A 54736-nucleotide genomic window follows, 5' to 3' on the forward strand; every position below is an offset into this window, starting at 1 on the left:
GGCGCGTCGTTGCTGCCGGTATCGGCCGTGTCAGCGGCCGTGCCATCCGCGGGGGCCGAGGGCGTGGCGCTCGTTTCCGCCGTGCCGGCGGTGTCTGCCGTGGCGCCGGCAACGGCGGTGTCGCCGGTCGGGGCGGACGCGCTCGCGGCGGGTTCGGCGTCCGCGGCCTGTGCCTTCGCGTCGTCGGGCAGCGGCGGCAGGTCGGTGGTGGCGTCCGGGGTATCGGTTTCGGCGCCGGTTTCGGCAGCCGGTTCGCCGCTCAGGGCGGTCGCGGCGGCCTCGTCGCCGCCGCCCAGGCCCAGCAGGTCGTTGCCGTTGCGGCTCTGCCACCACAGCAGCGACAGGCCGATCAGGCCGACGATCACCAGCAGGGTGAACAGCTTGAAGACCCAGGCCCCCAGGCGCGACGGCGGGCGCGTGGTATTGACCGGCGTGATCTTGCGCTCGATGTCGCTGCGGGTATCGCCGTGCTGGCGGTTGTAGGCGCCCACCACGCTGGCCTCGTCGATGCCCATCAGGCGCGCATAGGCGCGCAGGTAGCCGCGCCGATAGGCGGCGACGGGAATCTCGTCGTAGCGGTCGGCCTCCAGGCCACTGACCACGGCGGGGCGCAGGTTGAGCTGGGTGGCCACCTCGTCGATGGAGAGGCCCTGGTTCTCGCGTTCGCGGCGCAGCACCTCGCCCGGCGATTCGGGGGCCGTGCCGACGGCGGGATCAAGACTGCCTTCCTGTCGCTGTTGTGTGTCGCTCATGACTGAGCCGTCCTCTCGATTGGGGTCAGGGATCGCGCCGGGAGGCGTTGAGCTGGCGTGAATAGAAAGCGGCGGTGGCGGCGTCCCCGCGAGCGCTGGCGATCTGCTTGGCCAGTCGCAGGCTCTCCGGGGTGGTGCCGGCCAGCCGGATGAAGCGTTGCAGCGCCTCCCAGGCGCGCGTTTCCTCGCCCTGGTCGTGCAGGGCGCCGGCGAGTGCCAGATAACTGGGTGCGTAACGGGGATCGATCGTCTGGGCCTTGTTCAGGCTCTGCAGGGCCGCCTCGTTCCGGCCGAGCCGGCGCTGGCAGCGCCCCAGATTGGTGAACAGCTGGGCCCGGTTGTCGTAGTGGATATCCTGCGTGGCATGCTCGAGCTGGGTGCAGGCTTCGGCGGTGTCGCCCCGGGCGTAGAGAAAGGCCGCATAGTTGTTGCGCGCCCGGGTGAAATCGGGCGCCGCCTGCAGGGCGCGCTTGAAGAATCGGCGGGCCAGCTCGGGCTCGCCCTGGCGCTGGTAGAGCAGGGCGCTGGCCTGCAGGGCGTCGGGGTCGTCGGGGGCGATCGACAGTGCCTTGTCGAGCTTGCGACGGGCCCGGGGCAGGTTGCCCTTCTGCATGTACTCGAGCCCCATCGTCACGTTGAGCTCGGCCGCCTGACTCGGGTCGGCCCCGCCCTCCAGGCCGGCCGGCGCGGACGTGGCGCAGCCGGACAGCCAGAGCATGCCGCACAGCGCGGCACCCAGCAGGGGGGCGAAGGACGAGTGTTGGCGACGAATCATGCACTCCTCTCGACAGTGGCGGGCCCGGCTCGCGACGAACCCTCGTCGAATCAAAGGTATAGGGGGTGACGATGCTGGGCCGACCCGCCATGAAAAGGCGTACTCATAAAAGCGCCGTGACCGGTTGAAGTCAAGGTCGCCGCCGGGTCAGTCGGCATCCAGCTGGATCGACTGGATGTAGCGTTCGTGGCGCCGCGTGCGGTCCTTGACCCGCCCGACCAGCTGGCCGCAGGCGGCATCGATGTCGTCGCCGCGGGTGCTGCGGATCGGCGCCGTGTAGCCCAGTTCGTAGAGCCACTGCTGAAAGCGCATGGTCTGGTTGCGCGAGGGCTTCTCGTAGCCCGAGTGCGGGAACGGGTTGAACGGGATCAGGTTGATCTTGCACGGCAGCTCGTCGAGCAGCGCGGCGAGCTGGTCGGCGTGCTCGCGCTGGTCGTTGACGTCCTTGATCAGCGTGTACTCGATGGTGATCAGGCGCGTGTCGTCGCACTTGGCCAGGTAGCGCTGGCAGGCGTCGAGCAGGGTGCGGATGTCGTACTTGCGGTTGAGCGGCACCAGCTCGTTGCGCAGGGCGTCGTTGGGCGCGTGCAGCGAGATCGCCAGGCTCACGTCGATCTCGTCGCCGAGCTTGTCGATCATCGGCACCACGCCGGAGGTCGACAGCGTCACGCGACGCTTGGACAGCCCGTAGCCATTGTCGTCGAGCATCAGCTTCATCGCCGGCACGACGTTGTCGTAGTTGAGCAGCGGCTCGCCCATGCCCATCATCACCACGTTGGTGACCGGACGGTTGGCGGTGTCGCGACGCGGGCCCGCACTGCGGCTGGCGACCCACACCTGGCCGATGATCTCGGCGGCGGTGAGGTTGCGCTGGAAGCCCTGCTTGCCGGTGGAGCAGAAGCTGCAGTCCAGCGAGCAGCCCACCTGCGACGACACGCAGAGCGTGCGGCGGTTGCCGTTCTCGGAGGGGATCAGCACGGTCTCGACGTAGCTGCCGTCCTCGACCTCGAGCACCCACTTGCGCGTGCCGTCGCTCGACGTGCCTTCGTAGACCACGCCGGGGCCGCGGATCTCGGCCACCTCGGCCAGGCGCGCACGCAGGGCCTTGGAGAGATTGGTCATGGCCTCGAAATCGTCACAGCCTTCGTGATGGATCCATTTCATCACCTGGCTGGCGCGAAACTTCTTCTCGCCGATCGAGACGAAGAAGGCTTCCATCTGCTCTCGGGACAGGCCGAGCAGGTTGGTACGGGGGGTATGGGGGGTGGCGGTCATGATGGTCAACCGATGGTCGGAGGGCGGTCAGGCACGGCCCGGCGTGGCGGGCGGGAGCCGTGCGGCTCCCGCTCAAGCTTCAGCGCGGGCAGATCTCGTCGGCGCTGAAGAAGAAGGCCACTTCGCGCTCGGCGGATTCCGGCGAGTCGGAACCGTGCACGGCGTTGGCGTCGATGGACTGGGCGTAGTCGGCGCGGATGGTGCCCGGCGCGGCTTCCTGCGGGTTGGTGGCACCCATCAGGTCGCGGTTCTTGGCGATGGCGTCCTCGCCCTCGAGCACCTGAACGACGACCGGGCCGGAGGTCATGAAGCCGACCAGTTCACCGAAGAAGCCGCGCTCCTTGTGCTCGGCGTAGAAGCCCTCGGCCTGCTCCCTGGACAGGTGCAGCATCTTGGCGGCGACGACCTTGAGGCCGGCCTTTTCGAAGCGGCTGATGATCTCGCCGATGACGTTCTTGGAAACGGCGTCGGGCTTGATGATAGACAGCGTGCGCTGAGTTGCCATGCAGGGTTCTCCGTGGAATCGAGTGCTTGGATACGGCTGCGCGCCGCTGTCGTGGCGGCGCGCAGGGTCGCGGTTCGGCCGCGGCGGGCGGCCGGGCGGAAAAGCGCCTGATTATAGCGGCTCGGGCGGGGTCTTGACACCCCGCGGGCCGCGCGGGCTCACACGCTGAAGCTTTCGCCGCAGCCGCACTGGTCCTTGACGTTGGGGTTGTTGAAGCGGAAATAGCGGTTGAGCCCCTCGTTGACGTAGTCGACCTCGCTGCCGTCGAGCATCTCCAGGGCGTCGGGAGCCACGTAGACCGTGGCGCCGTGGGCCTCGAAGGGCACGTCGTCGGCGACCGCCTGGTCGGCGAAGTCCAGCACGTAGCTGTAGCCGGAGCAGCCGCTGGGCTTGACGCTCACGCGCAGCCCCAGGCCGTGGCCGCGCTCGCCGAGCACGTGACGGATCTGGTCGGCGGCGGCGGGGGTGATCGAAAGGTGCGCCATGGAAATTCCTCCTGACTGCGTAGCGGCGGCCGAATCGGCGTCAACCGCGCAAGGTGGTGATGGCATGACGGATCTCGGCGACGGCCGCATCGATCTCCGCCTCGGTGGTGAAGCGCCCGAAACTGAAGCGCAGCGCCGTCAGGGCGCGCGAGCGGGGCACACCGATGCCCCGCAGGACATAGGAGGGCTCGACGCTCGCCGAGTTGCAGGCCGAGCCGGTGGACACCGCGATGCCGCGCAGCGCCATGAGCAGCGACTCGCCGTCGACGCCGTCGAAGGACAGGTTGACGATGTTGGGCACGGCCACGGTGACATCGGTATTGCGGTGGATGCCCTCGAGATCGTCGAGCCCGGCGAGGAAGCGTTCGGCCAGCGCGGCGATGCGCGCCTGATCGGCCTCGCCCTCGCGCTCGGCCAGGGCGAAGGCCTCGCCCATGCCGGCGATCTGGTGGGTGGGCAGGGTGCCGGAGCGCATGCCGCGTTCGTGGCCGCCGCCGTGGATCAGCGCCTCGAGGCGGATGTCCGGGCTGCGCTTGACGTAGAGGGCGCCGACGCCCTTGGGGCCGTAGACCTTGTGGCCGGACAGCGACATCAGGTCGATGCCCAGGTCGATGACGTCGAGGGGAATCCGGCCCACCGCCTGGGCGGCGTCGACGTGGAAGATCGCGTCGCGGGCATGCACCACCGCCGACAGGGCGGCGAGGTCGTTGATCGTGCCAAGCTCGTTGTTGACCGCCATCAGCGAGACCAGCACGGTGTCGTCGCGCATCGCCGCGGCCAGGTGGGCGGGGGTGATGCGGCCGTCGTGGCCGGGCTCGAGCCAGGTGACCTCGAAGCCCTCGGCCTCCAGGGCACGGGCGGTGTCGATGACCGCCTTGTGCTCGATGGTGGAGGTGATCAGGTGCCCGCCCCGGGCGCGGTTGGCGCGCATGAAGCCGATCAGCGCCAGGTTGTCGGCCTCGGTGGCGCCGGAAGTCCAGACGATCTCGCGCGGGTCGGCACCGATCAGGTCGGCGACCTGGCGGCGGGCGCCCTCCACGACCTGCTCGGCCTGCCAGCCGGGCATGTGGCTGCGCGAGGCCGGGTTGGCGAAGATTCCGTCCAGGGTCAGGTGGCGCGCCATGACCTCGGCGACGCGGGGGTCGACCGGCGTGGTGGCGGCGTAGTCCAGGTAGATCGGTGCGTTCATGGCTCTCTGCGTGACAGCGAGGCCGGCGGTCCTGGCCGGTCTCAGGGTGACGAGGTGACGATGGTGTTGTCGGTGCTGCTTTTGTTTCCGGCGTTGCCGCGCTGGCGTTCGGCGATGCCGCGGACCTCGTTGCGCCGCACCAGGTCGCCCAGGCTGATGCCGTCGAGGAAGCCGTGAATCTCCTCCGACAGCTCGCACCACAGGTGATGCGTCAGGCAGGTATGGCCCTGCTGGCAGTCCGACAGCCCCTGGCATCGCGTGGCGTCCACCGACTCGTCGACGGCGTCGATCACCCGCGCGACCGACATCGTGTCCGGGGCGGCGGCCAGCAGGTAGCCGCCGCCCGGCCCGCGCACGCTCTTGACCAGCCGGGCGCGGCGCAGGCGGGCGAACAGCTGCTCGAGATAGGACAGCGAGATCGCCTGGCGCTGCGAGATGTCGGCGAGGCTGATCGGCCCCTGGTCGCCGTGCAGGGCGAGATCGAGCATCGCGGTGACGGCGTAACGTCCTTTGGTGGTCAGGCGCATAAGCGAGTCGGGTCGGGCATCGGTCGCAGGGCCGCGCTGCGCCGGAGCGGGCTGAAGCGCGCGGCCGCCGGTGGAATCATCGCTCCATTATGAGAAAACCCAGTAAAGCGGTCAACAATAGCGCCGCCCGGCCCGGCGGCGTACCGTCGTGATGCGGCTCAGTCCTCGTCGCCGGCGTCGCGCCGGGTATCCTGGCGTTCGGTCCGCCGTTCGGCGCGGGGGTCGGGACCGCAGCAGCTGTCGACATCGGCGAGGATCTCGGCGAAGTCCTCGTCGCGCAGCTCGGGCAGGCGGCCTTCGCGGTAGCCGGTGTCGAGCTTGCGCAGCGTGGTGCACATGCGCTCGATACGCTGGTCCACGGCGTGCATGTGGTCGAGCATTGCCTGCATGGAGCGGGCCACCGGGTCGGGCATGTCCTGGCTCACGCCGTAGGCATCGAAGCCGAACTTCTGGCGGATCGCCTCGCGGCGTTCGGGATCGAAGGTCGGGGCCTCCTCGGTGTCGGGCTCGGCGCGCTTGACGATCTTGCCGGGAATGCCCACCACCGTGGCGCCGTCCGGGACCTCCTTGGTGATCACCGCGTTGGAGCCGATCTTGGCGCCGGCACCGACCCGGAACGGCCCCAGGATCTTGGCGCCGGCGCCGACGATCACGCCGTCGCCCAGGGTCGGGTGGCGCTTGCCCTTGTTCCAGCTGGTGCCGCCCAGGGTGACGCCCTGGTAGAGCGTCACGTCGTCGCCGACCTCGGCGGTCTCGCCGATCACCACGCCCATGCCGTGGTCGATGAAGAAGCGCCGGCCGATGGTCGCCCCGGGGTGGATCTCGATCCCGGTCAGCCAGCGCGCCAGGGTCGAGATGGTGCGCGCCAGCCACTTGAGATTGTGGCCCCACAGCCGGTGGCTCAGGCGATGGGCGAGCAGGGCATGGAGCCCCGGGTAGTTGGTCAGGACCTCGAGAAAGTTGCGCGCCGCGGGGTCGCGGTCGAACACGCTGTTGATGTCTTCACGCAGACGACCAAACATGAAGCCTTCCTTGTTGGGCTGTCGGTCGGCACAGGGGCCGGCCGCGAACGGGTTGGTGACTCATTATTGGGGCGCCCGGCGCCCCCTGCAAGGCGCCGTCTCAGCGCCCGTCGATGCGCTTCTCGACGGCGCTCAGGATGCCGCGCAGGATGCTGATCTCCTGGGTGTCCGGCCGGGCGCGCAGGTACAGGCGGCGCAGCCGGGCCATCAGCTGGCGGGGGCGCTGCGGGTCATGAAAGCCGGTGGCGATCAGCACCCGCTCGAGATGCGCGAAGTAGCGCTCGAGGTCGTCGTGGCTGGCCGGCGGGTGGTCCCAGTCGATGCCGAACGGGGCGGTCTCGCTGCCGGCGCCGGCGGGCTCGCCGCTGTCCAGCCAGGCCTGGCGGCACTCGTAGGCCACCACCTGCACGGCCGCGGCAAGATTCAGCGAGCTGAAGTCGGGATTGGTGGGGATGTGCACATGGCGGTGGCAGTGCTGCAGTTCGGCGTTGGTCAGCCCGCTGTCCTCGCGGCCGAACACCAGCGCCACCCGGCCTTGCGGGTCGGCGAGTTCGGCGGGCAGCGATTCGCCCAGTGCCCGGGGCGTGATCATCGGCCACGGCAGGGTGCGCGAGCGGGCGCTGGCGCCGACCACCAGGGTGGCATCGGCCACTGCGGCCTCCAGCGTCTCGTGACGGCGGGCGCCGATCAGCAGGGCGTCGGCGCCCGAGGCACGGGCGATCGAATCGCTGGTCTGGATCTCGCAGCGCGGCGCGACCAGCGCCAGGTCGCCGAGCCCCATGTTCTTCATCGCCCGGCACACGGCACCGATGTTGCCGGGGTGGCTGGTGCCGATCAGCACGATGCGCAACTGGTCGAGGGAAAAGGCGGGTCGAGGCATGGCAAGACAACGTCGCGGGAATGAATAAGGGGCGCCAGTCTACCATGCCTGATGGCCGACCGGGACGCGCCGCGATTCCCACGCGTGGCCGGGTCTGCTAGCATGCGCGGCGTTCTTTAACAGTTACCGACCCTCAAGGCCCGATCATGCATCCGATGGTCCAGTTCGCGCTGCGTGCCGCACGCAGCGCCGCCGAGCAATTCGTCCGTATCCGCGAGCGCATCGATGTCGCCCGCGACGACCGCGGTCTCGACCGCCTCCTGGAAGATACTGCCCGCAACGCCGAAACGCTGATTGTCCGTCAATTGTCCCGCGGCTACCCGCAGCACGGGATCGCCGGCCGCTATACGCCGCACCGCGACGGGGAAGGCGAGGGTCGGGACACGGTCTGGAAGATCGAGCCCTTCCACGGCTACACCAATCTCGGCGTAGGCAGCGTGCAGTTCGCCCTGTCGCTGGTGTGTCTCGTCAAGGGGCGCCCCGAACATGCGGTGGTGATCTGCCCGTTCAGCGACGACGAGTACCTGGTCAGCCGCGGCCGCGGGGCGCAGTACAACGGCAAGCGCATCCGCGTCGGCAAGACCCACGGCATCGACGGCATGCGCCTGGCGATGGGGCTGCCGGAGACCTGGCTGCGTCCGCGCCATCTGCCCACCTACCAGACCCTGATCCAGCAGCTCGCCCCGCGGGTCGAGTCGCTGACCGCCTCGGGCTGCGCGCTGCTCGACATGGCCGACGTGGCCGCCGGCCGTGCCGATGCGGTCTTCGTGCTGGGCCTCGAGGAGCAGGACAGCCTGGTCGGCACGCTGCTGCTCAAGGAAGCCGGCGCGCTGATCGGCGGCCCCGACGGCTCGCCCGGCGTGGCGCCGGAAGCCAACCTGATGGCGGCCGGGCCGCGTCTCTACAAGGCGCTGGTGCAGGGCCTCAAGCCGCACATGTAAGCCCGCCGTCTGCTGAAGAGCCCCGACTCGCGTTCGCGAGGCGGGGCTTTTTCATGTCTGCAGGACGACCCGGGGACACGGCCGTTCGGCCCCTGAAACGACGACACCCCGCCGAGGCGGGGTGTCGTGCGGACGTCGAGGGTCGAACGGTCAGGGCAGCTCGTCGGCCTCGGCGTTTTCCTTCTTCGCCGGGATCAGGTCCTCGCGCTGAAGCTTGACGGCGATCAGCAGCGCCGAGGCGACATACACCGAGGAGTAGGTCCCCACCCCGACGCCGACGATCAGCGCCAGCGCGAAGTTGTGGATCATGTCGCCGCCGAGCAGCAGCAGGGCCAGCAGCACCAGCAGGGTGGTGCCGGAGGTGGCCAGGGTGCGCGACAGCGTCTGGTTGATCGCCTCGTTGAAGATCGTCGGCATGTGGTCGGTGCGCGACTTGCGGATGTTCTCGCGGATGCGGTCGTAGACGATGATGGTGTCGTTGAGCGAGTAACCGATCACCGCCAGCACCGCCGCCAGCACGGTGAGGTCGAAGTCGAGCTGGAACAGCGAGAACACGCCGAGCACGATGATCACGTCGTGGATCAGCGCCAGCAGGGCGCCCAGCGAGAACTTGTACTGGAAGCGCAGGGCGACGTAGAGCATCACCACGCCCAGCGCCACCAGCATGCCCAGGCCGCTCTGGTCGCGCAGCTGACCGCCCACCTGGGCGCCGACGAACTCGGCACGGATCAGGTCGACGCTGGCACCGCCCTGGCGCAGCACGTCCGTCACCTGGGCGCCGACGTTGGGGTCGAAGGCCTGCTGCAGGCGCACCAGCACGTCGGTGGGCGCGCCGAAGGTCTGCACCGAGACGTTGGTGAAGCCGGCGCCTTCCAGGGTCTGGCGCACGGCCTCCAGGGCCGGCGCGGCGGCGTAGCGCACCTCGACGAGGGTGCCGCCGGTGAAGTCCAGCCCCAGGTTGAGCTGCTGGAACAGCAGCGAGACGATCGACACCAGCAGCATCGCCCCCGAGACGAAAAACGCGAGGCGGCGCTTGCCCATGAAGTCGAGCCGGCGATTGATGAAAGCGTTCATGCCCACCTCTCAGATCCAGAGTTTCTTCACCGGCTTGCCGCCGATGGTGAGATTGACGATCGCGCGCGACACCATGATCGCGGTGAACATCGAGGTCAGGATCCCCAGCGACAGCGTCACGGCAAAGCCCTTGACCGGACCGGTGCCGATCGAGAACAGGATCACGGCCACCAGCAGGGTGGTGATGTTGCCGTCGAAGATCGAGGTGAAGGCGCGCTCGTAGCCGGCGTGGATCGCCTGCTGGATCGGCATCTTCGCCCGCAGTTCCTCGCGGATGCGCTCGTAGATCAGCACGTTGGCGTCCACCGCCATGCCCAGCGTCAGCACGATACCGGCGATGCCCGGCAGGGTCAGGGTCGCGCCGAGCAGCGACAGGGCGGCGACCAGCAGCACCAGGTTGATGCCCAGCGCGAGGTTGGCGACCAGCCCGAAGGCGCGGTAGCGGATCAGCATGAAGGCCACGACCAGCAGCATGCCGATCTCCACCGAGTGGATGCCGCGCTCGATGTTCTTGGCCCCCAGGCTCGGCCCGATGGTGCGTTCGGCGACGAAGTAGATCGGCGCGGCCAGCGAGCCGGAACGCAGCAGCAGGGCGAGCTCCTTGGCCTCGGTGGGCGAGTCCAGTCCGGTGATGCGGAAGCGGTTGCCCAGCGCGCTCTGGATGGTGGCCAGGCTGATGATGCCGCGCTCGGTGTAGTTGTCGCGCTTCTCGACCGCCTTGCCGTTCTCCATCACCGTGCGGGTGCGGGTCTTGTTGTCGATGTAGACCACCGCCATCGAGCGGCCGATGTTGGAACGGGTGGCCCGGTTCATCAGCGTGCCGCCGGTGCCGTCGAGGTTGATGTTGACCTGTGGGCGGCCGTTCTGGTCGAACCCGACGCTGGCGCTGGAGACGTTCTCGCCGGTGATGATCACGTCACGCATCAGCCGCGCGGTGCGCTGCTGATCGTTGCGGAACGGCAGCGTCTCGGTCTGCGAGTCGGGGGTGTCGGGACGCGCGGCGAGGCGGAACTCCAGGTTGGCGGTGGCGCCCACCACGCGCTTGGCGGCGGCGGTATCCTGCACGCCGGGGAGTTCGACGACGATGCGGTTGGGGCCCTGGCGCTGCACCAGCGGCTCGGCCACGCCCAGCTCGTTGACACGGTTGCGCAGCGTGGTGAGGTTCTGCTCCACCGCGTAGTCCTGAATCTCCTGGACCTTCTTCGGCGTCAGGGTCATCGCCAGGGTGGCGCCGCGTTCGGCGGCCTGGTCGGCGTACTGGAAGTCGGGGAACTGGCGACTGATGACGTCGCGGGCCTTGGCGCGATCCTCGGCACTGGCGAACGTGAAGGACAGCGTCCGACCATCGATCTGGGTATCGCGGTAGCGGATGCGCGCGTCGCGCAGGGCCTCGCGGATCGCGCTGGCGTTGACCTGCAGGCGCTGTTCGATGGCGGCGTCCATGTCGACCTCGAGGGCGAAGTGCACGCCGCCGCGCAGGTCGAGACCCAGGTTCATCGGCGAGGCGCCGAGGCTCTCGAGCCAGGCGGGGGTCGATTCGGCCAGGTTGAGCGCCACCGTGTAGTCGTCGTTGACCTGGCCGGCGACGATCTGGCGGGCCTTGAGCTGGTCATCGCCGCTGGCGAGGCGAATCAGGGCGCCGTTGGGCTGGGTGTCGATGCGCTCGATGGGGATGTCGGCCTTGCCGAGGGCGTTGCGGATGCGCTCGAGCTGGCCGTCGTCCAGGGTGGCATCGCCACGGGCACTGCTGATCTGAACGGCGGGGTCTTCGGGGTAAAGGTTGGGTAGTGCATAGATCAACCCGACGACGATCACGAACAGTATCAGCAGATACTTCCACAGGGGGTAACGGTTGAGCATGGAAGCCCTGTCCTTGTTGCTGACGCGAAAAGAGCGCTGCCGGCGTGATGACCGGCAGCGGGAGGCGGGTTAGAGGGACTTCAGGGTGCCCTTGGGCAGCACCGCCGCGACGGCGTTCTTCTGCACGTTGACCTCGGTGCCTTCGGCGATCTCCATGGTGAGGAACTCTTCATGCACCTTGGTGACCCGGCCGACCAGGCCCCCGCCGATGACGATCTCGTCGCCGTTGGCCAGGTTGCTGATCAGCTTCTTGTGTTCCTTGGCGCGCTTGGACTGGGGGCGCCACAGCAGAAAGTAGAAGATCAGCACGAAGCCGACCAGCAGAACGATCTGGGCGATGCCGCCGCCCGCAGCCGCACCGCCGCCGCCCTGGGCGTGCGCCTGTGAGATGAAGAAATCCAGCATGGGTCAGTGTCTCCCGGAAGGTTGCGAAAAGGCTCTTGCCAAAGCGGGGCCGGGACGCGCGGGCCCCGGCCGGAAAAAGGGTTCCGCGGCGCGCGTCAGTGCGGTGCGTCGGGAACCGGCAGGCCCCGGCGCGCGTAGAACGCGGCCACGAAGTCAGCCAATGTACCCGCTTCGATAGCACCGCGCAAACCGGCCATTACACGCTGGTAATAGCGCAGATTGTGGATGGTGTTGAGCATCGAGCCGAGCATTTCGCCGCAGCGATCCAGGTGGTGCAGGTAGCTGCGCGAGAAGTGCCGGCAGGTGTAGCAGTCGCAGCCTTCCTCGAGCGGTCGGGTATCGTGGCGGTGTTTGGCGTTGCGGATCTTGACCGTGCCCTCGGCGGTGAACAGGTGGCCGTTGCGGGCGTTGCGGGTGGGCATCACGCAGTCGAACATGTCGACGCCGCGGCGCACGCCCTCCACCAGGTCTTCCGGCTTGCCCACGCCCATCAGGTAGCGCGGCTTGTCCGCCGGCATCCAGGGCGGCAGGTAGTCGAGCACGCGGAGCATCTCCTCCTTGGGCTCGCCCACCGACAGCCCGCCGATGGCCAGGCCGTCGAAGCCGATGTCGACCAGGCCCTTGAGCGAGCGCTCGCGCAGTTCCGGGTACATGCCGCCCTGGACGATGCCGAACAGCGCCGAGGGCGAGCTGCCGTGGGCCGCCCGCGAGCGTTCGGCCCAGCGCAGCGAGCGCTCCATCGACAGCCGGGCCTCCGTCTCGGTGGTCGGGTAGGGCGTGCACTCGTCGAAGATCATCACGATGTCCGAGCCCAGCGAGCGCTGCACGGCCATCGACTCCTCGGGACCCATGAACACCTTGGCGCCGTCCACCGGCGAGCGGAAGTGCACGCCCTCCTCGGTGATCTTGCGCATCGCCCCCAGCGAGAACACCTGGAAGCCGCCGGAGTCGGTGAGGATCGGCTTGTCCCACTGGGCGAAGTCGTGCAGGTCGCCGTGGGCCTCGATCACCTCCATGCCCGGGCGCAGCCACAGATGGAAGGTGTTGCCGAGGATGATCTCGGCGCCGATCGCCTTGACCGACTCGGGCGTCATGCCCTTGACGGTGCCATAGGTGCCCACCGGCATGAAGGCGGGAGTTTCCACCGTGCCGCGGGGGAAGGTCAGCCGGCCGCGGCGGGCGCGCCCGTCGCTGGCCAGGTGCTCGAAGCTCATGAAGCAGTCGTTACGCATGGGGCTCTCGAAAATGCTGGGTGCCGCGAAGGCGGTCATCGCTCGGGACGGCGTGTCAGGGTGCCTTGCGGGTCAGGAACATGGCATCGCCATAACTGAAGAAACGATAGCGCTCGGCCACCGCCTCCCGGTAGGCGCGCAGGGTCAGCTCGTGGCCGGCGAAGGCGCTGACCAGCATCACCAGCGTCGATTCCGGCAGGTGGAAGTTGGTGACCAGGGCGTCGACACAGCGCCAGCGATAGCCGGGATAGATGAAGATGTCGGTCTCGCCGCGATAGGGGGCGAGGGTGCCGTCCTCGCGGCCGGCCGCGGCGGTCTCCAGGCAGCGCACGCTGGTGGTGCCCACGGCGATCACCCGATTGCCGCGTGCGCGGGCGGCGTTGACCTGTGCGCAGACCCGCTCGTCGACCTCGAGCCATTCGCTGTGCATGTGGTGCTCGCGGATGTCATCGACCCGTACCGGCTGGAAGGTGCCGGCGCCGACGTGCAGGGTGACGAAGGCGGTCTCGATGCCGCGCTCGTGCATGGCGGCCAGCAGCGGCTCGTCGAAGTGCAGCCCGGCGGTGGGCGCGGCGACGGCGCCGTGGCGCCGCGCGTAGACGGTCTGGTAGCGCTCCCGGTCGGACAGCTCGTCCTCGCGGGTGATGTAGGGCGGCAGCGGCATGTGGCCGTGGCGCTCGAGCAGCTCGATCAGCGGGGTATCGCCGAGGAAGCGCAGCTCGAACAGTGCATCGCGGCGCCCCTCGACCACGGCGTGGATGCCGCCCTCGAAGATCAGCTCGGTGCCCGGCTTCGGCGACTTGCTGGCACGCAGGTGCGCCAGGCCGCGCTGGGCGTCCAGCGGGCGCTCGAGCAGCATCTCCACGCGCCCGCCGCTGGTCTTGTGGCCATGGAGTCGCGCGGGGATGACCCGGGTGTCGTTGAACACCACCACGTCGCCCGGCGCCAGCAGGGTCAGCAGGTCCGGAAAGCGACGGTGCGCGAGGGTCTGCGACTCGGCGTCGACGCACAGCAGGCGGCAGTCGCTGCGCTGCTCGCTGGGGTAACGGGCGATCAGGTCCTCGGGGAGGTCGAAATGAAAGTCGGAACGCTGCATGAAAGCTCGCCACGAAGGCCGGTAATCGGGAGTCACGGGGCGTCGCCGAAGCGGCGGCGCATGAATGAAACGGCGCAACATGATAGTCGAGACGCGCCGCGAAGTCAGTCCCGTCATTGACGCGGCGGGGAGGACCCGTATAATTCTGCCCCGCTGCCGGTGTGGCGGAATTGGTAGACGCAGCGGATTCAAAATCCGCCGCTAGCGATAGCGTGTCGGTTCGAGTCCGACCACCGGCACCATGAAATCAAGCACTTAGCGGTTCCTTCCTTGGCTTGGTTCTTCTTCTTTTTCTGATGTGTCTACATTCTGTCTACGGACCTTCGGCGCGAATTTGATGGCGTCGGCGAGGTGGTCCGGGGATAGGTGCGCATAGCGCATGGTCATCTGAATCGTCTGGTGTCCCAGGATCTTCTGCAAGGTTAATACGTCACCGCCATTCATCATGAAGTGGCTGGCGAACGTGTGCCTGAGTACGTGAGTTCGTTGCCCCCTGGGCAGCCGAATGCCGGCTTCCTTGATGGCGTCCGAAAACGGATTGTATCCCGTGGTGGGAAAGACGCGGCCGATCCTGGGGGCGTGCTCGACCAGGGCGTAGTAGAGGCCCTGGGGGAGCGGTATGGTCCGGTTGCGGCCGTTCTTGGTGGCGACAAAGGTGACGCGACCGTCCCGCAGATTTTCGGCGCGAAGGTACTGTGCTTCCGACCAGCGTGCGCCGGTGGCGAGGCAGAGCCGGGTGATCAGCGCGGCGTCCTGATTGGGGCGGCGTTCCAGAATGGTCAGGAGCCGGTCGATCTGGTCTTCCGTGAGGTAGGCGAGTTCGCTTTCGTCCAGGCGCAGAGGCTGAATGCTGGCGAAGGGGTTGCCCTGGTCCCATTCACCGAGGCGAATGAGCTTGTTGAAAACGGCCCGAAGGTGCGCCTGATCGTGATTGGCCGTGCTGGGCGAAATGCCGTCGGCAAGCCGCTTTTGACGAAAGCGAGCCGCGTCCATCGCGGTGATGGTTCGGGCGATGGGGTTGCCCATCATGTCGGCCAAGGCGTTGATCTGTGACAGGCGGCGCTTGCCGTCCTTGAGCGAGACGCCGTGAAATTCGTACCAGAGGGTAATGAGTTCACGCAGGCGACGATTGTCCCGCTTCTTGGGCTGGTAGGGCTCTCCGGAGGCAGCCTTGCCGAACACGTAGGCTTCAAAGCGCTTGGCTTCGGCCTTGGTGCGCAGGGTCTTGCGTATCCGTTTGCCATCGCGGCCATGGGGCCAAATATCGACACACCATCCCGTCTTGGTCTTCCTGATGCCCATGCCTAAGCGGCTCTCCCCAGGAGTCGCCGTTCGATCAATCGTTGCTCGACCAGCTGGCGGAACTCGTCCTTGCCGATCCCGCGACGGCGGTAGTATTCGGCGAGGTCGTCCCACATGCCGGAGCGTTGCAGATACCGGATGGCTTCATGGGTGCGGAAGCCCTGCCGGGCGTAGATCGAGAGCAGGTTGCCGAAGGCCAGGCAGACGTTCTTTTCGTTGCCGAGGCCGGGTTCCTTGCGCTTGCGCTTGTAGAGGAAGTGAGGCGCGTGGGCGTAGAACCGGGCGTCGTCCTGGAACAGTTGCCAGGCGGGGTCGATGAGGTTGCGGCAGTGATCCAGCCGGTAGCTCTGCAGGGCGGAACGCCACAGGCCGGTGAGGTGGGGCACGGTGTCGGTGAAGCGGGCAAAGCCGTGGCCCATGTCGAGGGATTCGCCGGTGTCGACGTTGCAGGGCACGCCCTGGGCGAACTCGCGGAGCACGGACTGGTGAAAGCGCATCTCGATGCGCCAGACGTCGGCGTCGGGATCGTAGGGGGTGTCGAGGGGATCGTCGCCGCTGGCCTGTTCCCAGATGCCCTGCCAGAAGTGCAGCTTGTCGCGGCGGTGGGCTTCGCGGGTCTTGTTGTAGAGGGCGCATTGCAGGGCCCCGGCGGTGCCGAACAGGTAGCTTTGCCCGTAGGCGTACTGGGCGGCGACTTCGCCGCTGGTGATCTCCAGATCGGACAGGCCGTTGAGCTTAGTGACACGCTTGGAGCGGGTGACGAAGCGTTCCATGAAGTCGCGGGGTGGCTGCCAGCCCTGGACGTCGAGGGCGAGATGCACGGCGCAGCCGTGAGGCTCGGCATGGGCCAGCAGGTGGGCGGCGATGGTGTCCATGAACGCCTGACACTGGTCGGGGCTGCGCTCCTGAATGAAGTGGGGCGAGAGCTCGACCTTCACGTGCGTGCCGAGGGTGTCGACCTTGGTGTGCCGGGCCTGGAGGAAGACGATGACGCCCAGGTCGTTGTTCTGCAGGCGGTAGCGGAAGCCCGAGCCGGCCGCCCCGGCCCCCACCGACCAGACGTGATCGAACAGCACCAGGGTGGCGCCCCGACCTTCCTGATAGGCGCTGATGATGTGATCGAAGTGGGCCAGACAGGGCTTGCCGGTGTAGAGCTGGCGGACGGTGTCGACCCCCGCGTTGAGCAGGCGGATGCCATCGAGTTCGCGCTGTCCCTTGGGACTGATGAACAGCGTCCCGCGTGCATCCTGTTCGCCACGTTGCAGTGATTCCCGTGAATAGCGTTCCCAACGGTGATTCATAAAAAACCCTGTGTCCGGTAATGATCGTTATTGGCCAGTAATCGCGGTGGTCGTTGTCACTCTGCGAGACGTGCTACAGGGCGGGTCTCGCCAGCGTATACAGCCCGATCCACAGCGCGAGCAGGGCGAAGTGACCCGGATACCAGGCGAGCCAGAGCGCACGCGGCGGGGCACTGAGCCGGGGCAGACTGGGCAGCGTAGGGCGTTGGCTGAGGATGAGCAGCGCGGCGACGGTGGCCAGGCTGACGGTGGCGTTGAGGGCCCCAGCATTGATGAGCGCGCCCAGGGCCAGCACGGCGAGTTGCGGCAGCGGATGACCCCGGTAGTGGAAGGCGGCCCAGAAGGCGGGCACCAGCAGCAGGCCGAGGTGGGCGTACTCGAAGTGATCGCCGACGAGCAGCCAGACAACGACGGCGACCAGGGCGGCGGAATAGCGGTACCAGACGTCCTCGAGGCGCTGGATGGCGGCGACGGTGAGCAGCCCGGCGGCCAGGGTGAAGCAGACGTTGAGCCGATCGACCGATTGCACCGCGAGATAGGGCAGCTGGGCGGCCAGGGCGATGAGCAGGATGCGTCCGGCATAGCGCAGCGGGTCGCGGGTGTTGTGGCAGGCGTGCCAGGCGACCATCCCGGCGAACAGCGGGAAGGCGACGCGCCCGGCGGTGATCGCCCAGGGGGTGACGGCGGCATCGGCCGGCAGCAGGAAGCGGCAGGCATGCTCGACGGTCATGGTGACCAGGGCGAGCCATTGGGCCAGCGGCACCCAGGCATTGCGGGCGGCATCGGGACGGGACAGGACGGCGGTATCAACCGTGGATGCGGTGGTCATGAGGTGGCCTCCAGGGTGGGCAGGACGGTGGCTTGCAGCAGGACGTAGAGCTTGCGGTGCTGGGCGCTGGTCGAGGTGTTCTCGAACAACCGGCCGATCAGCGGCAGGGACGACAGGCCGGGGACGCCGGAGGTCTGCTGGCTGGTTTCATCGCTGACCAGCCCGCCCAGGAGCACGGTCTGGCCGGAGCGAATCTGCACGGTGGTGGTGATGCTGCGCTGGTTGGTGATGATGTCGCTGGCCTCCAGCGAGTCCGAGAGGCTGTCGGCCTGGGTCTGGACGTCCATGATCACCAGCCCGGCCCCGGTGACGACCGGGGTGACGGCGAGACTGACCCCGACGTCGCGGCGTTCGATGGTCTGAAAGGGGTTCTCGACGCTGGCGGCCTGGCCGGTGACGCGCCCGGTGACGAAGGGCACGTTCTGCCCCACCGAGATGCGCCCGGCCTTGCCGGAGAGGGTGAGGATCTGCGGCGTGGACAGGACCTTGGCCTGGCTGTTGCGCTCCAGGGCGTTGACGGCCAGCGCGAGGACGTTGCCGTCGAAGATGCCGAACGAGCCGCCGGGGGTGGACAGGCTCGAGCCGAGGTTGTTGGTGTTCACGCCCCCGGCGAGCCCGGCCCCACTTCTTGCCCGTCCCAGGGCCACGCCAAGGTCGAAGGTGTCGCCATCATTGGTCTCGAACAGGATGGCGCGGATCAGCACCTGGGGCCGGGTGACGTCGATGCGCGGCAGCAGGCGTTGCAGGGCCTGAATGCGCTTTTCATCGCCGTTGACCAGCAGGGCGTTGGCGGCGGGGAGTACCTGACTGGCGGCGTTGCCCTGGGCGGCGGCGGTGCGACGGTTCAGGAAGGCATCGACCAGCGGCGTGACGTCGGCGGCGCGCAGATGATCGAAGCGCAGAATGGTGGTGGTCTGGGGCGTGCGCGGGCCGGTGTCCAGGGCCTGGGTGAATTCGCCGGGGGCTGTGGGCGTCACGGTGGGCGGCTCGCCGGGGACGATCTGATAGCCGTGGGCCTCGAGGACGCCGCGGAAGAAGGCGGGCAACTCGTCATCGGCCACGTCGGGGGCGTAGACGGTCAGGGTGCCGTCCACCGAGGGATCGAGGGCGAGCGCGGTGTGCGTTTTTTCCGAATACCAGCGTACGAAATCTCGCACACTGGCGTCCTGCATTTCGATGGGGACGGCGTAGGCCATCGCCGACAGCAGGGCGAGGACAACACCGACAACGCTGCGGCTAGCAAGTGATCTGCACATGATCGGCTCCCTGTTCGAGGCGGAGGTGACAGGCGTCCACCGGGACGAGACGTAGCCCCTGACGGGCGAGGTCGTCGCTGGTGGCAGGCCGGTTGTCGCCATCACGAAGGCGGTAGGTGGTGGTGTCGCCGAGGCGCGCATAGCCGGTGATGCGGTAGTCGGCGAAGTGGGTGAGATCGACCGGCGCGGTGGCCGGGGTGGGGGCGTTGTCGGCGCGGGCGTCGACCTGATCGACGAGCAGCACCGAGGTGGTCAGCACGATGCCCAGAGCGAAGCCGACCAGGGCGAGCAGCGGGCGGTTGAAGCGTTTCCAGTAGATGCGCGTCAGTGTCATGACGAACCTCAGATCGCGGGGCACGCGAAGGCGGCCATGGGTGTACCAGGGCGGCAGCTGGGTGTAGGTGCCGTGGGGGTAGTGATCGGAGAACGCCTGCTTGGTGTCGTAGGCCGGATAGAGCGAACGGCCGGTGTAGGTCCAGCGCTCGACCACCAGCGAGGTCGGGGAATCGCCATACTTGACGATGCCCATGTGCAGCTTGGGCATGGGCACCTTGCCGCCGGCGAACAGCGACCACAGCGAGCCGATGAACGGCAGCGAGAGACGATCCAGGCGACGGCAGTAGACGACATGCTCGGCCAGCGCGACGCGGGCCTGCTTGTCCATGATGGAGAGGTCCTGGATCAGGAAGATGATGTCCCAACCCAATTTCCGGGCGTGGAGAAACCAGTTGATGACGTCCTGACGGCTCTTGTCGTTCCAGCTGCGGGCGTTGAACCAGGTGCCGCACTCATCGAGGACCAGCAGGCCGTTTTTCGCCTCGTCGTAACTCTCGGTGCCCCGGCCGATGGACTCGAGATCGGGCAGGGTGGGCTTGTCGGGAATGCGGTAGAAACGGGTCTGCTTGGCGGTCGGCCCGATCAGCTTGTCGAGCCGGATATCCAGGTTGGTGGCGACCTTGCAGCCCCGGTTGAGCTTGTCCTTGATCTTGCCGACGGCGACCAGAGTCTTGCCCGCGCCGAGTTTGCCGGTGACGACGTAGACGGCCATCAGATCCCCCCGAGATTGACGAGCCGATCCTTGATGGAGAAGGCCCACACGAAGAACTTGGCCATTACCAGGGCGGAGACGCAGGCGGCGAAGTTGTCGGGCAGGATGCGGCCGATGCCGTCGGCGAGCAGCGCGGGCATGGACGCGGACAGCCCCTGGACCAGGGCGTCGATACCGCTGGCCATGGCGGTGATCAGGCCGAGGACCACGCCCACCTTGACCAGGAACAGGCCGAAGCGGGCGACCTTGAACCAGAAGTAAAAGCGCAGGAACAGCTTGCCGAAGTTGAGCAGCAGGGCTTCCAGCGCGGGGACCAGAAGGCGGGCGAGACGAGCGAGAATGGCACCCATGCTTATCCCTCCGCCCCGTTGCGATAGGACAGGGCCATCATGGTGATCTGGTAGGTGGTGAAGAAGAACAGCAGCCACGACAGCGCGGCCTTGATGAGATCGAAGACGCGGCACTCGATGGTCATGACGTGGCCGTTGAACTCGAAGGTCAGCGGGGTGCAGGTGCCTCCGCCGGGCAGGGTGGGCATCCAGCCGGTCACGGTGTCACGCACCGCGCCGACGGCCTGGCCAATGATGCTGCCGTCATCCTCGAACAACGTCTGATAACGGTCGTTCAGGTCGCCCTGGGTGGTGTCGTTCTGGCTGGTGAGATCGTTCATCACCTCGTCGCCGATGCCCTGACCGTCGAAGTCGGCGCGCACGGCGTCTTCCGTGGGCGCGCCGTCGGTGCTGGTGAAGGTGTCGACCAGCGATTGAAAGCCATCCTGAATCGATGCCTTCACGCCGCCGATGGCATCCAGCACGCCGCTCAGATCGGTGCCGGTGCCGGTGTCGGTGCCATCGGTGCTGCCGGAATCGGTGCCGGTTCCCGAGCCGGAATCAGTGCCCGTTCCTGAATCGGTACCCGAGCCGGCGTCGGTGCCGCTGCCGGCATCCCCCCAGCTACCCCCGCCGATGGACAGGCCGCCGCCGACCTCGATGGGATCGCCGCTGGCGTCATAGGCACCGTCGGTAACGGTGATGGGGTCGCCGTTGGCGTCGTAGGCGCCCTGGTCGTCCAGGGTGATCGGATTGCCGGCACTGTCGAAGGCGCCGACGTTGATATCGGCCGCATCGCCGGAATAGCAGTAATAGGACCCCCCGGAGCCGACGTAGCCGCCCGAGCAGGAGGACGGGTCGGTGGTTTCGGTGAAGGCGTCGGAGAGTTCGCCGCCGGATTCGACATTGCTGCCGCTGTCCAGGGTGTTGACCTCGCCGGTCGACGTGGCGGTGAAATCACCAGTCAGGTAGCACTGACCGTCAGGCGCGGTATCGCCGTTGGCATTGGTGGTGGTACAGACGCCGACCCCCTTGCCGGAGGGTGTCAGCGAGCAGGCGCCGGTGTTATAGGGCGGGGCTTCGAGCTCGCCCTTGAGAACGGTGGCGTGGCCGTATTCGGATTGGCATTCCTCATCCGAATACACGTAGTTATAAACAGGACTGGAAATGGAGCCATCCGCAATTCCCGTTTCAACATCACTCGTCATACCATACGAATAATCAACGGCTACAACATAATAATTTCCACCAGAGCAACGGTCATCAGGACCGGAATACAAAACACCTATGCCACGAATCCACCAAGGCGAGCTTTGCAAATACGACCGGCCTTCCAATAAAGACATACTTCCAGCAAGAGCCGAAGAATACGTACAGTAAAGTTGTGAATTGTCGGACTGAGTTTGGTTGGTTATACCTGCAGACGCATCCGATACGGAAAGAAAAAAGATCACCGGCACCAGGGCAACCAGGAACAAAAGGCGTCGAATCATGGCGGGAGTCTCGGTACCGGGGGTGGAACGAAGAAGGGGGCCGGTGGGGCCCCCTCGTGGCGTGAGGCCGATCAGGTGGCCTTGTTGGCGAACTTCTTGAACAGGCCGATGGCCAGCAGCGAGCCGACGATGGCGGTGACGACGGGCCATGCCTGGCTGGCCATGTCGCTGGCCTGGGACTGCAGCTCGCTGAACGCCTGGGAGGCGGCGGAGGGATCGCTGGTGGTCGCGGAGGCGAAGCCGGAGACGACCAGGGCACCGGCCCCGGCGGTCATGGCGAGCGACTTGCGGCCGAGGGTGGCACGAACGTGAGCGATGCGTTGCTTAGCTTGGGTTGCGATGGTCATGTTGAGACTTCCATAAAGCGCTTGAAGGCAAGCATTGAGGTTCCCCACACCCAACCGAGGGCGTAGGCACTAATCAGGGAGCCGATGAGCTCGGGAACGGTCATCATCGTTGGCCCCCCTTTATTGCCCCGAGCCCGAAAACGGCAACGAGCCCGATGCAATAAACCAGGAGCCACAGACTGGTGAACTGGTCAGCGTCCATGGCTCGGGATTCGCTTAACTGGTGGCTTTGACGTCGGCCTTGGGATGGCCGGTCGCAGAGGGCTTGCGTACGGCGATGGCGTGCATGGTCATCTTGCCTTGGGAGACGCGCATCTCGGCGTCGATCTCGAGGTTGCAGGGCATGTTGGGCGCGTGGGCGCGCAGCTGGTCGAGAATCTCGTAGGGCGCGGAGATGGTCATGACTTCGTGGCCGATGCGGTTCTCGTTGTCGGGATCGGCTTCGTTCATCAAGGTGATCTTGGCGCCCTTGATGCCGCCGTCCATGGAGTAGCGCATGGCGCCGAGAACGCGAGCCTGGATGGTGTTGATCATGGTCTTCAGTTCCTTTTCAGCGTGTGTGCTGGGCTGCACGGGTTTGGCAGTGGTGAGCGAGCACGGCTAGCTCTGCGAGGTCCGGTGCGTCGGGGTCGAGCATCCGGGTCAGGTGTTCTGCCTGGGCGTAGAGGAGCGCGGCGTGGCCGTAGTCGCGGCCTTGCAGACACCGCGCGCCCCGCTCCCTCAAGGCTCGGGGCTCCGGGCAGGCGTTTCCCTGCCGCGCCCCCGTGCCCGTCGGTCGATCCGCACGGCAGTCGCCCCCGACCCCGCCGTCAACCGTCGCTGCGCGAGGTGTGACGGCGGGGCCGGTGCCGACTCGGGGAGCCGTGCGACCGACGGGCGACGGGTGACGGGCAGGCAACAACATCTCAGAGCCCCGAGTCGGGTCGCGGGGTGGCTGAGTCAGCCCCGAGGCCGAGGGCAGTCAGATCGCCGCGCTCCAGACGCGACAGGCCGTCCTGCATCAGCAGTTCGCCCAGGGCCGAGGGAGTGAGACGGTGCGTGCCGGCCTGGACCAGGAAGCGCGAGTGGTCGCCCTGGGCCAGGAACACACGAACGGGCTGTTTCTTGCCGGTGGTCATTGGGTGTTCCTCGTGGTGGGGGGTGTGCGAATCGCGCTGCGCATCCAGGAGTGGACGCGTAAGCGCCTGGGAATAAAAAGCGGCCCCGGTGGACGTCGGGAACGGGATGGGGATAACCACGGAGGCCGAAGCGCTGGGAACGTGGGAAGCGACGCAGGAATCAGCGCGAGCAGGAATACGCGGATCGCCCTGGGGCGCGTCATCGAACAGCGCCAGAACGCAGGCCATGGCGTCGTCGAGGGTGGTGAAGCCAGGCAGGGAGCCGGGGAGCATGCCACCGATGAGGGGGCCGGACTCGTTGACGGTGAGCCGGGCATCGCCCTGGGCGTCGCGGTGGTCGTCCAAGCGGACGACGTAGTGATCGAGAGGCGAGTGGTAGATGACACCACGAACCTCGCCATCAACGACGATCTGATAGACGGTGTGGATACCGGAATCGCCGTGGCAGGGAGGAAAGGTGATCATGACCAGTCCTCCGCCTGCAGGCACTGCGTCTGGAGCAGGGCGATGTTGACGAGACGGTAGCGGCCCACCTTCACGGCCGGGAGGTAGCCGCGACGGATATGGCCGTACACGGTGTCGACGGTGAGGCCCGAGAGCTCGGCGAAACGCTCAAGGGTCATCAGTGGCACGTGGGCCGGGACCTGGGGCGCTTGGGGTTGATCCATCTCGTCACCTGCCTTTGTAGGTCTGTGTTAGGCTTTTTTGAGGAAACAGCAGTGGCTGGGCTCTAAAACAGGTAGACTCAAAAATGAGCACAGCCTATTGGGAAGTATACCCAGAGTAGGGCACATGTCAAATAACCTTGCGCAAAAAATCCGGTTGATCCGAGAAGCGGAGACCTCAGGGCGCGCTGAATTTTCGGAACTCATTGGTGTGCCTAAGAAAACGCTGATAGGTATCGAGCAGACCGGGCGAGTACCAAAAGGGGATCTGTTGCAAGCGATATGTACGCAGTGGCCGAAGTACACGCTTTGGCTAATGACGGATCAGGTGAACGAAGCACTGGGCCAGATAAGCCCAGAGATAGAGAGGGCACGCAAAGACTTTAAGCCGACGGGAACGGATACCGAATAGCCAAGCGGGTTGTGGATAGTTGGTATGTGAAGGGTGGGTAGGTGTGGGTAATTATATAAGACATAAGTAATAATAGGTTGCGCGCGAGGGGAAGCTAAGTGGATCCAATCGGTGAATTTCTCAACTCAGTAATGATATTGATTTTTGCATCAGCAACAGGCACCTGGTTTAGTCTTTGGCTGGGTGCTGGTGGGCGATTTTTTAAGGCTAGGCTGGCATTGTGCGCAGTCATTACGATAGTCGCTATTCTGCTATTGCTGAAAACGTCCTTGGTATTGCCTGTAGTCTTGGTGCAGGAATACCCCTTTATAGGATTCGTGGTGGTCACTATTGTTGTTTATGCTGCAATCGTTACGGTATGGGAGCCCATGGAATGGGGGCTAAAAAGGCGCCTTACCAGCCACCCCAAGCCCGCCCGCGCTGCGGATGGAAAGACGGCAGGGGCTGAGCTGCGAAGGGAATGGGAGCAGTTCAAACAGGGATGGCAGGAAGAGTCGAGGAAAGAGCCGACGATTGATCCAGACCCTGAGCCTAAGGGGAAAGAGTCGGCCCAGGAGTCAGCCGACGAAGATATCTACGATCTCTATAAGCAGAATAAGTCCGAGCCCAGTAGTGATCGCAACTACTCCGAAGAATTGATGGACCAAGGCGGAGCCTATGTTGCCCGTACCCACCTGATGTCCCCCTCCGAACGTCAAGTATATAGGGTGTTGGAAAAGGCCTATGGTGACCGTTATCGAATTTTCTGCCAAGTGCGAGTGGTGGATCTGATTCAACCAAATACGAAAAAGTATTTTAGTTGGACAAAGGAATATAAATCGTTATTTCGGCAGATTTCACAGTGGCACTTCGATTATGTGTTATGCGAGAAGAAAGATTTTAAAGTGAAGTGCGTGCTGGAACTGGATGACCAAAGTCATGAGCGGCCGGATCGAAAGAAGCGCGACAGAATTCTGAATCGAGCCTGCGAAGTGGCGGGTATTCGCCTGGAGCGGATGAAGATCAATCACACCGAGAAGCGTATCGAGATCATCCGGTGAACTCGACCTCGACGTGACCGGGCTTGGAACGAGGACGCGAGGGGCCAACGACGATACGGACCTCACGACCCAGACGAGCGAGACAGTCGAGCATCTTGGCTTCGCTGATCCCGCGGAATTGACCACGCAGCAGGCCGGAAAGCTTGGGCTGGGGAATCCCGACGATCTCGGCGGCCTTGGCCTGGGTAAGACGACGACGCTTTATGATCTCGGCGATCTTGGTGGCCAACTGAGCCTTGATCAGCATCTCGTCGGCGTCATTGCGACCGAGGTCGGCATAGACGTTGGTACTGCCTTGTTCGATGTCGATCATGACGAGGAACCTCTCAGGTGCTGTTCGACGGCCTTGAGCCGATCGCGGATCTTGTCCAGGTCGGGCTTGGGAGTGGCGATCCCGCTGCTGGACTTCTTCTGAAAGCAGTGAAGGACGTAGACGGCACCCTGGAACTTAACCGTGTAGACGGCGCGATAGGTGTCACCTTGGTAGTCTTCGACCACCTCGAGGACGCCAGCCGAACCGAAACCCTTGAGCGGCTTGGTCTGGCTGTGCTTGTTGCCGGTCTGCGCCTGATGGAGCGCGTAGCCGAAGACATCCTGAACGTCTTCCGGCATGGCAAGCAGGTCCTTCTTGCTGCTGGCAACCCAGTAGAGCGGTTTGATGGCATCCTCCGAATCCATGGCGGCAGTTTATACCTAGATGGGTATGACGGCAACGCATGGAATGTGACCACATTGTGTCCACGCCCAAGCCCGACAAAGGCGCTAGAAGGCGATTCCGGCCACTGCAAACCACTGATTTTTCAGTCGTAGGCAGACAAAGACCGGCCTCGGATACCCTTCAAAATCCGCCGCTAGCGATAGCGTGTCGGTTCGAGTCCGACCACCGGCACCATGAAATCAAGCACTTAGCGGTTCCCTCCTTGGCTTGGTTTCTCTGTATTTCCCCTCAGTGTCCACAAAATGTCCACGGCTCTTGCCAGTCGGTGGTGCGTATTCCGGCTTGGGTTGCGGCGGTTGCGGTGCCTGCCACTCTCTTCCTTGCTCGGCGAGAAAGCGGCAGGAATAGCATTCCTGGTGTTTCCGTTTTTCCTGTTCTTGTCTTCGAGGCTTTCGTGAGATTTGATTGTTACTTATTGAATCTCAAGGCCCTTTTCATTGGGCTTTTACCATAATTAACATCGATAAACTTCGCCAATTCGGCGCATTGACAATGCCGTTCACTCCGTAGAATCGAGCCTGCTGCATCCCAGCATCCCTGTAATTTGACCGGCGCCTTCGGGCGCCGGTTTTTTTATGTCCGCAAACGACACCGGAAGAGCCATGCCCGGCTCTGCTCGCCCCCTGATCGGCTGACGCCGGTACGCGCCAGGCAGTATGATCGAGGCTCCTGTGAGCCGAGGAGAGAATCATGCCGTTGACACTCTGGCTGTCCCTGGCGGCGGTCTGTGCCATGGGGGCCATGTCGCCGGGGCCCAGCCTGGCCATGGTACTGCGTCATACCCTGGGCGGCGGACGCACGCCGGGCGTCGTCGCGGGGCTCAGCCATGCCCTGGGCGTGGGCCTGTATGCCCTGCTGACTGTCTGGGGACTGGGGGCGGTGGTCAGTCAGGAGCCGGTGCTGTTTCGCATCATCACCTGGGGCGGCGCCGCCTACCTGGCATGGCTGGGCATCAAGGCGCTGCAGGCCGGGCGGGGCGGCGCACTCGAGGCGCAGGCGGCGGTCACCGATCCGCTGCAGGCGGCCCGCGACGGGGTGCTGGTCGCGCTCGGCAACCCCAAGCTGATCCTGTTCTTCGTGGCCCTGCTGAGCCAGTTCGTCAGCCCCGACATGAGCATCGCCGGCAAGGCGCTGATCGTGGCCACGGCCGCCTTGATCGATGGTCTCTGGTACGTGCTGGTGGCGGTTGCGCTGTCGCACTCGGCGGTGCTGCCCTGGCTGCAGGCGCGTGCCCACTGGATCAACCGCCTGACCGGCGTGCTGCTGCTGGCGCTGGCGCTGCGCGTGCTGATCGGCTGAGGCTCACGACTCGATGCGGGCCAGTAGAGTGTCGAGCGGGGCATCGAGTGGCAGCACGCCATAGGCCGGGCTGACCGCCTCGCCGAGCCGGCTGCGGCAGAAGGTCTCGGCGACCTCGTTGGGCGCATGCCGCAGCAGCAGCGACGCCTGAATGCACTGGGCGAGGCGCTGGGTCAGCCAGCGGGCCTCGGCCTCGAGCGCCTCGGCGGGCCGGCCCAGGGTCGCCACCAGGGCGGCCACGGCCCGGTCATAGTCGGCCGACAGGCCGCGTGCGGCGGCGAGCTCGTCGCGCAGGACCTCGATACAGGCCGGGTGACGCTGCAGTACCCGGAGCACGTCCAGGCAGATCACGTTGCCCGAGCCCTCCCAGATCGAGTTGACCGGGGCCTCCCGGTAGAGCCGCGCCAGCGGCGATTCCTCGACGTAACCGATGCCGCCCAGGCACTCCATGGCTTCGGCCATGAAGCCCGGGGCCCGCTTGTTGTGCCAGTACTTGCCCAGCGTCGGCAGCAGGCGAGCGAGCAGCCTTTCGCGCTCGTCGTCGGGGCTGTCGAAGGCGCGGGCGGCGCGCAGCACCAGCGCCAGGCCGGCCTCGGTTTCCAGCGCCAGGTCGGCCACCACCCGGCGCATCAGCGGCTGTTCGGCGAGGGGCTTGCCGAAGGCCTGACGCTGGCGCACATGGTCCCAGGCCTCGACGAGCGCCTGGCGCATCATGCCCACGGGCGCGGTGGCGGCGTCCAGCCGGGTCTGCTGGACCATCTCGAGAATGGTGGCGATGCCGCGACCCGGCTCGCCGATCGGCTCGGCCCAGGCCTCGCGGTACTCGATCTCCGCCGAGGCATTGGCGCGATTGCCGCACTTGTCCTTGAGGCGCTGGAGCTCGATGGCATTGCGTTCGCCGTCGGGGGTGAAGCGCGGGACCAGAAAGCAGCCCAGCCCCGCCTCGGTGAGGGCCAGGGTCAGGAAGGCGTCGGACATCGGCGCGCTGCAGAACCACTTGTGGCCGGTCAGGCGGTAGCCGTCGCCGACGAGTCGGGCGCGGGTCGAGTTGGCGCGCACATCGCTGCCGCCCTGCTTCTCGGTCATCGCCATGCCCAGGGTCGTGGCGGGCTTTTCCCGGGCGGGCACGGCGCGCTCGTCATAGTCCCAGGCCAGCAGCCGGGCCTGCCATTCGTCGTGCACGCGAGGCGCCTGGCGCAGCGCCGGCGTGGCGGCGTGGGTCATGGTCACCGGGCAGCAGAACCCGGGCTCGGCCTGGGTCAGCAGGTAGAGCGCGGCGACGTGCGCCTGATGACCGCCGCGGCCCTCCTCTTCCCAGGCCACGGCGTGCCAGCCGTTGTCGAAGGCCAGGTGCATGAGCTGGTGATAGGCGGGATGGTAGCGGACCTCGTCGAGACGCCGGCCGTAGCGGTCGAACGGCCGAAGCTCCGGCGGGTGGCGGTTGGCCTCCTCGCCGAGCGCCTGGACCGCGCGGCTGCCCACGGCCGCGCCCAGCGGACGCAGGCGGCGGGCGACCCAGTCTGGCGCCTCGCGGGCCAGGGTATCCTGAAGCGGACGGTCGAGAGCGAACAGATCGCGGTCGCCGGGGGGCGGAGGCTGGTTGTCCACCCGGTGGGTGGCGAGCTGGCGGCGCGGGGCGCGATCGGTCATGGCGGGACTCCACGGGCGCACGGAAAACGGCCGATGGACTGAGCATGGGCCGGGGCGGGCAGCGGGTCAATCGACGTTCCTCCTGGGGCCACGGCCGTGCTGCCATTCGATGCCTGTTCCTTGATGGCGCAGCGATGACAGGGGCAGGGCGATCGTGGCATCGTCTAGCGTTCAGCGACAGCAAAGACGTGGACCATGCAGATCTACAGCCAGGATTGTCGTACCCAGAGTGGCGAGCCCTTCAATCTCCGGGCGCTGCGCGGGCAGGTGCTGCTGGTGGTCAATGTCGCCAGCCGCTGCGGCTTCACCCCGCAGCTCGGCGAGCTCGAGCGTCTCTACCGGCGCTATCGCGACCAGGGCTTCACGGTGCTGGCCTTCCCCTGCAACCAGTTCGCGCGCCAGTCGCCGGAAACGGCACGGGCCTTCGGTGCCTTCTGCGAGCGCGAGTACGGCGTCACCTTTCCGGTGATGGAGAAGGTTCGGGTCAACGGCCCCGGGGCGCACCCGCTGTTCGTGATGCTGCGTCGCCAGGCGCCCGGGGTGCTGGGCAGCACGCCGATCAAGTGGAACTTCACCAAGTTCCTGGTCGGTCGCGATGGCCAGGTGATCCGCCGCTTCTCGCCCCGCGACCGGATGGCGCGCATCGTGCCGGAGCTGGAGCGGGCCCTGGAGACGCCGTTCTCGGCCTGAACCGTCCTATCCGTCAGTCCGGCGGCGTCTGGCCGCTGGCCACCAGCAGGCGTTCGATCAGGGTGTTCCAGCGCGGGCGGGCGAGCATGGTCATCATCCCCGAGAACAGCGCCCAGAAGCCCTTGCGCCAGCCGAACAGGCGGCGGTTGTGGGCGACCAGCCGGCGCAGCAGCTGATGATCGTCCAGGGTGTCGTCGCCGGCCACGGACATCTGCTGGCGGGTCAGCACCGGAGCCAGTTCCAGGCGAAAGATCCACTCCAGCTGCTCGAGCGTCAGGTCGTGACGCTCGATCACCGCGACCATGCGTGCGTATTCGGTCTCGCGGGGCTCGTGCTCGCGCCACAGCGGCGCCAGGGCCAGCCACAGCTCGCCGCGCTCGTCGACCAGGGTCTGGGCGTCCTTCACGCCATCCTCCTCGCGATGCGAAACGGAGCGTCATTGTCACACAGTGGCGGACGGCGGGGCAGGGCGGACAGGTCTCCGGCAAATCGCTAGAATACCCGCATCAGTCGCTTCCCGGTCCGGGGAGTGCCCCGCAAGCTCCAGCAACGCCGAGGTCTGACGTGATCATCAAACCCAAGGTTCGCGGTTTCATCTGCACCACCACCCATCCCACCGGCTGCGCGATGAACGTGCTCGAGCAGATCCAGGCGACCCGCCGGGCGATCGGCGCGCGCGGCACCGGCGACGCCTGGCCGAAGAAGGTGCTGGTCATCGGCGCGTCCAGCGGTTACGGCCTGGCGGCGCGCATCACCGCGGCCTTCGGCTACGGCGCCAGTACCCTGGGCGTGTTCTTCGAGAAGCCCGGCACCGAGAGGAAGCCCGGCACCGCCGGCTGGTACAACGCCGCCGCCTTCGACCGCTACGCCAAGGAAGAGGGGCTCTACAGCCGCGCGATCAACGGCGACGCCTTCGCCCACGAGACCCGCGAGAAGGCCATCGAGATGATCAAGGAGGACCTCGGCGAGGTCGACCTGGTGATCTACTCGCTGGCCTCGCCGGTGCGCAAGCTGCCCGACAGCGGCGAGGTGAAGCGCTCCGCGCTCAAGCCGATCGGCGAGACCTACCGCGCCACCGCCATCGACACCAACAAGGACGCCATCATCGAGGCGGAGGTCGAACCGGCCACCCAGCAGGAAATCGACGACACCATCGCGGTGATGGGCGGCGAGGACTGGGAACTGTGGATCGACGCGCTCGACAGGGCCGGCGTGCTGGCCGACGGTGCGCGCAGCGTGGCCTTCAGCTACATCGGCACCGAGATCACCTGGCCGATCTACTGGCACGGGGCCCTGGGCAAGGCCAAGGAGGATCTCGACCGTGCCGCCGGCGAGATCGACAAGCGCCTTGGCGAGACGGGAGGTGGCGCCAACGTCGCGGTGCTCAAGTCGGTGGTCACCCAGGCCAGCGCGGCGATCCCGGTGATGCCGCTGTACATCGCCATGGTCTACCGGGTGATGAAGGAGCAGGGCCTGCACGAGGGCACCATCGATCAGCTCAACCGGCTGTTCCGCGACCGGCTCTACGCCGACGAGGCGCCCGCCACCGACGAGGCCGGCCGGCTGCGTCTCGACGACTGGGAGCTGCGCGACGATGTCCAGCAGGCCTGCAAGGACCTGTGGCCGACGGTGACCACCGACAACCTGTTCGAGATCACCGACTACGCCGGCTACAAGCACGAGTTCCTCAAGCTGTTCGGCTTCGAGCGCGATGACGTGGACTATGACGCCGACGTCGACCCGGTGGTCGACTTCGATGTCGTGCAGCCCTGAGCGCCTGCCGGTGAGGCATGCCGGCAGCCGGGACGGCGAGGGCGGCGATGCTGCACGATAGCCCGGTCGCCTCGACACCCCGGCAGGTCGGCTTCGTGCTGCTGCCGGGGTTCTCGCTGCTCGCCCAGGCCTGCGCGCTGGAGCCGCTGCACGTGGCCAACCGGCTGGCCGGCGAACGTCTCTACACGCCGCTGATCTTCAGCCTGGACGGCCGTGCGGTGAAAAGCGCCGCGGAGCTGGCGCTGTCGCCGAACAGCGTGGCCGGCAGCGATGCCGGGGCGCTGGACCTGCTGCTGGTCTGTGCGCCCTCCCAGGGCGTCGGCGCGCACCCGGCGCTCGAGGCCTGGCTGACGCGCCTGGCCGGGCGCGGCGTGGCGCTGGGCGGTGTCGCCGGGGGCACCGAGGTACTGGCCCGGGCCGGGGTGCTCGACGGTTACCGTGCCACGCTGCCCTGGCAGAATCTGGAAGCCTTCGCCCGGGCGCATCCGGCGGTGCGGGTCGGCCATCAGCTGTTCGAGATCGATCGCGACCGTCTGAGCTGCGGCGGCGGTACCGCGGCGATGGACATGATGATGACCCTGATCGGCCAGCATCACGGCCAGCGGCTCGCCGAGCGCATCTCCGAGCACTTCGTCTGCGAGCGCATCCGCATGGGCGACGAGCCCCAGCATGTGCCGCTGCGCACCCGGCTCGGCCACGCCCCGCAGAGCCTGGTCGACGCCGTGGCGCTGATGGAGTCCAACATCGAGGAGCCGCTGACCACCCATGAGCTGGCCGAGCATCTGGGCATCTCGCGGCGCCAGCTCGAGCGGCTGTTCAAGAAGTACCTGCAGGCGGTGCCCAGCCGCTACTACCTGGACCTGCGCCTGCAGCGCGCGCGCAAGCTGCTGCGCGAGACCGACCAGGCGGTGGGCGACATCGCCCTGCAGACCGGCTTCTCCTCCGGCGCCCACTTCTCCACCGCCTACCGCAACCACTTCGGCATGACGCCCCGCGAGGAGCGGCTGACCTGACGGCGCCGCCTCGTCATCAAGACAATCGCAGTTGGGGCTCTGGCAAGGGGCGTTGTCCACGGACCAGCCCCTGGCTTGACTTGCGATAGCCTTGGCCCCGTCATGCCTTGTGCGCCAGCAGGGCGCGGAACAGCGAGCCCATCATCACCGGCTCGTCGCGCTCGACGACGAACCCGGCGCCCTCCAGCAGCGGCCCCGCCTGACGGGTGATGTCGGTGGCGATGACACGGGTGACGAGGTTGAGCGCGCGCCGTCCCGGGCCGGCGGGATGGCTGTCCGGCTGGAACTTGTCCATCACGCACAGCTGGCCGTCGTCGGCGAGCACCCGGTGCGCCTCCGCCAGCCCGCGCTCCGGGTGCGGCATCACCGCCAGGATCAGGTGCATCACCACCACGTCGAAGTAGCCGTCCGGGTAGCTCAGCGCCGCGGCGTCCATCACCCCGGCCTGGCCGTCGAAGCCCAGGGTCTCGGCCCGGGCACGAAAGCGCCGCACCATCGCCGGGGTGAGGTCGCAGCCGTGCAGCTCGATGTCGCGGGGCAGCCAGGGCAGGTCGAGCCCGGTGCCGCAACCGACGATCAGCACCCGCTGGCCGCCGGCCCAGTCCACCGCCTCGAGCGCACGGCGCCGGGCCCGGCGAAAGGCCCGGTCGGCGACGACGTCGTAGACCGGGGCATAGCAGGCATAGCGCCAGCGGTTCCAGGTGGTGGAATCGATCATGGGCGGGGTCTCCCGGGAAGCCAGGCTGGGTAGTCCATCATGCGCCGGGAGCGTCGGTCAGGAAAGACCGCCCGATGACGGAGGTCATCGGGCGGCGTCGGGCACGGGTGTCAGGCCATGGTATCGACGATGCCGCCCTCGACGCGCAGGGCCGCCCCGGTGGTGGCGCTGGCCTGTTCGGAGGCCGCATAGACGCACAGGTTGGCGACCTCCTCGGGGGTGGCCAGGCGCTGGATGATCGAGGAGGGACGGTTCTCGCGGATGAAGCGTTCCTCCATTTCTTCCTGCGACACGCCCTGTTCCTCGGCGGCCTGGCGGATCATCTCGAGCACGCCCTCGGAGCGGGTCGGCCCGGGCAGGATGGCGTTGACGGTGACCCGGGTGCCGCTGAGCACCTTGGCCAGCCCGCGCGAGATCGACTGCACGGCGGACTTGGTCATGCCGTAGTGGACCATCTCGCTGGGGATGTTGAGCCCCGACTCGCTGGAGATGAACTGGATGCGCCCCCAGTCGCGGGCCTTCATGCCCTGCGCGTAGTGGCGCGACAGGCGCACCGCGCTCATCACGTTGACGTCGAAGAACTGTTGCCAGGTGGCGTCGTCGACCTCGAAGAAGTCCTGCGGACCGAAGATGCCCACGTTGTTGACCAGGATATCAGTCTCCGGCCGAGCGTCGATCAACGCACGGCAGCCCTCGGCGGTGCCCAGGTCGGCGGCCACGCCCGATACGGCCGCCCCCGGCACGGCCTGCCTGATGGTCTCGATCGCCGCGTCGACGCGGGCCTGGGTGCGCCCGGTGACGGTGACCTCGGCGCCGGACTCGGCGAGCCCCCGGGCGATGGCGAAGCCGATGCCGGCGGTGGAGCCGGTGACGATGGCGCTCTTCCCGGAAAGGTCGATCTGCATGCGAAACACTCCTTGTCGTGTGCGGATAACTTGTCGTGTGCGGATAAGACGGCGACGCTGCGCCGATCCCAATGTGTAGTCTGCTAAAAGAGGTGGCGGTGCCCGGGCGCGACTTCAAGGCCTGTTCGACGATTACCCTCTCGCCGCTTTTCATAATTCGCCGTCCCATCGCTGTAAGCCCCGGGGGCTTGCGCTCCTTATACTCGAGGGATCGACTCGATCACTGCATCGCATTTCCCCAGACCCACCGGATGGAGACCGACATGGACTACACCCCGACCCGCGACGACTTCGATCGCTACATGGTGCCCAACTACGCCCCACAGAAAGTGATTCCCGTGCGCGGCGAGGGCAGTCGCCTGTGGGATCAGCAGGGCCGCGAGTACATCGACTTCGCCGGCGGCATCGCGGTGAACTCGCTGGGGCACTGCCATCCGGTACTGGTCAACGCGCTCAAGGAACAGGCCGACAGGCTCTGGCATCTGTCCAACGTCTATACCAACGAGCCGGCGCTCAAGCTGGCGCGGGCGCTGACCGAGCGCACCTTCGCCGACAAGGTCTACCTGTGCTCTTCCGGCGGCGAGGCCAACGAGGCCGCGCTCAAGCTGGCCCGGCGCTGGGCCCACGACACCCACGGCGAGCGCAAGCACAAGATCGTCTCGTTCCGCCAGTCGTTCCACGGCCGCACCTTCTTCACCGTCAGCGTCGGCGGTCAGCCCAAGTATTCGCAGGGCTTCGGGCCGGTACCGGGCGGCATCGTCCACGGCGAGTTCAACGACCTCGACAGCGTGCGCGAGCTGATCGACGCCGACACCTGCGCGGTGATCGTCGAGCCGATGCAGGGCGAGGGCGGCATCGTGCCGGCCACCCAGGCGTTTCTCGAAGGCCTGCGTGCGCTGTGCGACGAGCACCAGACACTGCTGATCTTCGACGAGGTGCAGTCGGGCATGGGCCGCCCGGGCACGCTGTTCGCCTACATGCGCTACGGTGTCACCCCGGACATCCTGACCAGCGCCAAGTCGCTGGGTGGCGGCTTCCCGGTAGGGGCGATGCTCACCACCGAACAGGTCGCCAGGGTCTTCACGCTGGGCACCCACGGCTCCACCTACGGCGGCAACGCCCTGGCCTCCGCCGTGGCGCTGGCCGCGCTCGAGCACATCGACACCCCCGAGGTACTCGAGGGCGTGCAGCGTCGCCACGAGCGCTTCCGCGAGCATCTCGAGGCGCTCAACGCCAAGTACGGCGTGTTCGGCGAGGTGCGCGGCATGGGGCTGCTGATCGGCGCGGCGATGGCGCCCGAGTACGAGGGGCGGGCCAAGGACATCCTGCCGCTGGCCATCGAGGAAGGGCTGATGGCGCTGATCGCCGGTCCCAACGTGCTGCGCATGGCGCCGTCGCTGGTGATTCCCGAGGCCGACATCGACGAGGGCATGGCGCGTCTCGACCGCGCCCTGGCCCGCTTCGTCGCGTCCGCATGAACGGTCACGCGCCAACCACGGGAGGAAACGCCATGCTGGTCGTGCGCCCTGCCAAGCCCGCCGACCTGCCGGGCCTCGAGCGACTGGCGGGGACGGCCACCCCGCGGCTGACCAATCTGCCGGCGCATCGCGATCGCCTCGAGGAACGCATCACCCGCTCGCAGCGCTCGCTGGCCCGCGAGATCGACTTTCCCGGCGACGAGAGCTACACCTTCGTGCTCGAGGACCTCGAGCGCGGCGAGATCGCCGGGACCGCCACCATCCGTGCCCATGCCGGCGCCCACGAGGCGTACTACACCTATCGCCAGGAAACGCTGATCCACGCCTCGCAGCAGCTCAACGTGCGCCGCGAGGTGCAGACGCTGTCGCTGTCCCACGAGGTCTCGGACGCCAGCCTGCTGTGCGCGCTGTCGCTGGACCCGCGCTACAAGGGCACCAGCGCCGAGAGCCTGCTGCGCCGCTCGCGGCTGATGTTCATCGCCCAGTACCCGGAGCGCTTCGCCGAGCTCCTGGCGATCGCCTTTCCCGGCTATCTGGATGCCGACGGCGAGTCGCCGTTCTGGAACAGTGTCGGCCGCCACTTCTTCGCCCGCGGCTATCAGGAGATGAATCACCTGGCCGGGGTGCGCTCGAAGAGCTTCATCGCCGAGGTGATGCCGCAGTTCCCGCTCTACCTGCCGCTGCTCACCCCGGCGGCGCGGGCGGCGATCGGCCGCGAGCACCCGGCCCACGAGACGGCGCTGGCGGAAATGCTCGCCGAGGGCTTCGCCCGCTCGCGGCACGTCGACATCTTCGACGCCGGCCCGGTGATCAAGGCCGAGCGCGAGCGGCTGGCGACCTTCCGCCACAGCACCTGGCATCCGGTGCGCATCCGCCCGGCCACGGCGCTGCCGGATGCCGAGCCGGCGCTGATCGCCAACCAGAAGCTCGAGGGCTTCCGCTGCGTGGTGGCGCGCTATGCGCTGTCGCCCACCGGCCAGCTGATGCTCTCGCCCGAGCATGCCGCTGAGCTCGGCGTGGAGGAGGGCCGTGCGGTGCTCGCCGCCCCGCTGGGCCTGCCGGACGCCGATGACGCCTTCGACGAGGGGGAACTGTAATGCGCATTCGACCCATCGCCCGCGGCGATCTCGACGGCCTGCAGCGGCTCGCCCGCGAGACCGGCGTCGGCTTCACCTCGCTGCCGGACAACCGCGACTTCCTGGCCGGCAAGATCGAGTCCGCCGCCCGGGCCTTCGAGGAACGCGTGCCGGCCGAGGAGCGGCTGTACTTCTTCGTGCTCGAGGACGACGAGCGCGGCGAGCTGGCCGGCTGCTGCGCCATCGAGGCGCAGGTAGGCCGCGAGGTGCCGTTCTACCACTACCGGGTGGGCACGCTGGCGCACTCGTCGGTGCAGCTCGACCTGCACCGCACCATCGACACGCTGTTCCTGAGCTCGGACCACACCGGCGACGCCGAGGTGGCCTCGCTCTACCTGCGTCCGGAGTATCGTCGCCACCGCAACGGCGCGCTGCTCTCCAAGGCGCGCTGGCTGTTCATGGCGCAGTTCCGCAGCGGCTTTCCCGACAAGGTGCTCGCCGAGATGCGCGGCAAGTTCGATGCCAACGGCATCAGCCCCTTCTGGCAGTGTCTGGGCAGCCACTTCTTCCCCATGGACTTCAATGAAGCGGACAGACTGACTGGATTAGGCCAAAAGAGCTTCATCGGCGAGCTGATGCCCAAGTTCCCGATCTACACGCCCTTCCTCACCGAGGAGGCGCGGGCCTGCATCGGTGCCGTCCACGACGACACCCGACCCGCGCTGGAGATGCTCAAGAAGGAGGGCCTGCGCTGGGAGGGCTACATCGACATCTTCGACGGCGGCCCCACCGTGGAGGCCTACATCGATGACGTGCGCGCGGTTCGCCATTCGCGGCTGTGCCCGGTGGAAGTCGCCGGCAGCGAGCCGGAATCCACCGAGCGCCCCGCCTGGCTGGTGGCGACCACCGAGATGGCCGACTTCCGGGCCGCCTGGGTGGGTCGCGGGCCCGGCGCGGACGGCACCCTGACCCTCAGCGACACGGAAGCCCGCCGCCTGGGTGTCACCACCGGCGACAGCCTGCGGGTTCTGGAAACCTAAGCTCGAAACCTGGGAGTCCCTCATGCAAGCCCGACAACAACTCTTCATCGGCGGCGCCTGGGTCGACGGCGCCGCCGACACGCTGACCAAGCATGATCCGATCACCGGCGACGCCCTGTGGCAGGGCGTCAGCGCCAGTGCCGCCCAGGTGGGCGAGGCGGTGGCCGCCGCCCGCACGGCGTTTCCCGGCTGGGCGCGCCAGACCTTCGAGGCGCGGCTGGCGGTGGTCGAGCGCTTCCGCGACCAGCTCGAGGCTCATCGCGAGCCCCTGGCCGAAAGCATCGCCCGGGAAACCGGCAAGCCGCTGTGGGAAGCGCGGACCGAGGTAGGCGCGATGATCGCCAAGGTGGCGATCTCGGTGACCGCCCATCACGAGCGCACCGGCGAGCGCAGCCGCGATGCGGGCGGCACCACGGCGGTGCTGCGCCATCGCCCCCACGGCGTGCTGGCGGTGTTCGGCCCCTACAACTTCCCAGGCCACCTGCCCAACGGGCACATGGTCCCGGCGCTGCTGGCCGGCAACAGCGTGGTCTTCAAGCCCAGCGAGATCACTCCGCGCACCGCCGACCTGACCCTGCAGTGCTGGCAGGCTGCCGGGCTGCCCGACGGCGTGATCAACCTGGTGCAGGGCGGCGCGCCGGTGGGTCAGGCGCTGGCCGGGGCCGACGACATCGACGGGCTGCTGTTCACCGGCAGCGCGCGTACCGGCAAGCTGCTGCACAAGCAGTTCGCCGGCCAGGTCGACAAGATCCTCGCCCTGGAACTGGGCGGCAACAACCCGCTGGTGGTCAAGGACGTGCCGGACGAGGCCGCCGCGGTGCTGACCATTCTGCAGTCGGCGTTCCTCTCCGGCGGCCAGCGCTGCACCTGCGCGCGGCGGCTGATGGTGCCCGAGGGCGCCGTCGGCGACCGCCTGATCGAGGCGCTGGTCGCGGCCATCGGTGATCTTCGCGTCGCCGCACCGTTCAGCGAACCGGCGCCGTTCTACGGCGGGCTGGCCACGGTGGCCGCCGCCGACGGGCTGCTCGCGGCCCAGGACGATCTCGAGACGCGCGGCGCCACCGTGCTGGCGCGGATGCGTCGCCTGGTCGAGGGCACCAGCCTGCTCAGCCCCGGGCTGATCGACGTCACCGGCTGCGACGTGCCCGACGAGGAGCACTTCGGCCCGCTGCTCAAGGTGCACCGCTACCGCGACTGGGACGAGGCCATCACCCTGGCCAACGATACCCGCTACGGGCTTTCCGCCGGGCTGATCGGCGGCGAGCCGGCCGACTGGGACGACTTCCTGCTGCGCATCCGCGCGGGCATCGTCAACTGGAACCGCCAGACCACCGGCGCCTCCAGCGACGCGCCCTTCGGCGGCATCGGCGACAGCGGCAACCATCGGCCGAGCGCCTACTACGCCGCCGACTACTGCGCCTATCCGGTCGCCTCGATGGAAAGCGAGTCGCTGGCGCTGCCCGAGAACCTGCCGCCGGGGGTGACATTATGAGCGATGCCGTGAGCGACTCCACACCGCGGGCCGACGCCCGCGAGGTCAACTTCGACGGCCTGGTCGGGCCCACCCACAACTACGCCGGGCTGGCCCACGGCAACGTGGCGTCGATGCGCCATGGCGGCCTGGCTTCCAGCCCGAAGGAAGCGGCGCTGCAGGGCCTGGCCAAGATGAAGGCCCTGCACGAGGCGGGCTACGCCCAGGGGGTACTGCCCCCGCAGCAGCGCCCCGACCTCGGCGCGCTGCGCGATCTGGGCTTCTCCGGCAGCAACGCTCAGGTGCTCGAGCGCGCCGCCCGCGAGGCGCCGCAGATCCTGCGCGCGGTGTGTTCGGCGTCGTCGATGTGGACGGCCAACGCCGCCACGGTGACGCCGAGCCGTGACGCGCCGGACGGCCGGGTGCACGTCACCCCGGCCAACCTGCAGTCGAGCTTTCATCGCTTCCTCGAGCCGCGGACCACCGGCCGTGTGCTGGCGGCGATCTTCCGCGACGAGGCGCGCTTCGCCCATCACCCGGCGCTGCCGGCGACCCCGGCGTTCTCCGACGAGGGCGCGGCCAACCATACCCGGCTGTGCGGCGATCACGGCGAGCCGGGCGTGCATCTCTACGTCTACGGGCGTCGGGCGTTTCCCGGCGAGGGGCCGGCGAGCCGCGAGCCGCAGCGCTTCCCGGCCCGCCAGACCCTGGAAGCCAGCCAGGCGGTGGCCCGCCAGCACGGCCTCGATGCCACGCAGGTGGTGTTCGCCCAGCAGCATCCCGACGCCATCGATGCCGGCGTCTTCCACAACGACGTGATCGCGGTGGGCAACGGCCCGGTGCTGCTCTATCACGAGATGGCGTTTCTCGACGAGCAAGGCACGCTCGACGAGCTGCGCCGCAAGATGGCCTCGCCGCTGATCCCGGTGCGCGTGCCCGGCGAGGCGGTGAGCCTCGACGACGCGGTGAGCTCGTACCTGTTCAATTCGCAGCTGCTCTCCGACCCCGACGGCAGCGGGGCGATGACCCTGGTGGTGCCCGGCGAGTGTCAGGAGAACGAGGCGGTGTGGCGGACCATCCAGGACCTGCTGCTGGCCGGGCACAACCCGATCGGCGAGGTGGTGGTCAAGGACGTCAAGCAGAGCATGCGCAACGGCGGCGGCCCGGCCTGTCTGCGGCTGCGGGTGGTGCTCGACGCCGCCGAGCGCGCCGGGCTGTCCGGCCGGGTGCTGCTCGACGACGCGCTCTACGGCGATCTCGTCGCCTGGGTCGAGCGTCACTATCGCGACACCCTGACCCCGGCCGATCTCGCCGACCCGCAGCTCGCCGAGGAGACGCTCACCGCGCTCGACGAGCTGACGCGGCTGCTCGAGATCGGCAGCGTCTATCCGTTCCAGCTGTAGCGGCTGGCACCGAGGCCGCGGTGTCGCGACTGAAGTCGCTCCCACGGTGAAGCCGCTGTGCTCGAGGCCGGGTCCTGTGGGAGGGATTCATCCCCGATGGCGGTGGCTCGGTGGTGGATGCACCGCGACTGAAGTCGCTCCCACTCCAGCCCGCCGGGGGCTGGAGGACTGTTCATGGGTGCGGCATCACGCCTGGAAGGGGTTGCTGGCCTCCTCCAGGCGGCGCAGGGCGTCCTTGTCCAGGGTCAGCCGGGTGGCGGCGATCATGGCCTCCAGCTGGCGCTGCGAGGTGGCGCTGGCGATCGGCGCGGTGACCGCGGGGCGGGTCATCAGCCAGGCCAGCGAGACGCTCGCCGGGGTGGTGTCGAGCCGCCGGGCGACGTCGTCGAGAGCGTCGAGGATGCGCATCCCGCGCTCGTCGAAGTACTTGTCGAGAAAGGCCTCGCGGGGCGTGCCGCGGGCGTCCTCGCGGTCGCGATACTTGCCGGTGAGAAACCCGCTGGCCAGCGCGAAGTAGGGAATCACGCCGACGTTGCGCCCCTCGCACAGCGGGGCCAGCCGGGCCTCGTAGTCGCTGCGGTCATAGAGGTTGTAGAAGGGCTGCAGGGTCTCGTAGCGCGGCAGGTCGTTGCGCTCGGCGACCGTGAGGGCCTCGTCGAGGCGATGTGCCCGGTAGTTCGAGGCGCCGATGGCGCGGACCTTGCCCTGTTCGATGAGCCGCTGATAGGCCTCGAGGGTCTCCTCGAGCGGGGTGTCGGCGTCGTCGTCGTGGGACTGGTAGAGATCGATGACGTCGGTCTGCAGGCGCTTCAGCGAGGCCTCGACGGCGCGCATGATGTAGGCTTTCGACAGGCCCTGCTCGCCGTCGCCCATGGGCTTGCCGACCTTGGTCGCCAGCAGCACCCTGTCGCGGTTGCCGCGGGCCTTGAAGTAGCGGCCCAGCACGGTCTCGGATTCGCCGCCGGCGTGGCCGTCCACCCAGCGCGAATAGACATCGGCGGTGTCGATGGCGTTGAAGCCGGCGTCCAGCCAGGCGTCGATCATCGCGAACGACTCGCGCTCGTCGAGCGTCCAGCCGAAGACGTTGCCGCCGAAGATCAGCGGGGCGGTTTTCAGGCCGCTGTTGCCGAGCGGGCGTAATTCCATCGTTGCTTCCTCGTGTATCGGGCCGTCACGACGTCTCGTGAGCAGGCTAAGTGATTGTCTCGCCGTCAGCATAGTCGACCCGGACCCGAGGTGACAGCGACCGGGGCGAGGGCGCGGGACAGGGGATGGCGCTTGCCGGTAAGCTGGCGGAAAATCCTGGCGGGAGGAGCCACCGTGGCCGGCAGCAGTCTGCTTACCCTGATCGATGACATCGCCACCCTGCTCGACGACGTGTCGCTGATGACCAAGGTGGCGGCGAAGAAGACCGCCGGCGTGCTCGGCGACGACCTCGCCCTCAACGCCCAGCAGGTCACCGGCGTCAACGCCGACCGCGAGCTGCCGGTGGTCTGGGCGGTGGCCGTGGGGTCGCTGCGCAACAAGCTGATCCTGATTCCCGCGGCCCTGCTGATCAGCGCCGTCGTGCCCTGGGCGGTGACGCTGCTGCTGATGCTCGGCGGCGCCTACCTGTGCTTCGAGGGTGCCGAGAAGCTTGCCCACAGGTTCCTGCATCGCACCGACGACACCGAGGAACATCGCCGGCGGCTCGCGGCGATGGCCGATGCCACGGTGGACATGCGCGCCTTCGAGCGCGACCGCATCAAGGGCGCGATACGCACCGACTTCATCCTCTCCGCGGAGATCATCGTGATCACCCTGGGCACCGTGGCCGGGGCGACGCTGACCCAGCAGATCGCGGTGCTGACGGGCATCGGCATTCTGATGACGGCGGGGGTCTACGGGCTGGTCGCCGGTATCGTCAAGATCGACGACCTGGGGCTGTATCTCAGTCGTCGCAACGGCGCGGCGGCGTCGCTGGGGCGCGGCCTGCTGGCCGGAGCGCCCTGGCTGATGAAGGGGCTGTCGGTGGTCGGTACCCTGGCGATGTTCCTGGTCGGCGGCGGCATCCTGAGCCACGGCGTGCCGCTGCTGCATCACCTCGTGGAGGGGGCGGCCGAGGCCGAACTCGGCGTGCCCGGCCTCGACGCCGTGATTCATGGCCTCGGCCCGTCACTGTTCAATCTGGCGATCGGGCTGGCGGCCGGCGCGCTGGTGCTGGCCGGGGTGACTCTCGTCCAGCACCTGCGGCGGCGGGGCGGCTGAGCCTTCGGTCGGGCAGGCGTCGGCCACCACCACGCGGTTGCGGCCGTGGTGCTTGGCGGCGTAGAGCGCCCGATCGGCCCGGGCGACGGCATCCGCCTGGCAGCCGTGCGGGTCGGTCACGGCAGGCAGCACGACCAGCCCGATGCTCAGCGTGATCGACAGCGTCAGCGGCGTCTTCGTGTCCGGTACGCTCAGCGTGAAGGGATGCCCGGCGATGGCGCGGCGGATGCGCTCGGCGAGGTCGCGGGCCTGGGCGGTGGTCATCGCGGTGGTGAGGATGGCGAATTCCTCGCCGCCGATACGGGCGAGGGCGTCTTCCTGCCGCAGCTGCTGGCGCAGCCGCCGGGTCAGCAGCCGCAGCAGCTGATCGCCCGCGGGGTGCCCGTGGCGGTCGTTGACCGGCTTGAAATGATCGATGTCGAGCAGCAGCAGGTGGGGGGCGCGGTCATCGGTAGGATCGCGGGGCGCCAGCTCGGCAAAGCGTCGGTCGAGACCGCGCCGGTTGAGCAGGCCGGTAAGCGCATCGTGGTGAGAGGCGATCAGCGCCTGCTCTTCCTGCCGCTTGCGCTGGCTGATGTCGATCAGCAGCCCGGCGATGCTCAGCGGCCGGGCCTGCTCGTCGTAGGTGATGTCGGCAACGATCTCGCTCCAGGCGTACTCGCCGCCGGCGGTTCGCACCCGGGCGTCCTGGCGGCAGTGGCTCGAGCGGTCGTGCAGGGCCTGGCGCAGCTGCCGGAACAGGGCGGCGCGGTCCGCCTCGAGGATGCCCTCCAGCAGACGCCGCAATGGCACGTGCGGGTAGGTCTCGGGATAGCCGAGGCGGCGCCGCAGCCCCTGTGAGCACCAGGGGTCGCCGCTGACGAGGTCCAGCTCCCACACGCCGCAGTCCGTGACCTTGTGGAACAGCTCCAGCTGGGAGGAGCGGCTGGAAAGCTGCTGCCGGTAGATGCCGGAGGCGATCAGCTCGGCCGCCAGACCGAGCGCGTCGAGCCCCGGGCCCTTCCAGTCGACGGCGCGCTCGCAGTCATCGATGCCCAGCGTGCCCCACCACTGGCCGTTGACCAGAATCGGCACCGTCGCCATCGACCGGATCGACTGGCTTTCGAGGTTGTCGCGCAGCGACCCGGGCGGCAGCGCGGCGGTGATGGTGCTCTGGCTCTGGCCGCGCCGGCGTTGATCGACCAGCGTCAGGAACTGCGGGTCGTCGAACAGGGTGGTGAAGAAGCGGAAGCGGCGCTGGGTCAGCTGGCGGAAGCGTGGTCCGGCCGACCACTCGAACACATAGTCCTGAACGATGGCGTCGTCCTGAAGGTCGATCAACTGGAAGATCCAGACCCGGCTGGCCCCCGTGGCCTCGCCGATGCGGGCCAGCAGCTGCTGGACGCCATCGGTGAATCGGGCCGTTTCCGCCAGGGCCCGTCCCCCTTGCGAAAGGGCCGCGAGCAGTTCGGTGGTGTTGTTCATCGGGTGGGTTCCGCGGCGCAGGCGATTGTTGTTGGTCGTTGTTCATGGAAGTCTAAGAGGCCGGTCGACGCTTGCCAATGTCGGCGGTCGCCGTTATCGACCCGCGAGGAACCATGAATACCGTCTGGACCCTGCAGCGCCTGCTGCCCGACTCGCCCCATGTCGCCACCGTGGCGCGCTGGACTCACGCGACCTGGGGGCATCTCGACCCGACGCGCAGTCCTGCCGAACGGCTGGCCGAGACCCGCAGTGAATGCGGCGAGGCCGGGGTGCCGTCGGTGTTCGTGGCCCTGGCCGGCGAGACGCCGGTGGGCACGGCGAGCCTGATCATCGACGACATGCCCTCCCGGCCCGAGCTGACACCCTGGCTCGCCTCGGTGTTCGTCCATCCCGAGTGGCGTCGGCACGGCATCGCCTCGGCCCTGGTACAGCATGTCGAGCGCGAAGCGCGGGAGGCGGGGGTGGCGACACTGTATCTCTACACGCCCGATCGGCAGGCGCTGTATCGACGGCTGGGCTGGCTGGCGTTCGAGAGCGTCGACTATCGCGGCGAAACCGTGACGCTGATGGCGCGGAGCCTGGGATGAGTGGCACCGGCGACTCGAGAAGGCGTCATGCCCAGAGGTCGGCGATGTCTCGAATGGCACTGCGTATCCGTATATTCGGCAGGCTTCAGGATGATAGTTTTGCCAAAGGTCGGGCGGCCTTGAGCGCAGGAAAGGACCTGTAGCCCGACCCTGCCATGTCCCAACAGCCAAGGAGAGACTCATGGGAATCCAGACGATGGGCAAGCCGTTCCGTGCCGCGCCTTACACCGGCCTGTCGGGCCGGGGCGATGGCTCCCTGATCGACCCGGCCGCCGGTATCACCCGGGATGTCCGAAACGACGACGTGACGGCCTTCGCCGGGCACGCCGACATGGCTCGGGGCGCGGCCGGACGAGGCCTGCATCACGGGCCGGACGATCTCGATCCGCCGGGGCGGATCGTGGCGTCCGTGGCGGCTGATGCCCATGGCGGCGAGCCCGTCCGGTCTGCCGTCAACCAGATGCTGGAAACCCGGCCGGCCGACGAGCACGCCGGCCCGAAGCCGACGGGATCCCCGTCGACGGGGGCTGGCCGCGACAACGGCCAGGCAGGCGGTGATCCGTCGGGCACGCTGGTCATCGACGAATCGGGAACGCTGGACGCCTCGACCTTCGAGGGCCGGCTCGAGGGTATCGATACCCTGCGCTTCACCAGCCACGTGACGGCCGATGCCAGCGACTTCAGCGAGGTCGGCGACATCATCCTCGAGGACGGGGCAACCCTGCTCAACCTGGGCAACGAGCAGACCGTCACCGCCTTGAACGGAAGCCTCGACGGCGAGGGTGAGCCCCTGGTGCTCCGCGAGGCGGGGCAGGAGGTCGATATCGTCACGGATTTCTCCGGACCGGGCGGGCATGTGGATCCGGACGAAACCCTCGAGCTGGTTGTCGAGCCGACCAGCGAGGAGATTGGTGGCCCTATCCCGTACGAATTGGGCACCCTGACGCTCTCGGGCAATGGCGCCGTCAGCTATGAAGATACCGGGCGGGGCTTCGAGAATATCGACGCGTCGTCATTGACGGGCGGCCTGACCTTCTCGGGCCAGACCTACGTCTGGGAGCATGTTTTCCTGGGCGAGGGCGCCGATACGCTGAACATGGCCGGGAAGTCCAACTACTATGCCGCCGATGAGATCACGGGGTTCGATGTCGGCGAGGATAGCCTGGACGTAATCAGCGGCGAGTTCGGCGATGTGAAGGTGATCGAGCCCGATACCCAAAACTGGGACCGAGACGCGTTGATGAATGCCGAGCACCAGGCAATCGAGGTCTCGGGCGAGAATGGGGGCGCCTACGTGGCCTTCGAGACCGACGACAGCACGCGTATTCTCGGGGATACGGAGGGCAGGAGAACGGGCTTTCTCAGCGATGGTGACTTCTCGATCAAGCTGGTCGGCACCACGGGGTTGACGGATATCCTGGCTGCCGAAGGTTCACTCTAGCGGTGTAAACCCATCAGGTTGTTCACGGAAAGGCCCCGCCGGCTGATCTGGAGGGTAGTAATCCAAGCTGACCGGCCTGCCGGAAGGGGGATCCCCGCCCTGAAGGGAGCTTGCGGGAGGGGATTCATCCCCGACAGCGGTGTCTCGGTGGCGCGCTCATCGCGACTGAAGTCGCTCCCACGGCCAGACTGCGGATGAACAACCTACCGAGAGACCACATCTAGCCGCCTCTATCGCCCCGGGAATTGACTTCCCGGGGCGTATTCCTGAAGGGCCTGGCCCGCTGCCCTCGGCGAGCACGACGAGAGGGTCATATTTCCGATGAAAGACCGGCCCGGTGAGGGGCCGGCACCCGGGTCTGATGCGTCAGCGTCGCCTCGATGCGCGAATACAGGGCCCGCAGCTCGGGCGGCAGCTCGGTGACCGCCTGGCGCTGGTCGATGTAGTAGGCGCGGCGCAGGCCGTGGAAGGTCACGGGCTCGCCGACGCAGGTGAAGCGCAGGCCGTGGATCGCCAGCCGCCGCGGCAGGCGGTGCTGCATCATGGCGAACACATGGTGCCGGCCGGCCAGGCCGACCAGCGCCGTCGCCGCCAGGAACAGGCCGACGCCGATCAGGGCAAAGCCGGCGCGTTCCTCGGGCGGGAACAGCGAGGGGGCGTCGGGATGACCGGGGGTTTCCGCCCGGTGGCGAAAGGTCGGGGAGATGGCCAGCCGGGAAATCTCGCAGAGCCGCTCGCGCGGCAGGCGCTCCGGATGCAGGGTCGGGTGGGTCAGGCTGTCGCGGCAGTGCGCCTCCAGGGGCAACCGGCGCAGCGCGTCGGGGCCGTCCGTCAGCGACGGCACCAGGCGCACGCAGCCCGCCGGAATCCCGCTGGCGCGGTGCTCGAGCAGCACGATCAGGGACGCCGTGTCGTGATCGTCGTATTCCAGGTGCGCGTCGGGGTCCTCGTGCATCCGGTAATCGAGCTCCCGGCGAAAGACCGCGTGGCGCAGGGCATAGGCCCGCTTCCGCAGGGTGGGGGTGGTGGCCAGTTGGAAGGCGAATGTCGCCTCGAAACGATCCAGTGCGTTCACGACAAGTCCCTTCGTGCAGGGGCGCTATGCCCCCGTTGGTTATGGTTATGGTGCCTAGCGTCGGTCTTCGTGCGCATTCTCGGTTGCCGGGGCGCCGTCGGCATCGATGACATCCTCCACCGGCATGGGGCGGCCGATGTGGAACCCCTGGGCATAGGTGATGCCATAGGCGGCGAGCAGCGGCAGCATGCTTTCGCGATCGACGAACTCGGCGATGGTGCGCTTGCCGAAGCCGTTGGCGATGTCGGCGATGGCCTTGACGATCAGCCGATCCTCGGGGCTGTCGATCAGCTTCTGGATGAACGAGCCGTCGATCTTGATGTAGTCCGCCGGCAGCTGACCCAGGTAATGGAAGCTGCTGAAGCCCACCCCGAAGTCATCGAGCGCCGTCTGGCAGCCCAGCTCGCGGATGCCCTGCAGGACCCCGCGGGCGGTGGCGAAGTCGGTGACCGCGGCGGTTTCGGTGACCTCGAGGATGAGCCGCCGCGGGTCGGCGCCGGCGGCCGCCAGGGCGTCGGCGAGGAAGCCGGTCAGCTCCGGGTCGTGGAGCGACTGGCCGGACAGGTTGACCGCCAGGCTGATGCCGCGCCGCTGCAGCCGGGCCAGCAGTTTCAGGCCGTGACGCAGCACCCAGCGGTCGAGCTCGACGATCTGCCCGCTGCGCTCGGCGATGGGGATGAACAGGCCGGGCATCACCGGGTTGCCGTTGTCGCCGTGCATGCGCAGCAAGGCCTCGTAGTGGCGGACGCTGTTGTCGGCGAGATGCAGGATGGGCTGCAGGACCAGTTCGAAGTCGTCGTCGCGCAGCGCCTGGCGGATGCGCTCCACCCAGTAGACGCGCTGCTGCAGCTCCTCCCGCGAGCGGTGCACCATCGATAGCTGATGCCAGCGCTGGCTGCCGTTTTCCTTGGCCTTGTACATGGCCAGGTCGGCACTCGCCATCAGGTCGGTGGGCGTCATCCCGTGCTCGGGGTAGAGCGCGATGCCGATGCTGCCCATGGCCCGATGACGGCGTCCGCCGACCGAGAAGTCGATCATCTCGAGCACCTGGATGATGCGGCGGGCCACCTGACCGGCCTGGGCCTCCTCGGCGTTCTTGAGCAGGATCGAGAACTCGTCGCCGCCCAGCCGGGCGATGATCGCCTCGCCGCCGAGCTCCCGCGACAGCGCCTCGGCAACCAGCTTGAGCAGCTGGTCGCCGGCGTTGTGGCCACTGAGCTCGTTGACCTCCTTGAACTGGTCGAGGTCGATGAACAGCACGGCGCCCCGGGCCTCCGCAACCAGGGCCTTCTCGAGGGATTCCTGGAAGTAGCGGCGGTTGTAGAGATTGGTCAGCGGGTCGCGATGCGCCAGCCAGGACAGGCGCTCCTCGGCATGCTTGCGGTCGGTGATGTCCAGCCCCACCGAAATCAGGGTGCCGGCCGCCTGCCCCTCGCCGGGCAGGGGCGCATGAAACCAGGCGATGGTGCGTCGCTCGTCATCGGGAGTGACCAGCGTGCCCTCTTCCTGGCCGGGACACGTCAGCGTGTCGGGTGACTGGGCGATCCGGAAACAGGCCGAGAACGGCTGGCCCAGCAAGTCTTCCCGCGGGCGTCCCGAGAGGGTTTCGGCGAAGTGGTTGACCAGGGTGATGCGACCGCGGGCGTCCTGGGTGAGGATCAGCACGTGCGCGGTGTCCAGCAGCCCGGCGACGAAGTCGCGCTCCTGGCTCAGCTCGCTCAGACGCTGGGTCAGCTCCCGGTCGCGGCTGGAGACGGTGTGCTCGAGGGTTTCCAGCTGCTCGGCCAGCTGCAGCGTGGTGCGTTCGAGGGTGTCGATCTCGTCGGTATACAGGCGTCCCCCGGGCGGCAGGGCCTCGCGGACCCGGGTGAAGTCGCGCCGCGCCAGACGGGGCAGCAGGGTGGCCAGCAGGCGCAGGCGTGCCATGGGGCGCCACAGGATCAGCAGCAGCAGGGCCTCGGCCGCCAGCCAGCCGACCAGGGCCAGACCCAGGATGTGGCGGGTGTCGCGACGGATGGCACGGACCTGCGGGGTGATGTCGGAGAGCATCACCAGATAGCCGGAGGAGGGAAAGCGGGCGGCATCGTCCAGGCCGAACGCCGTGAGCTCGTAGGTCCGCTCGTTCTGCTCGAAGGTCCAGGGGCGATCCGTCAGGCGCGACAGCGGTATGCGGTCGGCGGCCTCGCGCAGCACCGGCATGCTGCGCTCCTGGTTGGTCAGGGTCAGCAGCGCGCCCTGCCAGGGCGACAGGTAGCGTTCCGGGTGCGGGTACAGCGACGCCTGCGGCGAGACGATCAGCCGCGGCGGCCCGCTGACCAGCAGGGCCACGTCGCCTTCGCTCATGTGCTGCGCGACACGGGTCAGGTCGGCCAGCGAACGCGACAGCACCACCACGCCCACGCTCGTCCCGCGTGACAGCACCGGCACCACGGCATACTGACGGCAGTCGCGCACGCAGCGCAGCTGGGTGAGGGGCTGCTCCTCCTGCATGACGGTCCGGGTCCACTCCGCCAGGGGGGGATCGTCGCCGGGCAGTGGCTGGCCGCGCTGGCCGAGCAGGACGCCCCGGGCATCGAGCACGCTCAGTGCGTCGACGCCGACATCCAGCTGCAGCGTGGGCCAGAAGGGGTCGATGGCCAGCGACACCCGGGTCGGGCTGCCGGAGCGCACGGCGCCGCCCAGGTTGTCCGAGGCCGCCGCCAGGCTCGCCAGCTGGGCCAGGGTACCGGCGGACTTGGTCACCGTCAGGCGGTATTCGCGCTGGCGGGCCTGGTAGATGGTCTCGCGGGACTGGCGAAACTGGTCGGTCAGGCTCTTGTGGCCGATGAACGTGAACAGCGAGGCGATACCCAGCAGCAGCAGGCTGGACAGCACGATGGCGCGCCAGGTCAGGCTGAAGCGGGGGCGGTCGTCGCTAGCGGTGCGGTGTCGCATGGGCTGCATCGTCCATCGGGTTCACGAGGCGGTCTCGGTTCAGAAACGCAAGGAGGCCTGAAACAGCAGCAGGTTCCAGTACTTGGCCGGGGGCGGTGAGGTGGCGGTGGCGGGCAGCCAGGCCGTGCCCTCGATGTGGTGCCACTCCGCGGCCAGCATGAAACGCGGGGTGGGCTGCCAGCGCAGGCCACCGGTGGTGTCGCGGGCGTAGCGCGCATAGGCCGGTCCGCCGCGGGCGGCGGCGAAGGCCGAGCCGTCCCGGTCGTTGCGGTCGCTGACCAGGCTGTCGTAGCGCAACAGCCACTGCCAGTCGTCGGCGAAGCGGCGGGTGTACTGCACGTACCAGCTCTCGCCGACCTGACTGGTGTTGTAGGCCGGGTTGGCGAAGCCATCGAGCGCGATGCGGCGCAGCGCGTACTCCGCGGTCAGGCTCCAGAGCGCATCGTTGTACTGTACCGAGACGATCCACGGCTGGAAGTGGAAGCGGCCATCGTCGAGTGCGGCCGTGCCATGTTCATAGCCGGCGCGAACATCGGCGGCACTCAGCGCGGTGACCCAGTGGCCGCCGTCGTCCTCGAACAGCACCTGGCCGATGTAGGAGGTTCGGCCGTCGAAGGAGCCCGGCCAGTCGGCGAGCCCCAGGGTCGCGTCGAGGTCGTTGCCGGTCTGCGGCTGCCCGACACCGGCCTGGAAGCGCAGGGTGCCGGCGTCCAGGTATTCCTCGTCGTAGAGCGAGACACCGTCGGCGGCCAGCGCCAGCGAACGGGTTCTTTCGAAGTAGATCGACTGGGGCAGCAGGATGCTGGGGCGGGTGAAGGCCACGTCCCGGGTCTGATTGTAGAAGCCGAAGGGGTTCTTGAAGCGGCCCAGCTGAATGCCCAGACGCCGGTCGCGGCTGGAGAAGGCCTGGTAATCCACCACGCCGTGGTCCAGCACGGGGCTGGCGTCGCCATCGCCGGTGCGGCGGCTGAGCCACTGGGCCGAGACGAGCACGTCGCGACGCGGGCGCAGGGACAGGTTGAGACCGAGTTCGGTGTAGTCGAAGCTGCCGCCGCCCTGACTGCTGGGGCCGAAGAGGTCGTTGTCGTCGCTGATCAGCCAGGCCTGGCTGAGAAAGCCGTGCACCTGGAAGGTGTCCATGACGTCACCGGCGCGAGACGCGGTGGGCAGGGCGCCGGCCAGGGCCAGCATCAGTCCCGCGATGCGGCGTTCAGTTCGCCAGCGATATGACATGCACGCTGTCCTCCAGGTGATCGCGTTCGAGATAGCCGATGGCGCCGGGGGTCGTGGCCACCTGGTGCAGCATGGTCTGCTGATCGTCGGCCTGATGCGGTGCCTGCCCGGTGCCCGAGAAGACGGCGCGGTCCCAGGCCAGTTGCAGCTGATGGGGATAGACGTTGAGCCGTGACTTGACGAAACGCTTGTGCACGGGGTTGCCGCCCGGCAACACGTAGACGTCGACGCTGCGCCCGTCCGGCCAGGTGCGCTGGCGCATGGCGAAGATGGCACGGGCCATGTCGTGGGAGAGGGTGTCGATCTCGACATCCGGATTGGCGATCACCACCACCTCGTCCGCGCCGGCCACGCCCCCGGGCAGCCAGAACAGCCACAGCCACAGCCACCACCTGGCCAGTCCTCGACCGGTCGCCTGCCGCGCGGCGAAAATGGCGTGGTGTATGTTCCCTGCCCGTCTCGAGGTCATGCCGCGATCCCGTCGCCCCATCGTCGTATCGTCGTCAAGTGCTGCTCCCGCCCAGGTGCTTTTTTCATACTAGCGTGTCCCGGGAATTCGTCATCAGCACAGGTTTTTATCCGGATTGCTGGAGAAAAGGCCTGCTGAATGCCCAACGTTTTTTATGGAAAGGGTTAAGTAAACTTCGTGGTTTTTGTGTTGAATATCCCATTCGCCTGGTAATGGTTTTTATCAGCCGGGCAGCTAGAGGATGACAAGATAAGGGGGTGTCGGCAATATTATGAAGTGTTATGGATAAAAAAAATCACGTTCGTTAACAGGCCGGCGGGCTGTGCTGAAGGGCGCGGCAGCGAGGGCCTCCATCGCAAGAGCATGACGCGGGTCAACGCGCGTCATGGCGGGCCTGACTAGACTCGGCGAGTCGGGAGCGAACCTTCGGGAGGCCGCCATGCGCGCGATGCAACTGCAACAGCTGGGTAGTGTGTCCCGCCGGGGGCCGCCCCTCGTGTGTCGCAAGGTGCCGGAGCCGAGTCCCGGCCCGGGCCAGGTGCTCATCGACGTGACGGTCTGTGGTGTCTGTCACACCGAGCTCGACGAGATCGAGGGGCGGCTGCCGCCGCCGCATCTGCCCGTCATTCCGGGCCATCAGGTCGTGGGGCGCATCATCGGCGTCGGCGAGGGCGTGGATCGTCAGCGGCTCAATGAGCGCGTCGGCGTCGGCTGGATCGCCTCGGCCTGCGGCGACTGCCCGGCGTGTCGGGCGGGGCGCGAGAACCTGTGCCCCGAGTACACCGCCACCGGGTGCGATATCGACGGCGGCTATGCCCAGCGGATGGTGGTGGATGCGCGCTTCGCCTGTCCGATGCCGGAGGCGCTGGATGCCGCCGAGGCGGCGCCGCTGCTGTGCGCGGGGGCGATCGGCTACCGCGCCCTGCGTCTGGCGGCACTCGACAACGGCGAGCCGCTCGGGTTGACCGGCTTCGGCGGCAGTGCCCACCTGGTGCTGCAGATGGCCCGGCATCGCTATCCGGACTCGCCGCTGTACGTCTTCGCGCGCAACGCCGCGGAGCGGGAGTTCGCCCGACAGCTGGGGGCGCACTGGACCGGCCATACCCATGAGCGGCCGCCGCGCCCGCCGGCGGCGATCATCGACACCACCCCGGCCTGGGAGCCGATCGTCGCCGCGCTCGGCTATCTGGCGCCGGGCGGACGGCTGGTGGTCAATGCGATTCGCAAGGAACGGCGGGATCTCGAGGCCCTGCTGGGGCTGGATTACCCGACGCACCTCTGGCGGGAAAAGTCCCTGCAGTCGGTGGCCAACGTCACGCGGCGGGATATCGTCGAGTGCCTGGCGCTGGCCGCGGAGATCGGCCTGCGGCCCACGGTGCGCTGCTTCGACCTGGCGGACGCCAACCAGGCGCTCCTCGAACTCAAGACCCGCGCGGTACGCGGGGCCAAGGTACTGCGAATCGGTTCATGATCGCGCCGCTGCCGCGCCGGGCCGTCGGGGTGTCCGGCGCGGCGGGGCATCACTGGATGTCGAGACGCCGGCGACGGGCTTCCCGCAGCTTGGGAAGGACCAGCTCCAGCATGCCGTCCTTGAAGGAGGCGCTGGCATTGTCGGCATCGATGTCACCGGGCAGCGTCAGCGTGCGGGCGAAGGACGACTGGGCGATCTCGCTGCGATAGAACTCGCCGCTTTCCTCCTCCTCGGTGCTCTTGTGCTCGCCCTTGATGGTGACCCGATTGTCACTGATCGACACGTCCAGCTCGTCGCGCGAGATGCCGGGGATCTCGGCACGCAGCACGAATTCGTTGTCGCGTTCGATGAGATCGACCCGCGGTGCCCGCGGGGCGGCAAGGTCGAAGCGATCCCAGGCCTGGCGCTCCCGGAACAGCGGACGCATCCAGCCACGATCGAAGAAGCGCTCCAGCATGTGGTCGAACTCCTCGAAGGGGGTGAGTGCCTGGCCACTCGGGCGCGGCGCGGACGATGACTCGCGTGCGGGCGTGGCTTCCTTCATCTCGCTGACGTTGCTCGTGTCACTGCTTGGCTTGGCCATGATGACCCTCCCGCCATGGTGGCGATCCGGAAAAGATGAACGGCGTGAACAAGCCCTTGCCGGCTTGCGGATAAAAGATAGTCATGGGGCGTGGGCAGCGAGCTTGATGGACGTCAAGACTCGGTCGTGGCGGCCGGCGAATCGCGGCGGAAGATGACAGGGAGCAAGGCTCTGCTACCTTGAGGAGGCGATCCGCGAGGAGCAGGCTGCCGGAGGTGACATGCGCTACGAGCTCTACTACTGGCCGACCATCCAGGGGCGCGGCGAGTTCGTGCGTCTGGCGCTCGAGGACGCCGGTGCCGACTATATCGACGTGGGCAACGCCTCGGATGCCGGTATCACCGAGATCAGCGAGTTTCTGGACGGCGAGAGCACGCTCTATCCGCCCTTCGCGCCGCCGTTTCTCAGGGCCGGCGAGATCCTCGTCTCCCACGTGGCCAACATCCTCCAGTTCCTGGGGCCGCGGCTGGGGCTGGTACCCGAGGGCGAAGCGGTCCGGCTGTGGGCCCACGGGCTTCAGCTCACCGTGACCGACTTCGTCGCCGAGATCCACGATGTTCACCACCCGATCAGTTCCGACGACTATTACGAGGCGCAGCGCGATACCGCCCAGGCGCGCGCCGAGGCGTTCCTCGAATCACGCCTTCCCCGCTTCCTCGGCTACTTCGAGCAGGTGATCGCGCAGAATCCCGACAGCGACGATTGCCTGGTGGAGGGCGGGCACAGCTATGTCGACCTGTCGCTGTTCCAGACCGTCAGTGGCCTGCGCTATGCCTTTCCGCGGGCCATGGAGGCCGAGATGCCCAGTCACCCGGGCATCGCCGCGCTGGTCAGCCGGGT

Annotated in this window: 56 protein-coding genes and 1 tRNA gene (2 of these 57 only partly in view); 18 read left to right on the plus strand and 39 right to left on the minus strand. The window is 67.5% G+C overall.

Annotated features, from left to right (window positions below; all coding sequences use genetic code 11):
• From KGQ91_RS08220 to KGQ91_RS08260, 9 genes are all read right to left on the minus strand, one after another.
• Window positions 1-752 carry the 5' portion of a RodZ domain-containing protein gene (locus KGQ91_RS08220; protein ID WP_163647763.1) on the minus strand. 319 nt of this gene lie to the left of the window's left edge, so 752 of the gene's 1071 nt are visible here — the first part of the coding sequence; the start codon lies at window positions 750-752; the stop codon falls past the left edge of the window.
• A gap of 25 nt (window positions 753-777) precedes the next feature.
• Window positions 778-1527, minus strand: a complete 750-nt coding sequence (gene pilW, locus KGQ91_RS08225; protein WP_163647762.1) for a type IV pilus biogenesis/stability protein PilW — start codon at window positions 1525-1527, stop codon at window positions 778-780.
• A gap of 147 nt (window positions 1528-1674) precedes the next feature.
• Window positions 1675-2802: a dual-specificity RNA methyltransferase RlmN gene (gene rlmN, locus KGQ91_RS08230; RefSeq protein WP_163647761.1), complete on the minus strand. Its 1128-nt coding sequence runs from the start codon at window positions 2800-2802 to the stop codon at window positions 1675-1677.
• 79 nt (window positions 2803-2881) lie between these two features.
• Window positions 2882-3307, minus strand: coding sequence for a nucleoside-diphosphate kinase (ndk, locus tag KGQ91_RS08235; RefSeq protein ID WP_163647760.1), 426 nt, complete (start codon window positions 3305-3307; stop codon window positions 2882-2884).
• A 158-nt stretch (window positions 3308-3465) separates the two neighbouring features.
• The gene (locus tag KGQ91_RS08240; RefSeq protein WP_163647759.1) at window positions 3466-3792 is read right to left on the minus strand and encodes a HesB/IscA family protein; all 327 of its coding nucleotides are present in this window, start codon (window positions 3790-3792) and stop codon (window positions 3466-3468) included.
• A gap of 40 nt (window positions 3793-3832) precedes the next feature.
• Window positions 3833-4981 (minus strand): IscS subfamily cysteine desulfurase, encoded by a 1149-nt coding sequence (locus KGQ91_RS08245; RefSeq protein ID WP_224415536.1) that lies wholly within the window; start codon window positions 4979-4981, stop codon window positions 3833-3835.
• Window positions 4982-5022: 41 nt separating this feature from the next.
• Window positions 5023-5508 carry a Fe-S cluster assembly transcriptional regulator IscR gene (iscR, locus tag KGQ91_RS08250; protein WP_163647757.1) on the minus strand — a complete coding sequence of 162 codons (486 nt, stop codon included), beginning with the start codon at window positions 5506-5508 and terminating at the stop codon, window positions 5023-5025.
• A 158-nt stretch (window positions 5509-5666) separates the two neighbouring features.
• A complete protein-coding gene (gene cysE / locus KGQ91_RS08255) occupies window positions 5667-6530 on the minus strand; it encodes a serine O-acetyltransferase (protein ID WP_224415535.1) in 864 nt (287 codons plus the stop codon).
• Window positions 6531-6630: 100 nt separating this feature from the next.
• Window positions 6631-7410 (minus strand): RNA methyltransferase, encoded by a 780-nt coding sequence (locus KGQ91_RS08260; protein WP_224415534.1) that lies wholly within the window; start codon window positions 7408-7410, stop codon window positions 6631-6633.
• Between the two features lie 146 nt (window positions 7411-7556).
• On the opposite strand from KGQ91_RS08260, the gene KGQ91_RS08265 reads away from it, so the two are divergent.
• Window positions 7557-8351, plus strand: coding sequence for an inositol monophosphatase family protein (locus KGQ91_RS08265; RefSeq protein ID WP_163647754.1), 795 nt, complete (start codon window positions 7557-7559; stop codon window positions 8349-8351).
• Between the two features lie 150 nt (window positions 8352-8501).
• Here the strand turns inward: KGQ91_RS08265 and secF are convergent, their stop codons facing one another.
• The 5 genes from secF to queA all read right to left on the minus strand — a co-directional run bounded on the left by secF (window position 8502) and on the right by queA (window position 14018).
• Window positions 8502-9425, minus strand: a complete 924-nt coding sequence (gene secF / locus KGQ91_RS08270) for a protein translocase subunit SecF (RefSeq protein WP_163647753.1) — start codon at window positions 9423-9425, stop codon at window positions 8502-8504.
• Between the two features lie 9 nt (window positions 9426-9434).
• On the minus strand, window positions 9435-11285 hold the full coding sequence (gene secD / locus KGQ91_RS08275; RefSeq protein ID WP_163647752.1) for a protein translocase subunit SecD: 1851 nt from the start codon (window positions 11283-11285) through the stop codon (window positions 9435-9437).
• 69 nt (window positions 11286-11354) lie between these two features.
• On the minus strand, window positions 11355-11690 hold the full coding sequence (gene yajC, locus KGQ91_RS08280) for a preprotein translocase subunit YajC (RefSeq protein ID WP_224415531.1): 336 nt from the start codon (window positions 11688-11690) through the stop codon (window positions 11355-11357).
• A gap of 95 nt (window positions 11691-11785) precedes the next feature.
• On the minus strand, window positions 11786-12904 hold the full coding sequence (gene tgt / locus KGQ91_RS08285; protein ID WP_224421397.1) for a tRNA guanosine(34) transglycosylase Tgt: 1119 nt from the start codon (window positions 12902-12904) through the stop codon (window positions 11786-11788).
• A gap of 73 nt (window positions 12905-12977) precedes the next feature.
• Window positions 12978-14018 carry a tRNA preQ1(34) S-adenosylmethionine ribosyltransferase-isomerase QueA gene (queA, locus tag KGQ91_RS08290; protein WP_224420741.1) on the minus strand — a complete coding sequence of 347 codons (1041 nt, stop codon included), beginning with the start codon at window positions 14016-14018 and terminating at the stop codon, window positions 12978-12980.
• A 155-nt stretch (window positions 14019-14173) separates the two neighbouring features.
• Between queA and KGQ91_RS08295 the strand changes: the two genes are divergently transcribed.
• Window positions 14174-14260: transfer RNA gene (locus KGQ91_RS08295), tRNA-Leu, on the plus strand.
• 13 nt (window positions 14261-14273) lie between these two features.
• Here the strand turns inward: KGQ91_RS08295 and KGQ91_RS08300 are convergent.
• From KGQ91_RS08300 to KGQ91_RS08355, 12 genes are all read right to left on the minus strand, one after another.
• Window positions 14274-15320, minus strand: a complete 1047-nt coding sequence (locus KGQ91_RS08300; protein ID WP_224420742.1) for a phage integrase — start codon at window positions 15318-15320, stop codon at window positions 14274-14276.
• A gap of 2 nt (window positions 15321-15322) precedes the next feature.
• Window positions 15323-16621: a hypothetical protein gene (locus KGQ91_RS08305; protein ID WP_224420743.1), complete on the minus strand. Its 1299-nt coding sequence runs from the start codon at window positions 16619-16621 to the stop codon at window positions 15323-15325.
• Between the two features lie 73 nt (window positions 16622-16694).
• Window positions 16695-17450, minus strand: coding sequence for a TraX family protein (locus KGQ91_RS08310; RefSeq protein WP_224420744.1), 756 nt, complete (start codon window positions 17448-17450; stop codon window positions 16695-16697).
• Entirely contained in the window at window positions 17447-18706 is a 1260-nt protein-coding gene (locus KGQ91_RS08315; RefSeq protein WP_263478948.1) for a hypothetical protein, read from the minus strand. The genes KGQ91_RS08310 and KGQ91_RS08315 overlap by 4 nt, the downstream gene beginning before the upstream one ends.
• On the minus strand, window positions 18687-19754 hold the full coding sequence (locus KGQ91_RS08320; RefSeq protein WP_224420746.1) for a zonular occludens toxin domain-containing protein: 1068 nt from the start codon (window positions 19752-19754) through the stop codon (window positions 18687-18689). Before KGQ91_RS08320 ends, KGQ91_RS08315 begins: the two co-directional genes overlap by 20 nt.
• Window positions 19754-20104: a DUF5455 family protein gene (locus tag KGQ91_RS08325; RefSeq protein WP_224420747.1), complete on the minus strand. Its 351-nt coding sequence runs from the start codon at window positions 20102-20104 to the stop codon at window positions 19754-19756. The genes KGQ91_RS08320 and KGQ91_RS08325 overlap by 1 nt, the downstream gene beginning before the upstream one ends.
• 2 nt (window positions 20105-20106) lie before the next feature.
• The gene (locus tag KGQ91_RS08330) at window positions 20107-21576 is read right to left on the minus strand and encodes a hypothetical protein (protein WP_224420748.1); all 1470 of its coding nucleotides are present in this window, start codon (window positions 21574-21576) and stop codon (window positions 20107-20109) included.
• A gap of 71 nt (window positions 21577-21647) precedes the next feature.
• Complete coding sequence (locus KGQ91_RS08335) at window positions 21648-21923, minus strand: major coat protein (RefSeq protein ID WP_224420749.1); 276 nt, start codon at window positions 21921-21923, stop codon at window positions 21648-21650.
• 103 nt (window positions 21924-22026) lie between these two features.
• Entirely contained in the window at window positions 22027-22125 is a 99-nt protein-coding gene (locus tag KGQ91_RS16850; RefSeq protein ID WP_224415521.1) for a tail virion protein G7P-2, read from the minus strand.
• 14 nt (window positions 22126-22139) lie between these two features.
• Entirely contained in the window at window positions 22140-22457 is a 318-nt protein-coding gene (locus KGQ91_RS08345; RefSeq protein WP_224420750.1) for a hypothetical protein, read from the minus strand.
• Between the two features lie 371 nt (window positions 22458-22828).
• On the minus strand, window positions 22829-23506 hold the full coding sequence (locus tag KGQ91_RS08350) for a hypothetical protein (protein ID WP_224415519.1): 678 nt from the start codon (window positions 23504-23506) through the stop codon (window positions 22829-22831).
• Window positions 23503-23709 carry a helix-turn-helix domain-containing protein gene (locus tag KGQ91_RS08355; protein ID WP_224415518.1) on the minus strand — a complete coding sequence of 69 codons (207 nt, stop codon included), beginning with the start codon at window positions 23707-23709 and terminating at the stop codon, window positions 23503-23505. The genes KGQ91_RS08350 and KGQ91_RS08355 overlap by 4 nt, the downstream gene beginning before the upstream one ends.
• A 124-nt stretch (window positions 23710-23833) precedes the next feature.
• Between KGQ91_RS08355 and KGQ91_RS08360 the strand changes: the two genes are divergently transcribed.
• Together KGQ91_RS08360 and KGQ91_RS16800 are read left to right on the plus strand one after the other, a co-directional pair.
• Window positions 23834-24118, plus strand: coding sequence for a helix-turn-helix domain-containing protein (locus KGQ91_RS08360; RefSeq protein WP_224415517.1), 285 nt, complete (start codon window positions 23834-23836; stop codon window positions 24116-24118).
• A gap of 98 nt (window positions 24119-24216) precedes the next feature.
• Window positions 24217-25158 carry a DUF2726 domain-containing protein gene (locus KGQ91_RS16800; protein WP_224415516.1) on the plus strand — a complete coding sequence of 314 codons (942 nt, stop codon included), beginning with the start codon at window positions 24217-24219 and terminating at the stop codon, window positions 25156-25158.
• Here KGQ91_RS16800 and KGQ91_RS08370 read toward each other — a convergent pair.
• Entirely contained in the window at window positions 25148-25471 is a 324-nt protein-coding gene (locus KGQ91_RS08370) for a helix-turn-helix domain-containing protein (RefSeq protein ID WP_129139280.1), read from the minus strand. The genes KGQ91_RS16800 and KGQ91_RS08370 overlap by 11 nt on opposite strands.
• Window positions 25468-25836 (minus strand): type II toxin-antitoxin system RelE/ParE family toxin, encoded by a 369-nt coding sequence (locus tag KGQ91_RS08375; RefSeq protein ID WP_224415515.1) that lies wholly within the window; start codon window positions 25834-25836, stop codon window positions 25468-25470. The genes KGQ91_RS08370 and KGQ91_RS08375 overlap by 4 nt, the downstream gene beginning before the upstream one ends.
• Window positions 25837-26566: 730 nt before the next feature.
• Here KGQ91_RS08375 and KGQ91_RS08380 point away from each other — a divergent pair.
• Entirely contained in the window at window positions 26567-27175 is a 609-nt protein-coding gene (locus tag KGQ91_RS08380) for a LysE family translocator (protein ID WP_224420751.1), read from the plus strand.
• Window positions 27176-27178: 3 nt separating this feature from the next.
• On the opposite strand, the gene KGQ91_RS08385 is transcribed toward KGQ91_RS08380, so the two are convergent.
• The gene (locus KGQ91_RS08385; protein ID WP_224420752.1) at window positions 27179-28825 is read right to left on the minus strand and encodes an acyl-CoA dehydrogenase family protein; all 1647 of its coding nucleotides are present in this window, start codon (window positions 28823-28825) and stop codon (window positions 27179-27181) included.
• Window positions 28826-29020: 195 nt separating this feature from the next.
• Here KGQ91_RS08385 and KGQ91_RS08390 point away from each other — a divergent pair, with 195 nt between their 5' ends.
• Complete coding sequence (locus KGQ91_RS08390) at window positions 29021-29515, plus strand: glutathione peroxidase (RefSeq protein WP_163647746.1); 495 nt, start codon at window positions 29021-29023, stop codon at window positions 29513-29515.
• A 13-nt stretch (window positions 29516-29528) separates the two neighbouring features.
• On the opposite strand, the gene KGQ91_RS08395 is transcribed toward KGQ91_RS08390, so the two are convergent.
• Window positions 29529-29921: a DUF7079 family protein gene (locus KGQ91_RS08395; protein ID WP_163647745.1), complete on the minus strand. Its 393-nt coding sequence runs from the start codon at window positions 29919-29921 to the stop codon at window positions 29529-29531.
• 158 nt (window positions 29922-30079) lie between these two features.
• Here KGQ91_RS08395 and fabV point away from each other — a divergent pair, with 158 nt between their 5' ends.
• Both fabV and KGQ91_RS08405 read left to right on the plus strand, forming a co-directional pair.
• Complete coding sequence (fabV, locus tag KGQ91_RS08400) at window positions 30080-31288, plus strand: enoyl-ACP reductase FabV (RefSeq protein WP_163647744.1); 1209 nt, start codon at window positions 30080-30082, stop codon at window positions 31286-31288.
• A 47-nt stretch (window positions 31289-31335) separates the two neighbouring features.
• Window positions 31336-32301: a GlxA family transcriptional regulator gene (locus tag KGQ91_RS08405; RefSeq protein ID WP_205596189.1), complete on the plus strand. Its 966-nt coding sequence runs from the start codon at window positions 31336-31338 to the stop codon at window positions 32299-32301.
• Between the two features lie 100 nt (window positions 32302-32401).
• Here the strand turns inward: KGQ91_RS08405 and KGQ91_RS08410 are convergent, their stop codons facing one another.
• Together KGQ91_RS08410 and KGQ91_RS08415 are read right to left on the minus strand one after the other, a co-directional pair.
• Window positions 32402-33019: a class I SAM-dependent methyltransferase gene (locus KGQ91_RS08410; protein WP_163647743.1), complete on the minus strand. Its 618-nt coding sequence runs from the start codon at window positions 33017-33019 to the stop codon at window positions 32402-32404.
• 110 nt (window positions 33020-33129) lie between these two features.
• Window positions 33130-33924: an SDR family NAD(P)-dependent oxidoreductase gene (locus tag KGQ91_RS08415; RefSeq protein ID WP_163647742.1), complete on the minus strand. Its 795-nt coding sequence runs from the start codon at window positions 33922-33924 to the stop codon at window positions 33130-33132.
• A 263-nt stretch (window positions 33925-34187) separates the two neighbouring features.
• Between KGQ91_RS08415 and KGQ91_RS08420 the strand changes: the two genes are divergently transcribed.
• Genes KGQ91_RS08420 through astB form a run of 5 tightly spaced genes read left to right on the plus strand, consistent with a single transcriptional unit; the run spans window position 34188 to window position 40392 of the window.
• The gene (locus KGQ91_RS08420) at window positions 34188-35402 is read left to right on the plus strand and encodes an aspartate aminotransferase family protein (protein WP_224420753.1); all 1215 of its coding nucleotides are present in this window, start codon (window positions 34188-34190) and stop codon (window positions 35400-35402) included.
• 32 nt (window positions 35403-35434) lie between these two features.
• A complete protein-coding gene (locus KGQ91_RS08425; protein ID WP_163647740.1) occupies window positions 35435-36499 on the plus strand; it encodes an arginine N-succinyltransferase in 1065 nt (354 codons plus the stop codon).
• Window positions 36499-37518, plus strand: a complete 1020-nt coding sequence (gene astA / locus KGQ91_RS08430) for an arginine N-succinyltransferase (protein ID WP_224420754.1) — start codon at window positions 36499-36501, stop codon at window positions 37516-37518. Before KGQ91_RS08425 ends, astA begins: the two co-directional genes overlap by 1 nt.
• 22 nt (window positions 37519-37540) lie before the next feature.
• Entirely contained in the window at window positions 37541-39010 is a 1470-nt protein-coding gene (gene astD, locus KGQ91_RS08435) for a succinylglutamate-semialdehyde dehydrogenase (protein ID WP_224420755.1), read from the plus strand.
• Entirely contained in the window at window positions 39007-40392 is a 1386-nt protein-coding gene (astB, locus tag KGQ91_RS08440) for an N-succinylarginine dihydrolase (protein WP_224420756.1), read from the plus strand. Before astD ends, astB begins: the two co-directional genes overlap by 4 nt.
• A gap of 186 nt (window positions 40393-40578) precedes the next feature.
• On the opposite strand, the gene KGQ91_RS08445 is transcribed toward astB, so the two are convergent.
• Complete coding sequence (locus KGQ91_RS08445; protein WP_224420757.1) at window positions 40579-41538, minus strand: aldo/keto reductase; 960 nt, start codon at window positions 41536-41538, stop codon at window positions 40579-40581.
• Window positions 41539-41712: 174 nt separating this feature from the next.
• Here KGQ91_RS08445 and KGQ91_RS08450 point away from each other — a divergent pair, with 174 nt between their 5' ends.
• A complete protein-coding gene (locus tag KGQ91_RS08450; RefSeq protein WP_224415488.1) occupies window positions 41713-42639 on the plus strand; it encodes a DUF808 domain-containing protein in 927 nt (308 codons plus the stop codon).
• Here KGQ91_RS08450 and KGQ91_RS08455 read toward each other — a convergent pair.
• Window positions 42547-44103 (minus strand): sensor domain-containing diguanylate cyclase, encoded by a 1557-nt coding sequence (locus KGQ91_RS08455; protein ID WP_224420758.1) that lies wholly within the window; start codon window positions 44101-44103, stop codon window positions 42547-42549. The genes KGQ91_RS08450 and KGQ91_RS08455 overlap by 93 nt on opposite strands.
• A 113-nt stretch (window positions 44104-44216) precedes the next feature.
• Here KGQ91_RS08455 and KGQ91_RS08460 point away from each other — a divergent pair, with 113 nt between their 5' ends.
• Both KGQ91_RS08460 and KGQ91_RS08465 read left to right on the plus strand, forming a co-directional pair.
• On the plus strand, window positions 44217-44690 hold the full coding sequence (locus KGQ91_RS08460; RefSeq protein WP_224415486.1) for a GNAT family N-acetyltransferase: 474 nt from the start codon (window positions 44217-44219) through the stop codon (window positions 44688-44690).
• 181 nt (window positions 44691-44871) lie between these two features.
• Window positions 44872-46131, plus strand: coding sequence for a hypothetical protein (locus tag KGQ91_RS08465; RefSeq protein WP_224415485.1), 1260 nt, complete (start codon window positions 44872-44874; stop codon window positions 46129-46131).
• A 310-nt stretch (window positions 46132-46441) separates the two neighbouring features.
• On the opposite strand, the gene KGQ91_RS08470 is transcribed toward KGQ91_RS08465, so the two are convergent.
• Genes KGQ91_RS08470 through KGQ91_RS08485 form a run of 4 tightly spaced genes read right to left on the minus strand, consistent with a single transcriptional unit; the run spans window position 46442 to window position 51842 of the window.
• Entirely contained in the window at window positions 46442-47206 is a 765-nt protein-coding gene (locus KGQ91_RS08470) for a PEP-CTERM/exosortase system-associated acyltransferase (RefSeq protein WP_224415484.1), read from the minus strand.
• Between the two features lie 54 nt (window positions 47207-47260).
• A complete protein-coding gene (locus KGQ91_RS08475) occupies window positions 47261-50140 on the minus strand; it encodes a bifunctional diguanylate cyclase/phosphodiesterase (RefSeq protein ID WP_224420759.1) in 2880 nt (959 codons plus the stop codon).
• Between the two features lie 39 nt (window positions 50141-50179).
• Window positions 50180-51373, minus strand: coding sequence for a hypothetical protein (locus KGQ91_RS08480; protein ID WP_224420760.1), 1194 nt, complete (start codon window positions 51371-51373; stop codon window positions 50180-50182).
• Complete coding sequence (locus tag KGQ91_RS08485) at window positions 51351-51842, minus strand: hypothetical protein (protein WP_224420761.1); 492 nt, start codon at window positions 51840-51842, stop codon at window positions 51351-51353. The genes KGQ91_RS08480 and KGQ91_RS08485 overlap by 23 nt, the downstream gene beginning before the upstream one ends.
• A gap of 439 nt (window positions 51843-52281) precedes the next feature.
• Here KGQ91_RS08485 and KGQ91_RS08490 point away from each other — a divergent pair, with 439 nt between their 5' ends.
• The gene (locus KGQ91_RS08490; protein WP_224420762.1) at window positions 52282-53313 is read left to right on the plus strand and encodes a zinc-dependent alcohol dehydrogenase family protein; all 1032 of its coding nucleotides are present in this window, start codon (window positions 52282-52284) and stop codon (window positions 53311-53313) included.
• 49 nt (window positions 53314-53362) lie between these two features.
• Here the strand turns inward: KGQ91_RS08490 and KGQ91_RS08495 are convergent, their stop codons facing one another.
• Complete coding sequence (locus KGQ91_RS08495; RefSeq protein WP_224420763.1) at window positions 53363-53896, minus strand: Hsp20/alpha crystallin family protein; 534 nt, start codon at window positions 53894-53896, stop codon at window positions 53363-53365.
• A 220-nt stretch (window positions 53897-54116) separates the two neighbouring features.
• On the opposite strand from KGQ91_RS08495, the gene KGQ91_RS08500 reads away from it, so the two are divergent.
• Window positions 54117-54736 carry the 5' portion of a glutathione S-transferase gene (locus KGQ91_RS08500; RefSeq protein ID WP_224420764.1) on the plus strand. 112 nt of this gene lie beyond the right edge of the window, so only the first 620 of its 732 coding nucleotides appear in the window; the start codon lies at window positions 54117-54119; the stop codon falls past the right edge of the window.

This window comes from Modicisalibacter tunisiensis, assembly GCF_020148005.1.
Taxonomy (GTDB): domain Bacteria; phylum Pseudomonadota; class Gammaproteobacteria; order Pseudomonadales; family Halomonadaceae; genus Modicisalibacter; species Modicisalibacter tunisiensis.

Bases quoted from the DNA above. Each gene is read 5' to 3' on its own strand.
- KGQ91_RS08300 (WP_224420742.1), bottom strand. From the start codon at position 15,320: ATGGGCATCAGGAAGACCAAGACGGGATGGTGTGTCGATATTTGGCCC.
- KGQ91_RS08310 (WP_224420744.1), bottom strand. From the start codon at position 17,450: ATGACCACCGCATCCACGGTTGATACCGCCGTCCTGTCCCGTCCCGAT.
- KGQ91_RS08490 (WP_224420762.1), top strand. From the start codon at position 52,282: ATGCGCGCGATGCAACTGCAACAGCTGGGTAGTGTGTCCCGCCGGGGG.
- KGQ91_RS08455 (WP_224420758.1), bottom strand. From the start codon at position 44,103: ATGAACAACACCACCGAACTGCTCGCGGCCCTTTCGCAAGGGGGACGG.
- KGQ91_RS08445 (WP_224420757.1), bottom strand. From the start codon at position 41,538: ATGGAATTACGCCCGCTCGGCAACAGCGGCCTGAAAACCGCCCCGCTG.
- KGQ91_RS08465 (WP_224415485.1), top strand. From the start codon at position 44,872: ATGGGAATCCAGACGATGGGCAAGCCGTTCCGTGCCGCGCCTTACACC.
- KGQ91_RS08325 (WP_224420747.1), bottom strand. From the start codon at position 20,104: ATGGGTGCCATTCTCGCTCGTCTCGCCCGCCTTCTGGTCCCCGCGCTG.
- yajC (WP_224415531.1), bottom strand. From the start codon at position 11,690: ATGCTGGATTTCTTCATCTCACAGGCGCACGCCCAGGGCGGCGGCGGT.
- tgt (WP_224421397.1), bottom strand. From the start codon at position 12,904: ATGAGCTTCGAGCACCTGGCCAGCGACGGGCGCGCCCGCCGCGGCCGG.
- KGQ91_RS08335 (WP_224420749.1), bottom strand. From the start codon at position 21,923: ATGACCATCGCAACCCAAGCTAAGCAACGCATCGCTCACGTTCGTGCC.
- KGQ91_RS08355 (WP_224415518.1), bottom strand. From the start codon at position 23,709: ATGGATCAACCCCAAGCGCCCCAGGTCCCGGCCCACGTGCCACTGATG.
- rlmN (WP_163647761.1), bottom strand. From the start codon at position 2,802: ATGACCGCCACCCCCCATACCCCCCGTACCAACCTGCTCGGCCTGTCC.
- pilW (WP_163647762.1), bottom strand. From the start codon at position 1,527: ATGATTCGTCGCCAACACTCGTCCTTCGCCCCCCTGCTGGGTGCCGCG.
- KGQ91_RS08385 (WP_224420752.1), bottom strand. From the start codon at position 28,825: ATGACCGATCGCGCCCCGCGCCGCCAGCTCGCCACCCACCGGGTGGAC.
- KGQ91_RS08245 (WP_224415536.1), bottom strand. From the start codon at position 4,981: ATGAACGCACCGATCTACCTGGACTACGCCGCCACCACGCCGGTCGAC.
- KGQ91_RS08370 (WP_129139280.1), bottom strand. From the start codon at position 25,471: ATGATCGACATCGAACAAGGCAGTACCAACGTCTATGCCGACCTCGGT.
- KGQ91_RS08410 (WP_163647743.1), bottom strand. From the start codon at position 33,019: ATGATCGATTCCACCACCTGGAACCGCTGGCGCTATGCCTGCTATGCC.
- KGQ91_RS08390 (WP_163647746.1), top strand. From the start codon at position 29,021: ATGCAGATCTACAGCCAGGATTGTCGTACCCAGAGTGGCGAGCCCTTC.
- KGQ91_RS08420 (WP_224420753.1), top strand. From the start codon at position 34,188: ATGGACTACACCCCGACCCGCGACGACTTCGATCGCTACATGGTGCCC.
- KGQ91_RS08460 (WP_224415486.1), top strand. From the start codon at position 44,217: ATGAATACCGTCTGGACCCTGCAGCGCCTGCTGCCCGACTCGCCCCAT.
- KGQ91_RS08380 (WP_224420751.1), top strand. From the start codon at position 26,567: ATGCCGTTGACACTCTGGCTGTCCCTGGCGGCGGTCTGTGCCATGGGG.
- KGQ91_RS08480 (WP_224420760.1), bottom strand. From the start codon at position 51,373: ATGTCATATCGCTGGCGAACTGAACGCCGCATCGCGGGACTGATGCTG.
- KGQ91_RS08415 (WP_163647742.1), bottom strand. From the start codon at position 33,924: ATGCAGATCGACCTTTCCGGGAAGAGCGCCATCGTCACCGGCTCCACC.
- astD (WP_224420755.1), top strand. From the start codon at position 37,541: ATGCAAGCCCGACAACAACTCTTCATCGGCGGCGCCTGGGTCGACGGC.
- KGQ91_RS08320 (WP_224420746.1), bottom strand. From the start codon at position 19,754: ATGGCCGTCTACGTCGTCACCGGCAAACTCGGCGCGGGCAAGACTCTG.
- KGQ91_RS08260 (WP_224415534.1), bottom strand. From the start codon at position 7,410: ATGCCTCGACCCGCCTTTTCCCTCGACCAGTTGCGCATCGTGCTGATC.
- KGQ91_RS08315 (WP_263478948.1), bottom strand. From the start codon at position 18,706: ATGTGCAGATCACTTGCTAGCCGCAGCGTTGTCGGTGTTGTCCTCGCC.
- KGQ91_RS08330 (WP_224420748.1), bottom strand. From the start codon at position 21,576: ATGATTCGACGCCTTTTGTTCCTGGTTGCCCTGGTGCCGGTGATCTTT.
- astA (WP_224420754.1), top strand. From the start codon at position 36,499: ATGCGCATTCGACCCATCGCCCGCGGCGATCTCGACGGCCTGCAGCGG.
- KGQ91_RS08375 (WP_224415515.1), bottom strand. From the start codon at position 25,836: ATGGATTCGGAGGATGCCATCAAACCGCTCTACTGGGTTGCCAGCAGC.
- astB (WP_224420756.1), top strand. From the start codon at position 39,007: ATGAGCGATGCCGTGAGCGACTCCACACCGCGGGCCGACGCCCGCGAG.
- KGQ91_RS08475 (WP_224420759.1), bottom strand. From the start codon at position 50,140: ATGCGACACCGCACCGCTAGCGACGACCGCCCCCGCTTCAGCCTGACC.
- KGQ91_RS08305 (WP_224420743.1), bottom strand. From the start codon at position 16,621: ATGAATCACCGTTGGGAACGCTATTCACGGGAATCACTGCAACGTGGC.
- KGQ91_RS08360 (WP_224415517.1), top strand. From the start codon at position 23,834: ATGTCAAATAACCTTGCGCAAAAAATCCGGTTGATCCGAGAAGCGGAG.
- KGQ91_RS08425 (WP_163647740.1), top strand. From the start codon at position 35,435: ATGCTGGTCGTGCGCCCTGCCAAGCCCGCCGACCTGCCGGGCCTCGAG.
- KGQ91_RS08350 (WP_224415519.1), bottom strand. From the start codon at position 23,506: ATGATCACCTTTCCTCCCTGCCACGGCGATTCCGGTATCCACACCGTC.
- KGQ91_RS08405 (WP_205596189.1), top strand. From the start codon at position 31,336: ATGCTGCACGATAGCCCGGTCGCCTCGACACCCCGGCAGGTCGGCTTC.
- KGQ91_RS08485 (WP_224420761.1), bottom strand. From the start codon at position 51,842: ATGACCTCGAGACGGGCAGGGAACATACACCACGCCATTTTCGCCGCG.
- KGQ91_RS08240 (WP_163647759.1), bottom strand. From the start codon at position 3,792: ATGGCGCACCTTTCGATCACCCCCGCCGCCGCCGACCAGATCCGTCAC.
- KGQ91_RS16850 (WP_224415521.1), bottom strand. From the start codon at position 22,125: ATGGACGCTGACCAGTTCACCAGTCTGTGGCTCCTGGTTTATTGCATC.
- secF (WP_163647753.1), bottom strand. From the start codon at position 9,425: ATGAACGCTTTCATCAATCGCCGGCTCGACTTCATGGGCAAGCGCCGC.
- KGQ91_RS08345 (WP_224420750.1), bottom strand. From the start codon at position 22,457: ATGATCAACACCATCCAGGCTCGCGTTCTCGGCGCCATGCGCTACTCC.
- cysE (WP_224415535.1), bottom strand. From the start codon at position 6,530: ATGTTTGGTCGTCTGCGTGAAGACATCAACAGCGTGTTCGACCGCGAC.
- secD (WP_163647752.1), bottom strand. From the start codon at position 11,285: ATGCTCAACCGTTACCCCCTGTGGAAGTATCTGCTGATACTGTTCGTG.
- iscR (WP_163647757.1), bottom strand. From the start codon at position 5,508: ATGCGCCTGACCACCAAAGGACGTTACGCCGTCACCGCGATGCTCGAT.
- KGQ91_RS08265 (WP_163647754.1), top strand. From the start codon at position 7,557: ATGCATCCGATGGTCCAGTTCGCGCTGCGTGCCGCACGCAGCGCCGCC.
- ndk (WP_163647760.1), bottom strand. From the start codon at position 3,307: ATGGCAACTCAGCGCACGCTGTCTATCATCAAGCCCGACGCCGTTTCC.
- queA (WP_224420741.1), bottom strand. From the start codon at position 14,018: ATGCAGCGTTCCGACTTTCATTTCGACCTCCCCGAGGACCTGATCGCC.
- KGQ91_RS08495 (WP_224420763.1), bottom strand. From the start codon at position 53,896: ATGGCCAAGCCAAGCAGTGACACGAGCAACGTCAGCGAGATGAAGGAA.